This is a genomic window from Trinickia sp. (assembly GCF_051953405.1).
In the GTDB taxonomy this organism is placed as follows: Bacteria; Pseudomonadota; Gammaproteobacteria; order Burkholderiales; family Burkholderiaceae; genus Trinickia.
Map to the genome: position 1 here is coordinate 1 of NZ_JBQCIV010000022.1, position 43,655 is coordinate 43,655.

At 63.2% G+C, this 43,655-nt stretch carries 38 protein-coding genes and 1 tRNA gene; 17 read left to right on the forward strand and 22 right to left on the reverse strand.

The features are described 5' to 3' along the window. A partial coding sequence (locus tag ACTHN9_RS04165; RefSeq protein ID WP_440535487.1) for an electron transfer flavoprotein-ubiquinone oxidoreductase occupies positions 1-1,538 on the forward strand: 1,538 nt, incomplete at its 5' end. Positions 1,539-1,613: 75 nt separating this feature from the next. On the opposite strand, the gene aroC is transcribed toward ACTHN9_RS04165, so the two are convergent. The 3 genes from aroC to ACTHN9_RS04180 form a co-directional block, all read right to left on the reverse strand. Further along, complete coding sequence (aroC, locus tag ACTHN9_RS04170) at positions 1,614-2,714, reverse strand: chorismate synthase (protein WP_440535488.1); 1,101 nt, start codon at positions 2,712-2,714, stop codon at positions 1,614-1,616. Between the two features lie 138 nt (positions 2,715-2,852). Next, positions 2,853-4,790 (reverse strand): MFS transporter, encoded by a 1,938-nt coding sequence (locus tag ACTHN9_RS04175; protein ID WP_440535489.1) that lies wholly within the window; start codon positions 4,788-4,790, stop codon positions 2,853-2,855. Positions 4,791-4,793: 3 nt separating this feature from the next. Then, positions 4,794-5,252: a CBS domain-containing protein gene (locus tag ACTHN9_RS04180; RefSeq protein WP_440535490.1), complete on the reverse strand. Its 459-nt coding sequence runs from the start codon at positions 5,250-5,252 to the stop codon at positions 4,794-4,796. 182 nt (positions 5,253-5,434) lie between these two features. Between ACTHN9_RS04180 and ACTHN9_RS04185 the strand changes: the two genes are divergently transcribed. From ACTHN9_RS04185 to ACTHN9_RS04195, 3 genes are all read left to right on the forward strand, one after another. Beyond that, complete coding sequence (locus tag ACTHN9_RS04185) at positions 5,435-6,796, forward strand: O-acetylhomoserine aminocarboxypropyltransferase (protein ID WP_440535491.1); 1,362 nt, start codon at positions 5,435-5,437, stop codon at positions 6,794-6,796. Then, entirely contained in the window at positions 6,793-7,641 is an 849-nt protein-coding gene (locus ACTHN9_RS04190) for an alpha/beta fold hydrolase (RefSeq protein WP_440535492.1), read from the forward strand. The genes ACTHN9_RS04185 and ACTHN9_RS04190 overlap by 4 nt, the downstream gene beginning before the upstream one ends. Before the next feature lie 206 nt (positions 7,642-7,847). Next, positions 7,848-8,168, forward strand: a complete 321-nt coding sequence (locus tag ACTHN9_RS04195) for an Mpo1-like protein (protein WP_440535493.1) — start codon at positions 7,848-7,850, stop codon at positions 8,166-8,168. A 53-nt stretch (positions 8,169-8,221) separates the two neighbouring features. Here the strand turns inward: ACTHN9_RS04195 and ACTHN9_RS04200 are convergent, their stop codons facing one another. After that, the gene (locus ACTHN9_RS04200; RefSeq protein ID WP_440535494.1) at positions 8,222-9,529 is read right to left on the reverse strand and encodes a YihY family inner membrane protein; all 1,308 of its coding nucleotides are present in this window, start codon (positions 9,527-9,529) and stop codon (positions 8,222-8,224) included. Between the two features lie 91 nt (positions 9,530-9,620). On the opposite strand from ACTHN9_RS04200, the gene wrbA reads away from it, so the two are divergent. The 9 genes from wrbA to ACTHN9_RS04245 all read left to right on the forward strand — a co-directional run bounded on the left by wrbA (position 9,621) and on the right by ACTHN9_RS04245 (position 16,868). After that, the gene (gene wrbA / locus ACTHN9_RS04205) at positions 9,621-10,223 is read left to right on the forward strand and encodes an NAD(P)H:quinone oxidoreductase (protein WP_440535495.1); all 603 of its coding nucleotides are present in this window, start codon (positions 9,621-9,623) and stop codon (positions 10,221-10,223) included. Then, a complete protein-coding gene (locus tag ACTHN9_RS04210) occupies positions 10,220-10,633 on the forward strand; it encodes a DUF2069 domain-containing protein (RefSeq protein ID WP_440535496.1) in 414 nt (137 codons plus the stop codon). Before wrbA ends, ACTHN9_RS04210 begins: the two co-directional genes overlap by 4 nt. A 15-nt stretch (positions 10,634-10,648) precedes the next feature. Then, the gene (locus ACTHN9_RS04215) at positions 10,649-12,085 is read left to right on the forward strand and encodes an FAD-binding oxidoreductase (protein WP_440535497.1); all 1,437 of its coding nucleotides are present in this window, start codon (positions 10,649-10,651) and stop codon (positions 12,083-12,085) included. Positions 12,086-12,200: 115 nt separating this feature from the next. Then, complete coding sequence (locus ACTHN9_RS04220; RefSeq protein ID WP_440535498.1) at positions 12,201-13,040, forward strand: metallophosphoesterase; 840 nt, start codon at positions 12,201-12,203, stop codon at positions 13,038-13,040. A 100-nt stretch (positions 13,041-13,140) separates the two neighbouring features. Beyond that, entirely contained in the window at positions 13,141-13,899 is a 759-nt protein-coding gene (locus ACTHN9_RS04225; RefSeq protein ID WP_440535499.1) for a hypothetical protein, read from the forward strand. Positions 13,900-14,131: 232 nt separating this feature from the next. Next, the gene (locus ACTHN9_RS04230; RefSeq protein WP_440535500.1) at positions 14,132-14,656 is read left to right on the forward strand and encodes a lysozyme; all 525 of its coding nucleotides are present in this window, start codon (positions 14,132-14,134) and stop codon (positions 14,654-14,656) included. Next, on the forward strand, positions 14,653-15,081 hold the full coding sequence (locus tag ACTHN9_RS04235; protein WP_440535501.1) for a hypothetical protein: 429 nt from the start codon (positions 14,653-14,655) through the stop codon (positions 15,079-15,081). Before ACTHN9_RS04230 ends, ACTHN9_RS04235 begins: the two co-directional genes overlap by 4 nt. 472 nt (positions 15,082-15,553) lie before the next feature. Next, positions 15,554-15,820, forward strand: coding sequence for a hypothetical protein (locus ACTHN9_RS04240; RefSeq protein ID WP_440535502.1), 267 nt, complete (start codon positions 15,554-15,556; stop codon positions 15,818-15,820). A 673-nt stretch (positions 15,821-16,493) separates the two neighbouring features. Further along, complete coding sequence (locus tag ACTHN9_RS04245) at positions 16,494-16,868, forward strand: hypothetical protein (protein ID WP_440535503.1); 375 nt, start codon at positions 16,494-16,496, stop codon at positions 16,866-16,868. A 231-nt stretch (positions 16,869-17,099) separates the two neighbouring features. On the opposite strand, the gene ACTHN9_RS04250 is transcribed toward ACTHN9_RS04245, so the two are convergent. After that, positions 17,100-17,176 (reverse strand) — tRNA-Pro (locus ACTHN9_RS04250). A 178-nt stretch (positions 17,177-17,354) separates the two neighbouring features. Here ACTHN9_RS04250 and ACTHN9_RS04255 point away from each other — a divergent pair. Further along, entirely contained in the window at positions 17,355-17,828 is a 474-nt protein-coding gene (locus ACTHN9_RS04255) for a SixA phosphatase family protein (protein ID WP_440535504.1), read from the forward strand. A 131-nt stretch (positions 17,829-17,959) separates the two neighbouring features. After that, a complete protein-coding gene (locus tag ACTHN9_RS04260; RefSeq protein ID WP_440535505.1) occupies positions 17,960-18,763 on the forward strand; it encodes a GNAT family N-acetyltransferase in 804 nt (267 codons plus the stop codon). A gap of 185 nt (positions 18,764-18,948) precedes the next feature. Here the strand turns inward: ACTHN9_RS04260 and ppx are convergent, their stop codons facing one another. Beyond that, positions 18,949-20,460, reverse strand: coding sequence for an exopolyphosphatase (ppx, locus tag ACTHN9_RS04265; RefSeq protein WP_440535506.1), 1,512 nt, complete (start codon positions 20,458-20,460; stop codon positions 18,949-18,951). Between the two features lie 313 nt (positions 20,461-20,773). Between ppx and ppk1 the strand changes: the two genes are divergently transcribed. Next, complete coding sequence (gene ppk1, locus ACTHN9_RS04270) at positions 20,774-22,837, forward strand: polyphosphate kinase 1 (RefSeq protein ID WP_440535523.1); 2,064 nt, start codon at positions 20,774-20,776, stop codon at positions 22,835-22,837. A gap of 101 nt (positions 22,838-22,938) precedes the next feature. Here the strand turns inward: ppk1 and phoR are convergent, their stop codons facing one another. From phoR to ACTHN9_RS04325, 11 genes are all read right to left on the reverse strand, one after another. Next, positions 22,939-24,252 carry a phosphate regulon sensor histidine kinase PhoR gene (gene phoR, locus ACTHN9_RS04275; RefSeq protein WP_440535507.1) on the reverse strand — a complete coding sequence of 438 codons (1,314 nt, stop codon included), beginning with the start codon at positions 24,250-24,252 and terminating at the stop codon, positions 22,939-22,941. 139 nt (positions 24,253-24,391) lie between these two features. Next, positions 24,392-25,093: a phosphate regulon transcriptional regulator PhoB gene (gene phoB / locus ACTHN9_RS04280; RefSeq protein WP_430364537.1), complete on the reverse strand. Its 702-nt coding sequence runs from the start codon at positions 25,091-25,093 to the stop codon at positions 24,392-24,394. Between the two features lie 22 nt (positions 25,094-25,115). Then, positions 25,116-25,820 carry a phosphate signaling complex protein PhoU gene (phoU, locus tag ACTHN9_RS04285; RefSeq protein ID WP_440535508.1) on the reverse strand — a complete coding sequence of 235 codons (705 nt, stop codon included), beginning with the start codon at positions 25,818-25,820 and terminating at the stop codon, positions 25,116-25,118. A 10-nt stretch (positions 25,821-25,830) separates the two neighbouring features. Then, complete coding sequence (gene pstB / locus ACTHN9_RS04290) at positions 25,831-26,679, reverse strand: phosphate ABC transporter ATP-binding protein PstB (RefSeq protein WP_440535509.1); 849 nt, start codon at positions 26,677-26,679, stop codon at positions 25,831-25,833. Between the two features lie 15 nt (positions 26,680-26,694). Then, positions 26,695-27,591 carry a phosphate ABC transporter permease PstA gene (gene pstA / locus ACTHN9_RS04295; RefSeq protein ID WP_440535510.1) on the reverse strand — a complete coding sequence of 299 codons (897 nt, stop codon included), beginning with the start codon at positions 27,589-27,591 and terminating at the stop codon, positions 26,695-26,697. Beyond that, positions 27,588-28,571 (reverse strand): phosphate ABC transporter permease PstC, encoded by a 984-nt coding sequence (gene pstC, locus ACTHN9_RS04300; protein ID WP_440535511.1) that lies wholly within the window; start codon positions 28,569-28,571, stop codon positions 27,588-27,590. Before pstC ends, pstA begins: the two co-directional genes overlap by 4 nt. Before the next feature lie 127 nt (positions 28,572-28,698). Next, positions 28,699-29,730 (reverse strand): phosphate ABC transporter substrate-binding protein PstS, encoded by a 1,032-nt coding sequence (pstS, locus tag ACTHN9_RS04305; protein WP_440535512.1) that lies wholly within the window; start codon positions 29,728-29,730, stop codon positions 28,699-28,701. Positions 29,731-29,974: 244 nt separating this feature from the next. Beyond that, positions 29,975-31,333: a phosphoglucosamine mutase gene (glmM, locus tag ACTHN9_RS04310; RefSeq protein ID WP_440535513.1), complete on the reverse strand. Its 1,359-nt coding sequence runs from the start codon at positions 31,331-31,333 to the stop codon at positions 29,975-29,977. 60 nt (positions 31,334-31,393) lie between these two features. Next, positions 31,394-32,308 (reverse strand): dihydropteroate synthase, encoded by a 915-nt coding sequence (gene folP, locus ACTHN9_RS04315; RefSeq protein ID WP_440535514.1) that lies wholly within the window; start codon positions 32,306-32,308, stop codon positions 31,394-31,396. A 130-nt stretch (positions 32,309-32,438) separates the two neighbouring features. Beyond that, on the reverse strand, positions 32,439-34,328 hold the full coding sequence (gene ftsH / locus ACTHN9_RS04320) for an ATP-dependent zinc metalloprotease FtsH (RefSeq protein ID WP_440535515.1): 1,890 nt from the start codon (positions 34,326-34,328) through the stop codon (positions 32,439-32,441). Positions 34,329-34,532: 204 nt separating this feature from the next. Continuing rightward, positions 34,533-35,195, reverse strand: coding sequence for an RlmE family RNA methyltransferase (locus ACTHN9_RS04325; protein ID WP_440535516.1), 663 nt, complete (start codon positions 35,193-35,195; stop codon positions 34,533-34,535). 207 nt (positions 35,196-35,402) lie between these two features. Between ACTHN9_RS04325 and ACTHN9_RS04330 the strand changes: the two genes are divergently transcribed. Next, the gene (locus ACTHN9_RS04330) at positions 35,403-35,969 is read left to right on the forward strand and encodes a YhbY family RNA-binding protein (RefSeq protein WP_440535517.1); all 567 of its coding nucleotides are present in this window, start codon (positions 35,403-35,405) and stop codon (positions 35,967-35,969) included. A gap of 35 nt (positions 35,970-36,004) precedes the next feature. Here ACTHN9_RS04330 and ACTHN9_RS04335 read toward each other — a convergent pair whose 3' ends face one another. The 5 genes from ACTHN9_RS04335 to ACTHN9_RS04355 form a co-directional block, all read right to left on the reverse strand. Further along, positions 36,005-36,505, reverse strand: coding sequence for a DUF4149 domain-containing protein (locus tag ACTHN9_RS04335; protein ID WP_440535518.1), 501 nt, complete (start codon positions 36,503-36,505; stop codon positions 36,005-36,007). 19 nt (positions 36,506-36,524) lie between these two features. After that, positions 36,525-37,001, reverse strand: coding sequence for a transcription elongation factor GreA (gene greA / locus ACTHN9_RS04340; RefSeq protein ID WP_440535519.1), 477 nt, complete (start codon positions 36,999-37,001; stop codon positions 36,525-36,527). Positions 37,002-37,145: 144 nt separating this feature from the next. Further along, positions 37,146-40,400 carry a carbamoyl-phosphate synthase large subunit gene (gene carB, locus ACTHN9_RS04345; RefSeq protein ID WP_440535520.1) on the reverse strand — a complete coding sequence of 1,085 codons (3,255 nt, stop codon included), beginning with the start codon at positions 40,398-40,400 and terminating at the stop codon, positions 37,146-37,148. Positions 40,401-40,470: 70 nt separating this feature from the next. Next, complete coding sequence (gene carA / locus ACTHN9_RS04350; RefSeq protein ID WP_440535521.1) at positions 40,471-41,619, reverse strand: glutamine-hydrolyzing carbamoyl-phosphate synthase small subunit; 1,149 nt, start codon at positions 41,617-41,619, stop codon at positions 40,471-40,473. 388 nt (positions 41,620-42,007) lie between these two features. After that, positions 42,008-43,654: a transglycosylase SLT domain-containing protein gene (locus tag ACTHN9_RS04355; protein ID WP_440535522.1), complete on the reverse strand. Its 1,647-nt coding sequence runs from the start codon at positions 43,652-43,654 to the stop codon at positions 42,008-42,010. Position 43,655 lies beyond the last annotated feature (1 nt).

A 43,655-nucleotide genomic window follows, 5' to 3' on the forward strand; every position in this document is an offset into this window, starting at 1 on the left:
AGCTCGGCGTGTGCGTGCTCGAGAAGGGTTCGGAGGTCGGCGCGCATATCCTTTCGGGGGCGGTGATGGACCCGCGGGCCATTGGCGAGCTCATGCCCGATTGGAAAGAGAAAGGCGCACCGTTGAACGTGGAAGTGACCGAAGACCGCTTCCTGTTCCTCACCGAAAAAAGCGCCGTCAAAACGCCGAATTGGGCGCTGCCCGAGAACTTCAAGAATCACGGCAACTACGTGATCAGCCTGGCCAACGTCACGCGCTGGCTCGGTCAGCAAGCCGAAGCGCTCGGCGTGGAAATCTTCCCCGGCTTCGCCGCGGCGGAGGTGCTCTACGGCGACGACGGCTCGGTAAAGGGCGTCGCGACGGGCAACATGGGGATCGGCAAGGACGGGGAGCCCACGGAAAACTTCCAACTCGGCATGGAGTTGCACGCGAAGTACACGCTGTTTTGTGAAGGCGCGCGCGGGCATCTGGGCCGCAAGCTCAACGAAAAATTCAAGCTCGACCAGGATGCCGACCCGCAGGTCTACGGCATCGGCATCAAGGAACTGTGGGAAATCGATCCGGCCAAGCATCAGCCGGGGCTCGTCATCCATACGGCTGGCTGGCCGCTCGATACGCAAACCTACGGGGGCTCGTTCCTCTATCACATCGACAACAACCAGGTGATGGTGGGCTTCGTCGTGGGGTTGGGCTATTCGAACCCATACCTCTCGCCGTTCGAGGAATTCCAGCGTTACAAGACGCACCCTGAGATCCGCAAGTTTCTCGAAGGCGGCAAGCGCATTTCCTACGGCGCGCGGGCGATCACGGCCGGCGGCTTGTTGTCGCTGCCCAAGCTCGTGTTCCCGGGCGGCGCGCTCGTGGGCGACGATGCGGGCTTCTTGAACGTCTCGCGCATCAAGGGCAGCCATGCGGCCATCAAGAGCGGCATGCTCGCCGCGCAGGCGGCGTTCGATGCCGTGCAGGCGGGCCGCCAAGGCGACGAACTGACGGCCTACCCGGAATCGTTCAAGCAATCGTGGCTGCATGGCGAATTGCATCGCGCGCGTAATTTCAAGCAGTGGATGAGCAAGGGCCTGTACCTGGGCACGCTGATGGTCGGCATCGAGCAGAAGCTGCTCGGTGGCAATGTGCCGTGGACGCTGCATCATCAGCATCGCGATCACGAGATGCTCAAGCCTGCCTCGCAATGCACGCCGATCGACTACCCGAAGCCCGACGGCAAGCTGACGTTCGACCGGCTTTCGTCGGTGTTCCTCTCGAATACCAACCACGAGGAAAACCAGCCTGCTCACTTGACGCTCAAAGATGCCTCGGTGCCCGTGAACGTCAATCTGCGCACCTACGCAGGGCCCGAAGGACGCTACTGCCCGGCGGCCGTGTACGAATTCGTCAAGAGCGACGACGGCGGCGATCGGCTCGTCATCAATGCGCAGAACTGCGTGCATTGCAAGACGTGCGACATCAAAGATCCGACGCAGAACATCGTCTGGGTCACGCCCGAAGGCGGCGGCGGGCCGAACTACGCCAACATGTAACGAAACGGGCCGCGTCTTCGCGGCCCGTTGCCTTATCGATATTCGCGAAACATCCGCCCGCGCGAACGGGCGCGGTCAGGGTGCGCTGGCGGCGATTTTCGGCGTGGCCACGCTCACGTCGCCGCATTGTGCGCGATGACGCAACGCGTGGTCGATCAACACGAGCGCCAGCATGGCCTCGGCGATCGGCGTCGCACGAATGCCGACGCATGGGTCGTGCCGGCCGAACGTTTCGACGACCGCCGGCTGCCCCGTTCGATCGATCGAGCGGCGCGGCGTGCGAATGCTCGACGTCGGCTTGATCGCGATCGACACGGTGATGTCCTGCCCCGTCGAGATGCCGCCTAGTACGCCGCCGGCGTGATTGCCGACGAAACCCTCGGGCGTCAGCTCGTCGCCATGCACCGAGCCCCGCTGCGCCACGCTCGCAAATCCGGCACCGATCTCCACGCCCTTGACGGCGTTGATCCCCATCATCGCGTGCGCGATGTCGGCGTCGAGACGATCGAATAGCGGCTCGCCCCAGCCGGCCGGCACGCCCGACGCCACCGCGTTGATGCGCGCGCCGATCGAATCGCCGTCCTTGCGCAGCGCATCCATATACGCTTCGAGCCGGGGCACCACCTCGGCATTCGGTGCGAAGAACGGGTTTTCGTGAACGTGCGACCAATCGACGAAGGGGATGTCGATTTCGCCCAAGGCGCTCATATAGGCGCGAATCTCGACGCCGAAATGCTCGCGCAGCCATTTCTTGGCGACGGCACCCGCCGCGACGGTGGGCGCCGTGAGCCGCGCCGACGAACGCCCGCCCCCGCGATAATCGCGCACGCCGTACTTTTGCCAATACGTGTAATCGGCATGGCCCGGGCGGAACGTCTGAGCGATATTGCCGTAGTCCTTGCTGCGCTGATCGGTATTACGAATCAAGAGGGCGATCGGCGTGCCCGTGGTTACGCCCTCGAACACGCCGGACAGAATTTCGACCTTGTCGTCCTCTTGACGCTGGGTCACGTGCCGCGACGTGCCGGGCTTACGGCGATCGAGTTCGCTTTGAATATCCGCTTCGGCAATCGCCACCCCCGGCGGGCAGCCGTCGATCACGCAGCCGATGGCCGGCCCGTGCGACTCGCCGAACGTCGTGACGGTGAAAAGCGTGCCGAGAGTGTTGCCGGACATGAACGTGGCCTCAGAAGTAATAAGGAGCAAAGATCGAGCAAGTCGATATTATGCCCTGCCCCGCACCAAGACGTTCATAGAGACGTTCGGAGGCGTTCGTTACCCGCCCGTGCGCCGGCGCGCAGGGCGGGTTCGACGCTAACGCCGGGCGCCGCGCAATTCGGCGACGATCGACTGGAGCGTGTCGGGTGTCGCCGCGCTCGGCTCGAGCGGTTCGGCCACCGCAAGCGTGAGCCGGCTCATGACGCCCTTGTTCAGCGGACGCGGCAGGCGTGCATCGGCATGACGCGAAAACACGCTGCCCCACAAACCGCGCAGCGCCATCGGGATAACGGGAACCGGCGTGCGCGCCAAGATTTGCGTGATGCCGTGCCGGAACGTATTGAGTTCGCCGTCGCGCGTGAGCTTGCCTTCCGGAAAGATGCACACGAGTTCGCCGTCCGCCAGCGCCGCGGCGCACGCGTCATAGGCCCGCTCGAGCATCTCGGGATCCTCGTGCGCGGGCGCGATCGGAATGGCTTTCGCGTGACGGAACAGCCAACCGGCGAACAGGCTACGGAAAATCCGATGATCCATGACGAAGCGAATCGGCCGCGGGCTTTCCGCCATGATGACGACGGCATCGACATAGCTCACGTGATTGCAGACGAGCACCGCCGCACCCTGTTCGGGGATGCGCTCCGCATGCACGAGCCGAATCCGATAGAACGTATGAACGAGCACCCAAGCGATGAATCGCAGCAGGAATTCGGGCACGAGCGAATAGATATAGGCCGCGACGATCACGTTGAGCAGCGCCGTCACCGCGAAAATCCCCGGGATGCTGACGCCGAGGGAAGTGAGCGCAACCGCCATCAACGCCGAAACGATCATGAAGAAGGCATTGAGGATGTTGTTCGCCGCGATGATGCGCGCGCGGTGGGTGCTCTGGCAGCGGCTTTGAATCAACGCGTAAAGCGGCACGCTATAAAAGCCGCCGAACATCGCGAGCAGGAATAGATCGGCAAGGATCCGCCAGTTGTGCGCATGCGCGAGAAATTCGCCCACGCCGATCAGGCGCCCCGCCGGCGCCAGCGCGTGGCTCGCCCAGTACAGATCGAAGGCGAACACGCTGATGCCGATCGAACCGAGCGGCACGAGCCCGATTTCCACCCGTCGCTTCGAAAGCCGTTCGCACAGCAGCGAGCCGGTGCCGATACCGAGCGAGAACGTGGCCAACAACACGGTGACGACGTCGGGGTTGCCCGATAGCACGTCCTTCGCATAGTTGAAAAACGATGTGAGGAACGTGGCGCCAACGAACCAGAGCCAGGAAATGCCGAGCAGGCTCAAAAAGACGGTGCGATTGGTGCGCGCCAGTGCCAAGTTGCGCCACGTCTCGGTGAACGGATTCCAGTTGATCCGTAGATCCGGCTGCGACGCGGGCGAAACGGGTACCCCACTGGACACCGCGCGGCCGACCAGCGCCACCGCGAAGCAAGCACCGGCCAGCACCCAGGCGCCATGCGCCGGGAAGCCGGCGGCGGCCCCGCCGATGATCGTGCCGATCAGGATCGCCACGAACGTGCCCATTTCGACGAGACCGTTGCCGCCGACGAGTTCGCGATCGTCCAGATGCTGCGGCAAATAGGCATATTTGACGGGCCCGAACAGCGTGGAATGGATCCCCATCAGGAACGTGCAGAGGTACAGCAGCACCGCGTGATGCGTCACGAAGCCGGCCCCGCCGATCAGCATGACGGCGATTTCGAATGTCTTGACGAAACGCGTGAGCGTGGCTTTATCGTATTTGTCGGCGATCTGCCCGGAGGTGGCCGAAAACAGCACGAACGGCAGGATGAAAATGGCCGAAATCAGGAACGGGGCCGTCTTCGGATCGACACCCGAAAAACGGGCGGTCTGGTACGTGACCAGCGAACTGAACCCGACCTTGAAAACGTTATCGTTCAGCGCGCCGAGAAATTGCGTCCAAAAGAACGGTGCGAATCGCCGCTCGCGAAAGAGCGCGAATTGGGAGTGGCCTTCGCGCGGCGCGCGGCGCCGCAACGAAGCGGCGGGCAACGGTTGATCGCTCATGCGTTAGCGCGTCTCCTTGGCTTGCCCGTCCTCGGGCCAATCGCGGATGTACGCTTTGAGCATCCGGTTCTCGAAGCTTTGCTCCTCGACCACGGCCCGGGCGACGTCGTAAAACGAGATGACGCCCATCAGCGTTCGGCTCTCCATGACCGGCAGGTAGCGGACATGATGCTCGAGCATGATGCGGCGAACCTCGTTGACGTCCGTCTCCGGGGTGCAGGTGATCGGGTGATCGTCCATGACTTTGCGGATCGTGCCCGCCCCCACGCTGCCGCCATTTTGCTTCAGCGTCAGGATGATCTCGCGGAATGTCAGCATGCCGACGAGATCGCCGAACTCCATGACGACGAGCGAGCCGATGTCGTGCTCGGCCATCGTATTGACCGCATCGTGCAGCGCCGTATCGGGCGTGACCGTATACAAGGTATTGCCCTTGACCTTCAGGATGTCGCTGACTCTCATGTTCTGCCTCCAGGTGGTGCCCGAGTGGATCGGTCGATCCTAGCGGAAAGGCCCCCAAAAGGAAAGCGAGGGGCCCATCGGCGAAGCCGGTGGCGGATCGGCGCGCGACGATTCGATAAGGCGCCGCCCGGTGTTACGATGGCCGCCACCGTCACCTTTGCCGGAACCGCCCGGCCGATGTCATGTCCGCCAACCGCTTCGATACGCTTGCGCTGCATGCCGGCGCGGCCCCCGATCCCGCGACCGGTGCGCGCGCCACGCCCATCTACCAAAGCACGGCTTTCGTCTTCCGCGACGCAGACCATGCGGCCGCCCTGTTCAACATGGAACGCGCGGGACACGTCTACTCGCGCCTGTCGAACCCTACCGTCGCCGTGTTCGAAGAACGCGTCGCCGCGCTGGAAAACGGCGTCGGGGCGATCGGCACCGCCAGCGGCCAAGCCGCGCTGCATCTGGCCATCGTCACCCTGATGGGCGCGGGCTCGCACATCGTCGCCTCCAGCGCGCTGTACGGCGGCTCGCACAACCTGCTTCACTACACGCTGCCCCGGTTCGGCATCGAAACGACCTTCGTCAAACCGGGCGACCTCGACGCCTGGCGTGCCGCCGTGCGTCCGAATACGCGCCTTTTGCTAGGCGAATCGCTCGGCAATCCGAATCTCGACGTGCTCGACATCGAAGCGCTCGCGCAGATCGCCCACAGCCACGGCATTCCCCTGCTCGTGGACTCGACGTTCACCACCCCGTTCTTGCTCAAGCCGTTCGACCACGGTGCCGATTTCGTCTACCACTCGGCGACGAAGTTTCTGGGCGGCCACGGCACGACGATCGGCGGCGTGCTCGTGGACGGCGGAACGTTCGATTTCGCCGCGTCCGGCCGGTTTCCCGAATTCACTGAGCCGTACGACGGATTTCACGGCATGGTATTCGCCGAGGAAAGCACCGTCGCGCCGTTCCTGTTGCGCGCCCGCCGCGAGGGGCTGCGCGACTTCGGCGCCTGCTTGCATCCTCAGGCCGCATGGCAGCTGCTGCAAGGCATCGAAACCTTGCCGCTGCGGATGGAGCGGCACGTCGCGAACACGCGCAAGATCGTCGCATTCCTGGCCGGTCAGGCGGCGGTCGAATCGGTCGCCTATCCCGAGCTGGAGTCGCATCCCGATTACGCGTTGGCCAAACGGCTGCTGCCGCGCGGCGCCGGCGCGGTGGTCAGCTTCAACTTGCGCGGCGACCGCGCCGCGGGGCGCCGTTTCATCGACGCGCTCACGCTGTTTTCGCACCTCGCGAATGTTGGCGATGCGCGCTCGCTCGTCATCCATCCGGCCTCCACGACGCACTTCCGAATGGATGCCGCCGCGCTAGCCGCCGCAGGCATCGCCGAGGGGACGATCCGATTGTCGATCGGTCTAGAAGACCCGGACGACCTTATCGACGACCTCAAACGCGCGCTCAAAGCCGCCGCCAAGTTCGGCGAAAAGCCTGGCGCGAAATCCGACGGTAAACGGGGCGCGGGCCCCAGCGCTGCCTCGAGCAAGGAGCCGGCATGAACCTGACCGTCCAAGGCAAGCAGGCGTACGCCTATACCGGCGGCAAACCGTTCGACCCGGCCCAGCCGACGGCCGTCTTCGTCCATGGCGCGCAGCACGACCATAGCGTCTGGGCGCTGCAAAGCCGCTACTTCGCGCATCACGGCTGGAACGTGCTGGCCGTCGATCTGCCCGGCCACTGCCGCAGCGCCGGACCGGCCCACAAGACGATCGAGGCCCTGGCCGATTGGCTCGCCGATCTGCTCGACGCGGCGAGCGCCGCCCGCGCGCTCGTGGTCGGGCACAGCATGGGCTCGCTCGTCGCGCTCGATTTCGCCGCCCGGTATCCCGCGCGCGTGCTCGGCGCCGCGCTCGTGGCCACGGCCGTACCGATGGTCGTATCGGAGGCCCTGCTCGATGCGGCGCTCAATCGCGAGCAAGAGGCCATCGAACTCGTCAATCGGTGGTCGCACGCCACGATTGCCGCCAAGCCGTCGTGCCCGGGCCCAGGCTTTTGGCTCCACGGCGTGAACCAACGTCTGATGGAACGCGTATCGGCGCGAGGCGAGCCGCATCTGTTCCACACGGACTTCGCCGCCTGCAACGGCTACGCCCAAGGGCTCGATCGAGCCGCGCAAGTACGCTGCCCTGTGCGGCTCGTGCTCGGCGCGAAGGACATGATGACGCCCGCGCGCGCCACGCGTGCGCTGGTCGATGCGCTGAAAGCCGCCGGCGCCCCGGTGGATAGCGTGACGCTCGATGCCGGCCATGCGCTCATGAGCGAGCAGCCCGATGCGACGCTCGACGCGCTCTATGCGTTCGCTCGAACTGCCGCCGCAGCGGCGGCACCGACCCAACCGGCTTGACGATACGCGAGCGTGCGGGCGCTCGCCATTAGACCGAACGGCCAGGTTGCACCTTCCCGGCAATCGCCGGACAATGGTTTTCGTCAGTGGGAGCGCCCGACGGCCCTAGCACGGCTAGGCCCGGCACAGCGGCGACGGGCACGTTGCTGCAGTGCAATGCAACCAAGCCATCGTGGGCCGCTCCCGCAACGCACAGGGAGGAAGCGATGACTCAAAGCGCGCATACGGCCCATTTCGCGAGCTTCGCCGAGTTCTACCCGTTCTATCTTGGCGAACACCGCAACACGGTTTGCCGCCGCCTGCACTTCGTCGGCTCGCTCGGCGTCATCGGCTGCTTGGCGATGGCGGTCGCGACAGGCGGCTGGCTATGGCTGCCGGCCGCGATCGTCTGCGGCTACGGATTCGCCTGGATCGGCCACTTTTTCTTCGAAAAGAACCGCCCTGCCACGTTCCGTCACCCCGTCTACAGCTTGATGGGCGACTGGGTGATGTTCAAGGACATCTGCGTGGGTAAGATTCCGCTCTAGTCGCACACAGGCCGATTAGCGGCGAGCGCGTCGACAGCACCGCAATTTCACGCTCATGCCGGCTGATGCGGCCAAGCGGTGCGCGCCGCCTGGCCCGAATCGCCGCGGCCCAAGGTGCCGCGTGCGCTTCGGGCCGCCACCAAGGTCGCGATCGTCAGATCGAGCTTGGGGTTATGCAATGCGTCGAGCAACAGGGCGGAATCGACGCGGGTCGAATCGAGCCGCAATTGATATTCGAGTTCGGAGCGGTCGATCACGAACATGTCGAACAGCCGCCCGACCGTGATCTGAGCCGGGTTCGCGATCAATACGAAGCGCGTTTCGTTATCGTCGGCAAGCCGCGTCACCCACTCGCGCCGGACGAGTTTGCCGATGAGGCGCGTGACGGTGTCGATATCGCAGCGAAGCAGGCGCGCGAGTTCCATCGGCGTGAGCCCCGGCCGGCCCGACTCGCGAGCCTCGTCGAACCGCACGAGCATTTCGAGCGCGTCCAGCAAATCGCTGCCCGCGTAGTGGCGCCGGTGAAACTGCCCCACGCGAATCTCGGGCAGCGCGGAAACGAATGTCGCCCCCGCCAGCGTAATGAACCAGCACAGGTACACCCATAGCAAGAACAAGGGCACGAGTGCGAACGCGCCGTACACGGCCGTATAGGTCGGCATGCGGCGCACGTAGAAGCCGAAGCCGCGCTTGGCGAACTCGAATGCAACGGCGGCCAGCAATCCACCCACCACGGCATCGCGCCATTGCACCGAGCAGTTGGGCAGATACACGTAGAGCAGCGCGAACGCGAGCGCGGTCAAAGGCAGCGTGGCGCCCGCCAGCGCCCACTCGAGCAACGCCGTCGTATGCTCGCCCGCCAGCACGCTCGAACGCGCAAAAAGATACGACGAGATCGACAAGCTCACGCCGATGAGCAGCGGGCCGAGCGTGACGATCGCCCAGTACACCAGCACGCGCTGCGCGAGCGGGCGCGGCTTCGCGACGCGCCAGATCAGGTTGAACGCCGATTCGACCGTCATCATCGTCATGACCGACGTCACGAACAGCACGATCATGCCGGCCGTCGTCAGCCCTTTCGCCTTCGAGGCGAATTGATTCAGATATTTGAAAATTTGGCTGTTGATCTGATCGGGCATCAAGTGCTGAGCCAGAAACATCTGCAGCGATGCCTGAAATTTCGCAAAGATCGGAAAAGCTGTGAATAACGCGAACGCGACCGTCGCGAGCGGGACGATCGCGAGCATCGTCGTAAACGTCAGGCTTCCCGCCACTTGGGCAATGCGGTCTTCGCGGCTGCGCTTCACGACGAAGCGCGCCAAACGTTTGACGGTATTCAGTTCGGAGCTGAGCGTCCGCAAGAATTGTTCTCCAGTTCGTTCGATAGCCGTGGCGGATGGCGGCCGGCGCGGCGCCCTGCCCCTATAATAAGCCGCTCACGACCGACGCATCATGAAAGACATACTCGTACTCTATTACAGCCGGCACGGCGCGACGCGCGATTTGGCCTTGGCGATTGCCCAAGGTGTGGACAGCGTGCCCGGTATGCAGGCACGCATCCGGACGGTGCCGGCGATCTCGGCCGTCAGCGAAGCCACCGAACCGCCCATTCCCGCCGATGGCCCGCCATACGCCGAAGTGCGCGACCTCGAAGAGTGCGTCGGGCTGGCGCTCGGCTCGCCCACCCGCTTCGGCAACATGGCGGCCTCGCTCAAATATTTCCTTGATGGCACGGCGCCGCAATGGATGAGCGGCGCGTTGGCCGGCAAGCCCGCCTGCGTCTTCACGTCGACAGGCAGCTTGCACGGCGGCCAAGAATCGACGCTGCTCTCGATGATGCTGCCGCTTCTCCACCACGGCATGCTGATGCTGGGCATCCCTTATACCGAAAGCGCCTTGTCCACGACGCAAACCGGCGGCACGCCTTACGGCGCCTCGCACGTTGCCGGCAGCGGCGCACGCGAATCGGCGCTCTCGGTCGATGAAAAAACGCTGGCGGTCGCGCTCGGCGCCCGGCTGGCGCGCACGGCATCGCTGCTCGCCGCTCGCCCATGACAGCCGAACGCACAATCGCCGCCTCGGCCCCCTCAGCCCCCCCTGCGGCCGCGCGCGGCGCCACCTTCGCGCTCGTGGCCCTGATCGTGCTGGCCATGACATGGGAGTGCTGGCTCGCGCCGCTGCGCCCTGGCGGATCGGCGCTCGTGCTCAAGGCGCTCCCGCTCGCCTGCGCCCTGCCCGGCGTCTGGCGGCGCAAACTTTACACGCTGCAATGGGCCTCGATGCTCGTGCTGCTGTACATGGCCGAAGGCATCGTGCGCGGTATGACCGACGGCGGTCTGTCGGCGCGCCTAGGATGGCTCGAAGTGGCGCTCGCCACCCTGTTCCTGGCTTGCGCGCTGGCCTACGTCGCCCCGTTCAAGCGCGCGGCGCGCGCCGCGCGCCGCAGTGCCGATGTCTCAGGCTAGCTCGATACGCACACCATGACCGATCCCACCTCCTCCGCCCGCGACGCATTCGTTGCCGCCTGCCGCGATGCTATCGGCGCGGCGCACGTCCTCACCGAACCGCACGATACCGCCCCGTTCTTGACCGACTGGCGCCGCCGCTACACGGGCGCCGCCTGCGCCGTGCTGCGACCGGGCACGACGCAGGAGGTCGCCGCCATTGTCAAGCTCGCCCATGCGCACCGTATCGCACTCGTGCCGCAAGGCGGCAACACCGGGCTCGCCGGCGGCGCCACGCCCGACGGCAGCGGCAGCCAAGCCGTGGTGAGCCTGGCCCGCATGAACCGCGTGCGCGCACTCGATCCGCACAACAACACGATCACGGTCGAAGCCGGCGTCGTGCTGGCCGAAGTGCAGAACCATGCGCGCGCGGCCGATCGCCTCTTCCCGCTCAGTCTCGCGGCCGAGGGCAGTTGTACGATCGGCGGCAATCTCTCCACGAACGCCGGGGGCACCGCCGTGCTTCGCTACGGCAACACGCGTGAGCTCTGCTTGGGGCTGGAAGTGGTCACGCCGCAGGGCGAGATTTGGGACGGGCTGCGCGCGCTGCGCAAGGACAACACCGGCTACGATTTGCGCGATCTGTACATCGGCGCCGAAGGCACGCTCGGCATCGTGACGGCCGCCGTAATGAAGCTTTACCCGCTCCCGGCCGCGAACGTCACAGCGCTCGCGGCGCTCGCCTCGCCGCACGCCGCGCTCGATTTTCTTTCGCTGGCGCATCGCTGTGCGGGACCGCTGCTGACCGGCTTCGAACTCATGTCCGATTTTTGCTTGCGGCTCGTCGGCAAGCATTTCCCGCCATTGCGCTATCCGTTCGCCGAGCCGCACGCACAGATCGTGCTGCTCGAACTGTCGGACAACGAAAGCGAGACGCATGCGCGCACGTTGTTCGAGCAGATGATGGAGCAAGCCCTCGAAACGGGCCTCGTGGAAGATGCCGTTGTCGCCGAAAACCTCGCGCAATCGCGCGCGTTCTGGGATCTGCGCGAGCACATCCCGCTTGCGCAGGCCGAGGAAGGCTTGAACGTGAAGCACGACATCGCCGTGCCGATCTCGCGCATCGGCACGTTCATCGACGAAACCGACGCCGCCATTGCGGCAGCGATTCCCGGCGCGCGCATGGTGACGTTCGGCCACCTTGGCGACGGCAACCTTCACTACAACGTGCAGGCACCCGAGGGCGTCGACGCGCGGGCGTTCCTCGCGCAATACCAAGCACAGTTGAATCGGATCGTCTATGACAGCGTGCATCGTCACCAAGGCACGTTCAGCGCCGAGCACGGGCTCGGGCAATTGAAAGTGGACGACGCGGCGCACTATAAATCGCCGGTCGAAATGGGCCTCATGCGTACGCTCAAAGCGGCGCTCGATCCGCTCGGCCTAATGAACCCCGGCAAAGTGCTACGCTAAGGCACGTCCAAAGGTCTGAAACGCGCGCAAGCAGGCCGTGGACGACTTCCCGGTAGGCTGCGAACCGCGTCGCGGCGCGCGCCCGATTCCGGCAGCTTGCGTTAAAAGGTGTCTCGTGAAAATCCGCGTCTTGTCAGACCTGCACTTGGAGTGCGACGAACCCGAGGCCGTTGCGCATGCCGATGCCGACCTCGTTGTGCTCGCGGGCGACATCCACAACCATGCCGAAGGGATTCGCTGGGCCGCCGAAACGTTCGGCACCGAGGTGCCGGTCGTCTATGTCCCCGGCAATCACGAGTACTACGACGGCGAATTCGGTGCGCTCGAAGTCGCGATGCGCGATGCCGCTTCGAGCGTCGACAACGTGCATTACCTGAACAACGACGTGCTGATCGATCGCCATGGCCGCTGGCGCGTGCTCGGCACCACGCTATGGACCGACTTCGAGTTGTTCGGCGCGAGCGAGGAAGCCGTCGCCGCGTCGATCGCCGCGGCGCAAAAGGTCATGCTCGATTTTCGCGGGCCGATTCAGGTCACGTGGCCGTCGGGCACCCCTGCCACGGCAATCGCTAGCGCGAATGACAACCCGCGCTTATTCACGCCGGCCGATACGCTCGCGCTCCATCGCCATGCGCGCGCATGGCTCGCGCGCCAGCTCGCCGAGCCGTTTGCCGGCAGGACCATCGTCGTGACCCATCACGCGCCGCACCGTGCGAGCCTCGCGGATCGCTTCGCCGGCGATCTCGCCTCGGCCGGATTTATCAGCCACCTGACCGACCTCGTCGGGCCGCCTGTCGATTTGTGGATACACGGGCACACGCATACGCCGTTCGACTATGTCGCTAACGGCACGCGTGTGGTCTGCAACCCGCGCGGCTATGTCGACCGGCGCCGTTATCGGCTCGAAAACCCCCTTTTCACCTGGGATAAGACCGTCGATTTATATACGACGTGAAGACCCGGGATGCCCGCGAAACCACGGCGGCGTGCGGCAGCGCAACGCCGATCCTCGACAATTTGCGGCCGTCACCGTTGGCAACCCTTGAAAGCAACCGATGAAGCGCAAACGAAATCTCTCTTGCATCGCCTTATGCGTATTTGCCTTAACCGCGGCCTCCTCGGCCCAGGCCGGATGGTACGAGATCGAGAACTATGCTGGCACGATCGGCAACCTGCCTATTCACTTGTCCTTACAGACCTTCGATGACGCGGATCGCAACGACCCAGGCCAGTGGCACGTCGACGGCAGTTATTACTACGATGCCCATCGTGTTCCCATTCCGTTGCAGGGCAAGCGTCGCCCCGATGGAACGATGCAGTTGTGCGAAGCGACAGAGCCGGATTCCTTCTCGGATTCGCCCAAAGTACCGGCCGCTTCGGCAGCGCGGCCCGTTCCTTGCCCAATCGCATTGAAAATCGACGGTCACGAGGCATCGGGCGAGTGGCGCGACGGTAAGAACGTTCTGCCTATCGTGTTGCAAGAGGTCGGCAGTCTCAACGATACCGAGCTAGGGCCCCCTCGCGTAACCGGTGTGGTGGAAGTCCCCATGTGGCATCGCACGAAAAAGCATCTCTTGCTGGGTGTGTACGAGACTTCCAAGGACTGTCCGTTGTCGATGGACCGTTTGCGCCTCGTTAATATCAAGAGCGGACAAGTCGACAGGGACATGAAGTTTCCCTGCGGAACGGGAGTCGTGGCCACCTCCATTTTTGCCAACGTCTATCGCGCGGATAACCCGCGCGATGTCGTCGTGATATTTCCGGGTGGCCTTCACGGAATGGGGGAGGACCAAGACGTCGCCGTCGAACCGTAAGCCTTCGCGAATCGCTTTCAGCTATCGGCCAAGGCGTTGTCACCTTTAAAGGGCGGGCTGTTGCATGCAGACAGGTCTGCCCTACCCATGGGCGTGGCATTGACCTGTCACTTATGCTCGTTGCGCGAGCAGCCCGCGCTTCGTAAACTTCGGTGCCTGACCGACGTTTTGCCGCTGCAAGATCGAGCGATGGGACGTCGTCCTCCATGCCCAGGAATTGAGAGAACCTACAATGGCAAAGACACACGATAAAAAGAAGGCGGGTGCAAATGACTCAAAGAATCTGTCGTTGGCAGGGGTGCATGCCCTGCGAGCGAATGAGGGAGTCCGCAACACGTACTACAACGACACCGCTAATAACTGTACGTACGGAGTCGGCACACTAGCTCACATGGGGCCATGCACGCCGCAGGAGTTGAACCAGCCGGTAAGTGCTGCGCTAATTCAGGGTAGCCTCCATCAAGGTGTACTCAGAGCGGAACGCATCGTTCGTCGTGCGGTTACGGATCATGAACTCACGCAAGCTCAATTCGATGCCGCCGTCAGCTTTGCCTATAACGTCCCTGGTGGTGCGCACCACGCCCTGTCTCCTGCAAATCAAGGAAATATGGCTTCTGTAGCTCGCAACATGCGTCAGTACGTATACGAGCATCCGCACGACGATCGAGGACGGGTGTCGGGCCCCGGTAGGCTCAATCACGGATTAGTGCAGCGGCGAGCGCGTGAATCCGCGCCGTTCCAGGGGGCCGGCCAATGAAGCGGTACGTGCTTGCAGCGTGTTTTCTTGCCACCAGCGCCTGCGGATTCGCCTCGCCAAAGGCTAGCACTGCCGCCAGCTTTTACGGGGTGTGGCATGTCGATTCCATTGTTGGCTATAGCGAGGTATCGGTCAGCGATGACGAGTTGCGCCGTCTCATTGGCCAGCAGGTCGTCATAACAAAAGACAGCCTAAAAATCGGAAGCGACGATTGTAAGGCCGATGAAATGCGGGCATCCGATCAGGATACAACCCCGCTCCTGCTTCGCGAATACAAGGCGGGCCGCAAGGATGCAGACCTTCCGGCCCGCACGCTCGTGCTCAATGCCGATCCTTGCGGCTATGTGTTCAGTAGCGGCAAGGGCATCGTGGTCTACCAGGACGGCGCCTTTTATCGAGCGAGCCGGGTCACGAAGAAACGTTGACGACTTCGAGCATCGAAGTACGGTGCCGGGGAGCCGTATCGACAACTTTTCGGTAACGACGGACCAGGCCAGTCGCCTCGACCTATTTGCAAGGGCTGCCGCTCAACGGCCCACGGCGCGGCGAACTCGTGACGCTCCGCGCGAAGACGTCGACTTTCGCTGTGGCAGCCTGCGCTTGAAGGACAAAGTGGAAGCCAAGGGCCGCACGATACCGGTAGCCTCTGACGCTGATCCATCAACGCTTCTCGGAGACGCGCAACCCTTCAGTATGGCGAGGACGCCTTGCCCGCCGGACAAGCTGAACAGGATGCTGGATTCTTCCTGACGCCAGAGATCGAGGCGGAATGCGAGCACGGGCTCAACTTGGACCTTGACGAATGCTCTGCATGGGAAGCAGCGAAACCGGGTACATGGAACATCTGTCACGGCCGATCAATGGAACGATATGCCAACTGTTTAAAAGGAAGAGTCCTTGACTAACACTGCTCAACGCACGCCACGCTGTATCGTCATCGCCTATGACGAAGACGCGCAAGCGCTTAACGTTTGTACCGTCAATCGCCAACCTCTCTCGAAGATGATCGACGCGGCCATGGTCGTTCCCTGGCCGCTCGAAGACGAAAATTTCCGGCTCGATGACGAGTTCGCGCGAAAAATTGGTGGCCTAGTGTTTAACTTGTTGGCGGTCCACCAGCCCGACCTAAAGCAATACATCAGCGTCACACCCACGGAGAAGTAAGACGCAGGGGTTTGACATGGCATTGTTTTCGCGGCGCTGGCCCGTAGATGCCTCATGCCGCCTTCGGGCGGTTTTTTGTCTGCTCGGAATTTCGTTGCAGCGAGTGAAAGCGCAGAACGGCGGATTTATCTCGCGCTGCCTGGCAGAAATATCCCGCCGCGCTTCAACACTTCGTGACGCCAAACTGGTCGGGATCGCCCATCGTCCGGTCGATCGGGAACTGCTTGTCCGATCCGCACGGGTAGATGGAACGACTGGAACTTTCCGCTTTATGGAGGTTGTTGTCGCTCGGCGGATCGTCGACTTAGCTGAACATAACGGTGTCTCACGCCGGGGGCCTTCTCATTTCGCCGACGTACAAGTTCTCTGCGCCCGAGGTCGGGCAATGGTCGCGGTCGTGATCGAACGCGCGGCCAAATCTAGCGGCGGTGGTATCAGTGCGTCGGGGCCGACGACACCCCTGTATCCACTCAGTGAGCGCTAACGATCTGATCGCCTACCTCGAGGATTTTGTTAGTCGAACTTCGGGGGACGCTGCGACCCCGGACGCCGATTCGTCGACGCCACTCGGAGATGCACAACCGTTCTCATATGCCGAAGGTCAGTCACGGCCAGCGACGTTGAGCAAGATGCCGGCGTGTTTCTTACCCCTGCGGAAGAAACCGAGTGCGAAATGCAGTACGAGGCTGATATGGCCGAGTGCAGCGCCTATGCGGCAATGGACAAATCGTCGTGGGGTGTGTGCAAGGAGCCGCTATTCAAACTGTTTGAGGGGATTCGGATGAACAAGCGAGGACCACGATGCGTACTGATTACGTACGACGAGGAAGGACAGCAGATCGAAACGTGTACGGTCGACCGGGACGCAGTAGCAGCCCTAAAGGACCGAGCACTCGTTGTACCTTGGCCGCTTGAGGCGCGTTCCTTCAGGCTTGACGACGAGTTCGCCCGACGCCTCGGTGGAACCGCTCTCTTTTTGCTGGCCACCACGCAGCCGGAACTCAAAGATTTTATTGCCGTGACGCAAGAGTCACCGCCGTCCGACTGAGGCCGCGCAGCCCTTGGCCGCCTTCGGGCGGCGTCATTTTTGCTGCCTGCTGCGACAAACGCCCCGCGAAAGGGCGAGTCGGGCGGGTGTCAAACATGACGCTAAACGGTGCCAAAACGCGCGCGACACTGCAGCGCGGCGGCTGCGGCCTAGCTCGGCGGGTTGTTGGAGTCAAACGCAGCGCACACGAAAAAGGACTTACGGCACAACACCGTAAGTCCTTGAATTCGTTGGTCGGAGCGATAGGATTCGAACCTACGACCCTCTGATCCCAAATCAGATGCGCTACCAGGCTGCGCTACGCTCCGACGAATCCGCGATTCTATCCGCGCGGACACATCTTAGTCAATCGAAACGCACTTTAAAGTGGGCATCGATCCGCGAATCGCCGCGGCGAGCCCGATTCTTGCCTATTCGTCCAGAACCGAACCGAACCAACCCGACCACCGTGGCGCAACGGCGCCTAACGCGATAGGAGGCAACCCTATGGATTTGATTCTCTGGCGTCACGCGCAAGCCGAAGACACCGCGCCGAGCGATGCCGCCCGCCAACTCACCGCACAGGGCCGCAAACAGGCGCAAGCCGTCGCGAAGTGGCTGCGGCATCGCTTAGGCGCCGACGCACTCATTCTCGCGAGCCCCACCGCGCGCACGGTGCAGACCGTCGAATCGCTAACCGACCAATACCGCACGGTGGATAGCATCGGCCCCGGCGCGACGCCCGAGGCGGTGCTAGCGGCTGCACGATGGCCGGAAGGTATCGCGCGAACGGTCGTCATCGTCGGGCATCAACCCACGCTCGGGCTCGTCGTGTCTCAACTCGTGGCCGGCGAGGCCGCGCAATGGTCGATCAAGAAAGGCGCCGTGTGGTGGCTCGCGAGCCGCGAACGCAACGAGGCGCCCAACGGCAGCTCGGCGCGTGCGCACGTGCGAGCGGTCCTTTCGCCGGATCTGGCATGATGAAAGCCGCGTGTCTGCCGCGCGACATGTCATCGTAAGGACACGCGTTTGCCATGCAACCGTCACGCACCGTTACTACATTGGCGAAAGACCAGCATTCCTTTCATAGTCATTCGGAACCAGGAACCCCTATGCGAGATCTGCCGACGCCCACCCTGCCCCTCGCTTCGATCCCGCTCGATTCGCGTCGCCGGCTGCCGCGCGAGAAAGAAACGATCACGCAAGAGCATCGACTGCAAGTGGCTTGGGCGCGCACCGACGAGGAACTTCGCGAGGCCCAGCGCCTGCGCTACCGCGTCTTCGCCGAAGAAATGGGCGCGAGCGTGTCGGGCCCCGCCGGCCTCGATGTCGACGTGTTCGACGGCTATTGCGATCACCTGCTCGTGCGCGACCTCGAAACGCTGAAAGTGGTCGGGACCTACCGCGTCCTGCCGCCGCACCAAGCCGCCCGCATCGGCCGCCTGTACGCCGAGGGCGAATTCGACCTGTCGCGCCTCGAGCATCTGCGCGCCAAGATGGTAGAGGTGGGCCGCTCGTGCGTGCACGCCGATTATCGGAGCGGCTCGGTCATCATGTCCCTTTGGGGCGGACTCGGCACGTACATGATGCAAAACGGCTACGAAACGATGCTCGGCTGCGCCAGCGTACCCATGGCCGACGGCGGACATTTCGCCGCCAACCTGTACGAATCGCTGCGCGAGAACGCACTCACGAGCCCGGAATATCGCGCCTTCGCGCATACGCCGCTGCCCGTCGAAGAGCTGCGCACCGGTGCCCGCGTCGCGCCGCCGCCGCTCGTCAAGGGCTATCTGCGCCTCGGTGCGAAGATTTGCGGCGCTCCGGCCTGGGATCCCGATTTCAACTGCGCCGATTTCCTCACGCTGTTCCGCCTTTCGGACATCAACGCCCGCTACGCGCGCCACTTCCTCGGCTAACGCCCCTGCGGCCACCCGCGTTCGCGGGCACCGGCCGCTGGACGGACGAACGGCCCGTACGCTTGCTCGACTAGAGCGAACGTACGGGCCGTTGCATATGGCGCACGTAGCGCACGTAGCGCAGACGATGGCGATGCCCCTGCCTGCCCCGCCCGCCATCGGTGGCCGAGCGGGCCGGCACCTGCCTATTCGTCGGTGTACACGACCCGATAGCGCTTGCCGACCTTCTCCCACTCGGCCGCTTCCTGGATCAAGCTGTAATCGGTAAGCGGATTGCCCGCCACCCATTCGTTCGGCAAACGCACCTCGTATCCGCCGTTCGACTTCGCCACCCGGATGCCGGGCAGCCCCACGTCGGTTCGCCGGCGGCAAAGCAGCGCCGCGAGCCGCAGGCAAAACAGCAGCGGCCATTCCACTTCGCGCGTCTGCGCCAGCTTGCCGAGCTTGCCCGCGTGGCCGAGCACGAGCGCGGCGAGCCGAGCTTGGTCGGTGCGCGAAAAGCCCGGCATATCGGCGTTGCTCGCGATGTAAGCCGAATGCTTGTGATACGCGCTATGCGAGATCGACAACCCGATCTCGTGCAACGCGGCCGCCCAGCCGAGAAACGTGCGGCCCTCTTCCAAGCGCTCCGTGTCGGGCTCGCCGAGTTGGTCGAAGAAGCCGATCGCCAACTCGCCGATGCGCTCCGCTTGCGCGCGATCGACGCCATAGCGGCGCATGAAACCTTCGACGGTCACGGCGCGCATGTCTTCGTGCTGGGTACGGCCCAGCAGGTCGTAAAGCACCCCCAAGCGCAACGCGCCGTCGGTCGTATCGACGTAATCGATGCCCAGCTCTTCGAAGACGGCCAGCATGATCGACAAGCCGCCGGCCAACACGGGGATGCGATCGGGCTTGAGCGCGACAAGCTTGAGGCGATTGACGTTCTCGGCCTTAATGAGCGCGCGCTTGAGCCGTTCGAGGCCGCCGCGCGAAATACCGTGCGTGATGCCGGGGTCGTTGAAGCCGTTCGCCTCGACGAGTTCGGCCAGCGCCCGAGCCGTGCCCGAGGAGCCGATCGCTTGGTCCCAGCCGGCCTGCTTGTACTCGCGAGAAATGATCTGAATCTCGCGCTTGGCCGCGAGTTCCGCTTGGCGCATCGTGTATTCGTCGACGTTGCCGGCCGGGAAGAACGCCCGGCTATGGCTCACGCAGCCGATATACAGGCTTTCCATGACGAGCGGCGTGTAATGCTGGCCGATGATGAATTCGGTCGAGCCGCCGCCGATATCGACAACGAGCCGCTTGCCCGAGATCGCCGGCACCGAATGTGCCGCGCCGGCGTAAATGAGCCGAGCCTCTTCGCGTCCCGCGATGACTTCGATCGGAAACCCGAGCGCCGTTTGCGCTTCGACTAAAAACTCGGGCGCATTCTTGGCGACGCGCAGCGTATTGGTGGCGACGGCACGCACGTGATCCGGGTGGAAATCGCGCAGCCGCTCCCCGAAGCGCTTGAGCGCATCCCAGGCGCGCACTTGCGAAGCGCGATCGAGCATCTTGTCCGCCGAGAGCCCCGCGGCGAGCCGCACGGGTTCGCGCAGCGCATCGACCTGATAGATCTGCGCGCCGGCAGACGTTTCCTCGACACGGCCCACGATGAGCCGGAAGCTGTTCGAGCCGAGGTCGACCGAGGCGAGAAGGTGCGGGGTATTGGGCATTAGGAAAGAAGGCTCCCGTTCGCGCGTACCACTAGCCGGAGGAGACTCGCCCGGCACGCGCGTCACTGTTCAAAGACGCCATTTTAAGCGCATAGTATTTCCCATCGGTGCACGAATGTGGGCTCGCGCTTGACGACCGTCGCGGCGCATCCGTCTCGGCGCCCGAGGCTACCCGCTTTCACGGTGCCCAAAGTCATACCAAAATCCGTAGAATGACCGACAGTATGACTTTTCATCGAAATGACATCGAACTATGAGAATGTCCGAGCGCCCGTTCGTTCCCTCATCCGACCCCTCTCATCTTTCGTTGCCGATGTCGCTGCGCTATCCCCTCCTGAATCGTGAATTAGGCATCCTGGGTTTCAACGAGCGCGTGCTGGCGCAGGCGGCCGATCCATCGGTCCCGCTGCTCGAGCGGCTGCGCTTCATCTGCATCACCAGCAGTAATCTCGACGAGTTCTTCGAGATCCGCATGGCGGGGCTGCAAGAACAGATGCGCGACAACCCGGGCACGCTCGCCCCGGACGGCATGTCGCTGCAGCATGTCTACGATCTCGTCGTGGAGCGCGCGCACAAGCTCGTCCATCGGCAGTACGCGATGCTGCACGAAACGGTCCTGCCGGCGCTCGAACAAGAGGGCATCTACTTTCACAGCTGGGATACGTGGACGGATGAGCAAACCGAGTGGGCGCGCCAGTACTTCGTCGACGAACTGCTGCCCGTCCTGACGCCGATCGGGCTCGATCCCGCTCATCCATTCCCGCGCGTGCTCAACAAGAGCTTGAACTTCGTGGTCGAACTGGAAGGCAAGGACGCGTTCGGCCGGCAGGCCGTCATGGGGATCGTACAAGCGCCGCGCGCGCTGCCGCGCCTCGTGCACATGCCGCAGGAACTCTCGGGCTTCGCCTATGGCTTCGTGCTGCTCAGCTCGTTCATGCAGCGCTTCGTTCAGGAGCTGTTCCCCAACCTCGTCATCCGCAGTTGCAATCAATTCCGGATCACGCGCAATAGCGATCTGTTCGTCGACGAAGACGAAATCACCAATCTGCGCGTCGCGCTGCAAGGCGAGCTACCCGCGCGCCATCTCGGCAACGCCGTGCGCCTGGAAGTGTCGGCCGACACGCCGGCGCACCTCGTGCGCCGTCTGCTCGACGAAAGCGGCTTGAACGAGAAGGACTGCTACCGCGTAGAGGGCTCGGTCAATCTCGTGCGGCTCATGCAGTTGCCCGAACTCGTCGATCGCCCCGATCTGAAGTTCGTTCCGCACGTGCCCGCGACGCCGCCCACGCTCGCCAACGCGGCGAATCTGTTCGAGACGCTCGATCAAGGCGACGTCCTGCTGCACCATCCGTACGAAAGCTTCCAGCCCGTGCTCGAGCTGCTGTTGCAGGCGGCGCAAGACCCAAACGTCGTCGCCATCAAGCAGACTATCTATCGTACGGGCACCGACTCCCCGTTGATGGACGCGCTCATGCAGGCGGCACGCAACGGCAAGGAAGTCACGGTCGTAGTCGAATTGCTCGCGCGCTTCGACGAAGAGACGAACATCAATTGGGCGTCGCAGCTCGAAGCCGTGGGCGCGCATGTCGTGTACGGCGTGGTCGGCCACAAGTGCCATGCGAAGATGATGCTGATCGTGCGCCGCACGACGCATAACGGCAAGTCGATCCTCAAGCGCTATGCGCACCTCGGTACCGGCAACTATCATCCGCGCACCGCGCGCTTGTACACCGACTTCGGGTTGCTCACGGCCGATCAGCGCATGTGCGAAGACGTTCACCACGTCTTTCAGCAGCTCACCGGCATCGGTGGCGAACTGAAGCTGCACGATCTCTGGCAATCGCCGTTCACGCTGCATCCGAAACTCGTCGAGGCGATCCGCGCCGAAGCCGAACATGCGCGCGCCGGCAAGAAGGCGCGCATCGTCGCGAAGATGAACGCGCTGCTCGAACCCACGGTGATCGCCGAACTGTACGAAGCCTCGCAAGCCGGCGTAAAGATCGACTTGATCGTGCGTGGCGTATGTTCGCTGCAGCCGGGCGTCGAAGGCCTATCCGAAAACATCTCCGTGCGCTCCATCGTCGGCCGCTTTCTCGAGCATCATCGGATCTTCTATTTCTTCGCGGGCGGCGAAGAGCGCGTGTACTTGTCCAGTGCCGATTGGATGGATCGCAACTTCTTCCGCCGCGTGGAAGTCGCATTCCCGATCAAGGATCGCCGCCTGAAGCGGCGCGTCATCGCGGAAGGGCTTTCGGCCTTGCTCGGCGACAATCAATCGGCTTGGGTCATGCAAAGCGACGGGCATTATCGCCGCAGCCGCCCAGCCAAGCGTTCGCGCAACGCGCAAATCAGCCTGCTCACCAAGTTCGGCTGCTGATCGGGCCGGTTTCCGGCTAACGCCGGCCGCGGCGCTCAATCGTACGGCGCCGCGCGAAGCCGAGCAGCGCGGCCGTTGCGCCGCGCCTGCTCGCGGCGCGATCAGGCGTGCGCCGGTTGCCGACGCATCGTACGCTGCGCGGGAAAGCGCACGCTGAACGTGCTGCCTTTGCCCTCTTCGCTCTTCACTTCGAGCGTCGCATCGTGCCTTTGCAGCACGTGCTTGACGATGGCAAGCCCTAAGCCCGTGCCGCCCGTATCGCGCGAGCGGCTGCGATCCACGCGGTAAAAGCGTTCGGTCAAACGCGGGATGTCGGCGGCGGGAATACCGAAGCCCGTGTCGGTCACCGAGAACACGGCTTCCCGGCCCACTTGCTTCCAGAGCACATCGATCGACCCGCCGTCGGGGGTATATCGGATCGCGTTCGTGACGAGATTGCCGAGCGCGCTGAGCACTTCGGTCTCGACGCCGGTCACGGTCAGATCGTCATCCGCCGCAATCGCAATCCGATGGCGACCGCTCGACAAGGTCGCGGCATCCTCGCGAATGTGCGACACCACCGCGCGCATGTCGATCGCCTGGTCGCTCGGCGGCATGACATTGCCCTCGAGTTTGGCGAGCACGAGCAAATCGTCGACGATATTGCGCATGCGCGAGGCTTGCTGGTCCATCAACTCCAAGTAGCGTTCGCGATCGGCCTGATCGAGCGGCAACTCGCGCATCGTTTCGAGAAAGCCCGAGAGCACCGTGAGCGGCGTTTTCAATTCGTGCGACACGTTGGCGACGAAATCGCGCCGCATGGCATCGGTGCGTTCCAGTTCGGTGATGTCGGCCGAGAGCACGAGCTTGCGATTTTCGCCGTAGGGGAACGCTTGCACGGAGAGCACGTTCTGCCGTTTCTCGCCCATGCCGCGCATGACGAGCATCTGATCGTACTCGTGCGAATTCAGATACCGCACGAAATCGGGATGCCGGACGAGGTGCGTAATGTGCTGGCGTAAATCGCGCTTGGCATCGAGCCCGAAGTGTTCCTCGGCGATCGCATTGCACCATTCGATTTGATCGTGATCGTCGAGCATCGCCACGCCGTTCGGCGAGGCTTGAATCGCTTGAATGAAGCGCGAATGCTGCTGCTCCACTTGCCGCACCTGCGCATGCCAGCGCTTGGCGAGTTTATGCAGCCGGTAATAGATTTCGCCCCAGATGCCGGGCGCGCTGGGCACCTCGCCATAAACGGGCGCATCGAGCAGGCGCCACAGGCGCTGCGTGTGATACGTCGCAAACAGGCTTTGCACGATCAGCGCGGCAACCGCGAAGAATAACGCCGTGCGTACGCTCGTCACGGCGGCGATCGCCGCGCAGATGAGCGCAAGCAGCAAGAGCGATACGATCGAGCGCGCCCAAATGATGTTCATGAGGCTAGTAATTGTGTGCTGACGGAACGCTCATACGTTGCCGCGTCGGATGCCGCAATGCGACATCCACCCCGCGCGGCACGAGAGCCATGCACCCCATTCGGCTCGAACCCAAGCTCGGGCCTGGCTCGAGCCCGGCTTAGGCGCTCTTGGCGAGCCGATACCCGCTGCCGCGCACCGTTTCGATCATAGCATCGCACCCCGCCGGCTTGAGCGCGGCACGCAATCGCTTGATGTGCACGTCGACCGTGCGCTCCTCGACGAACACGTGATCGCCCCACACCTGATCGAGCAGTTGCGTGCGGCTGTGCACACGCTCCGGGTGCGTCATGAAGAAGTGCAACAGCCGGAACTCGGTCGGGCCGAGATCGAGCTTGATCTCGTTGCCGGACCCATGCGCCGCGACGCGGTGCGTTGCCGGATCGAGCTTGAGCCCGTTAATCGCCACTACGTCCTCGGTCAACTGCGGCGCGCGCCGGCGCAGGACCGCCTTGATGCGAGCCATCAGCTCCTTCGGCGAAAACGGCTTCGTCACATAATCGTCCGCACCGATTTCGAGCCCGAGCACCTTGTCTTGCTCGTCGCCGCGCGCGGTCAGCATGATGATCGGAATGTGCTTCGTGCGCTCGTTGTTGCGCAAATCGCGCGCGAACGCGATGCCCGACTTGCCCGGCAACATCCAGTCCAGCAACACGAGATCGGGCAGCACGTCGCTGATCAGCGCCTGTGCCTGCTCCGCGTTGTAGGCGCGGATCGGGCAATGCCCGGCGTGCTGCAGGTTGACGGAAATCAGTTCGGAAATGGCGGGCTCATCTTCGATGATGAGAATGCTGCTCGGCATCGTCACCTACCTCTTGATACGATTAACTAAGGGCTTCACGTTCCAGGGCGTCGCGCGACTTGTGGCGCACGTCGGTCCCCTTCACGATGTAGATGATGAATTCGGCGATGTTCTTGGCATGATCGCCGATACGCTCGATCGCTTTCGCGATGGTCAAATATTCGAGCCCCGCCGAAATCGTGCGCGGGTCTTCCATCATGTACGTCACGAGCTTGCGCACGAACGCGCGGAATTCCTCGTCGATCGCCTTGTCGTCGCGTACGATCTGCGCGGCCGCCACCGTATCGAGGCGGGCGAACGCATCCAGCGCGCGGCGCAGGATCGACACCGCCATCTCGCCCGACAGCTTGATCTCGGCGATATTGACCGTGCGCGAGCTGCCGTCTTCCATCAAACGCTTCACGCGCTTGGCAATCTTCTCGGCCTCGTCGCCGGCGCGCTCGAGGTTCGTGATCGTCTTCGAGATCGCCAGCAGCAAGCGCAAGTCGCGCGCGGCAGGCTGCCGGCGGGCGATCACGTTGCTGCACTCCTCGTCGATCTCGACTTCCATCGTGTTGACGGTTTCCTCGGCCGCCAGCACCTGATCGGCGACGGCTGCGTCGAAATCGTTCAGAGCCTGCATCGCGCGCGTGATCTGCGCTTCCACCAGGCCGCCCATTTCCAATACCTTCGACGAGACGAGGTTCAGATCCGCGTCGAATTGGCTCGAAAGATGCTTGTCCGACATCGCTACCCCCTTAGCCGAATCGGCCGGTGATGTAATCTTCGGTTTCCTTGCGGACCGGCTTGATGAAGATTTTCTCGGTATCGCCGAATTCGATCAACTCGCCGAGATACATGTAGCCCGTGTAGTCGGAGCAACGCGCCGCCTGTTGCATATTGTGCGTCACGATCACCACCGTGTAATCGTTTTTAAGTTCGGCGATGAGTTCTTCCACGCGGCCCGTCGAAATCGGGTCGAGCGCCGAGCACGGCTCGTCAAGCAGCAGCACTTCAGGGCGGATCGCGATGCCGCGCGCGATGCACAGGCGCTGTTGCTGGCCGCCGGACAGACCGTAGCCGCTCTGATGCAGCTTGTCCTTTACTTCGGTCCATAAAGCCGCTTTCGTGAGCGCCCATTCGACGCGGTCGTCCATCTCCGAACGCGAGAGCTTTTCGAACATCTTCACGCCGAACGCGATGTTGTCGTAGATCGACATCGGAAATGGCGTCGGTTTCTGGAACACCATGCCGACGCGCGCGCGCAGCAGCGAAATATCGCGATTCGTCGTCAGCAGGTTCTCGCCGTCCATCATGATCGCGCCTTCGGCGCGCTGCTCGGGATAGAGGGCGAACATCTTGTTGAACGTCCGCAAAAGCGTCGACTTGCCGCAACCCGACGGGCCGATGAACGCCGTCACCTTGCCTTCGGGAATGTTCAAGTTGATGTTCTTCAGCGCGTGATACTTACCGTAGAAGAAGTTCAGGTTCTTCACTTCGATCTTCGGCGTAAGCGGCGCAAGCGGGCGGTCGCCTTGCGCCGGCTGGAAACCGGCGGGCACCGCGGGGCGCTCAGCTTGGGAAAGGTGACTCTCAGCCATATTCATAGGGCGCTCCGTGGCCTATTTCTTGCCGAACAACACACGCGCGAGGATGGTGAGTCCGAGCACGCCGAGGGTAATGAGAAACACGCCGGCCCACGCGAGCGATTGCCACTGCGGGAACGGACTCATAGCAAACTTGTAAATCGTAACCGGCAGATTCGCCATCGGCTGATTCATGTCGACCGAGAAGAACTGGTTCGACAAGGCCGTGAACAGCAAGGGCGCCGTTTCGCCCGCGATCCGGGCAATCCCGAGCAACACGCCCGTCACGACGCCGGCAATCGAGGCTTTCAACGTAATCGAGAGGATCATCTTCCACTTCGGCACGCCAAGCGCGAATGCCGCCTCGCGCAGCGCGTTGGGCACGAGCTTGAGCATGTTCTCGGTCGTGCGGATCACGATCGGAATCTGCAGCAGCGCGAGCGAAATCACGCCAGCCCAGCCCGAGAAGTGCCCCATTTTGGCGACGATCAACGCGTAGACGAACAAGCCAACCACGATCGACGGCGCCGACAGCAAGATGTCGTTGATGAAGCGCGTGACGTTGGCGAACCATCCCTTACGGCCGTACTCGGCCAGATAAACGCCGGCGAGCACGCCGATCGGCGTGCCGACCAATGTGGCCGCACCCACGAGCAAGAGCGAGCCGACGATGGCGTTGGCCAAGCCGCCGCCATCGGTGTTCGGAGGCGGCGTCGATTGCGTGAACAGCGACAACGACAATCCGCCGACACCGAGGCTGAGCGTCGTATAGAGAATCCAGATGAGCCAAACCAGCCCGAACGCCATGGCGGCCAGCGAAAGCGTCAGCGCAATCGCGTTGACGATGCGCCTGCGGCGTTGCAAGCGATCGCGCGTCGCCGCCAGCACTTCGGGGGCCGCGGAGCCTGGGAGTTGCATCGAAGGCCGGCTCATTTCGCCCCCTCTGCTCGTTCGAGGCGAAGCAGCATGACCTTGGAGATCGCAAGCACGATGAATGTGATGACGAATAGGATCAAACCGAGTTCCATCAGCGCCGACGTGTGCAAGCCTACGTCCGCTTCCGCGAACTCGTTCGCGAGGGCCGACGTAATGCTGTTGCCCGGCGAAAACAGCGAGACGTTGCTGAGCAAATTCGTATTGCCGATGACGAACGTGACGGCCATGGTTTCGCCGAGCGCGCGGCCCAGGCCGAGCATGATGCCGCCGATCACTCCATTCTTCGTGAACGGCAACACGATCTTCCACATGACTTCCCACGTCGTGCAACCGATCCCATAGGCCGATTCCTTCAGCAGCACGGGCGTGATTTCGAACACATCGCGCATGACCGAGGCGATGTACGGGATGATCATGATCGCCAAGATCACGCCGGCGCACAGGATACCGATACCGATCGGCGGGCCTTGGAACAGCGCGCCGATGATCGGCATCGAGCCGAGCACATTACCGAGCGGCTGTTCGAAGTAGGTGGCGAAGATCGGCGAGAACACGAGCAAGCCCCACATGCCGTAGACGATCGAGGGAATCGCGGCCAGCAACTCGATGGCGATGCCGAGCGGGCGGCGCAGCCAAGCGGGAGAAAGCTCCGTCAAAAAGAGCGCGATGCCGAAGCTAACGGGCACCGCGATGATGAGTGCAATGATGGAGGTCGCCAGCGTACCGTACACGGGTACGAGCGCACCGTACTGATTGTTGGGCGGATCCCATTCGGCGCTCCACAGAAAGTGGAATCCGAATTTATGGATCGTTGGCCAGGATTCGAAGATGAGGGACACGATGATGCCGCCGAGCAGCAACAACGTGACGATTGCCGCGAGGCACGCCAGAGTGCCGAAGACGCGGTCGCCGAGTTTGCTCGGCGCGCGCTGCGCGTGTTCGGCTGGGGCCATCGACATGAGTCGAGTGTCGGACATGTGAACCCGTTTGCTGTTGCCGCACCCGGGATGGATGCAGGCGATGGCGATGCCCGGCAAGGCGTTTCGCCTTGCCGGGCCATTACGACCTATTACGACCTAGCGTACTACTGACTTCTGCGAGCGCTTACTCGGCGACTGCTTTGCCCGAGGCGTCCTTCACGTTCGCCTTCCACTGCTTCTCGATCTCGGCCGTCACCGAAGCCGGCAGCGGGATGTAGTCGAGCGAGTTCACGGCATCGGCGCCGTTCTTGAAGCCCCAGCCGAAGAACTTCAGCGTTTCCGCGCCTTCCGCTGCCTTGTCTTGCGTCTTGTGCACGAGCACGAACGTCGCGCCGACGATCGGCCACGCTTGCGCGCCCGGCTCGTTCGTCAGGATTTGGTAGAACGACTTGTTCCACTCGGCACCCTTCGCGGCGGCGGCGAACGTCGCCGTATCCGGCGTCACGACCTTACCGTCGCGGTTGACCATCTTCGTGAAGACCATGTGGTTTTGCTTCACGTAGGCCCACTCGACATAGCCGATCGCGCCCGGCAAACGTTGGATGAACGCGGCGACGCCGTCGTTACCCTTGCCGCCCGTGCCCGTCGGCCAGTTGACCGTCGTGCCTTCGCCAATCTTCGACTTCCACTCCGGGCTCACCTTCGAGAGGTAATCCGACCAAATGAACGTCGTACCGGAACCGTCGGCACGGCGCACCACGGCAATCGCCGTGTCCGGCAGCTTCACGCCCGGGTTCAGCTTGGCGATAGCCGGGTCGTTCCACTTCGTGATCTTGTTCAGGTAAATATCGGCCAGCACTTCGCCCGAGAGCGTCAGCTCACCGGCCTTCACGCCCGGCAGGTTGATCGCGGGCACGACGCCGCCGACCACCGTCGGGAATTGAAACAGACCTTGCTTGGCGAGTTCGTCGTCCTTGAGCGGCATATCCGAACCGGCGAAATCGACCGTCTTGGCTTCGATCTGCTTGATACCGCCGGCGGAACCGATGCCTTGATAGTTCACCTTGCCGCCACCCGACTTGACGTACGAGTCGGCCCACTTCGTGTAGAGCGGAGCGGCGAACGTGCTGCCCGCGCCGGTGATGTCGGCGGCTTGCGCGGAAACGGCGAAAAGCACGCCGGCCAAGCCAGCGAACGCGGTTTGCATCAATTTCATGGATTTAACCCCTAGTGGTGTGGTCGTGAAAACTCGACACCGCGAAGATTAGGTCGCAACTGTGACAGTAATATGACGATCGATGAAGGTCATGTGACAGGAACCTTACTTCATGAAAGGAATGTGACGCAGATAGCATCAGATGCGAGGAATTAGGGGAAGATAGGAACACGGCGCCCCTTGCGCCGCCGATCTAGCCGTAGGAGAAAAGCGCTGCCCGTGCAGCGCTTTTTCCGGAGATCGATTAAGAAGTTGCCTGCTCTACCGCACGCGCGATGTCTTGGGCATGGCGCACGGCCGCCTCGCGTTGGCTGGCCTCCACCATCACGCGCAGCACCGGTTCGGTGCCCGACGCGCGAATCAGCACGCGGCCGCTGCCGTCAAGCGAGCGTTCGGCATCGGCCACCGCCTGCTTGATCGCGTCGCTGCCCTTCCAATCGGCGCCGGCGCGCATGCGCACGTTGATGAGCTGTTGCGGGAAGAGCGTCACGCCGTCCAGCAACTCGGCCAGCGTACGGCCGCTGCGCTTGATGGCGGCAAGCACGAGCAGTGCCGAGACGATGCCGTCGCCCGTCGTGTGCCGATCGAGCGACAAGATATGCCCCGAGCCCTCGGCACCGAGTTGCCAGCCACGCTCGCGCAGTTGTTCGAGCACGTAACGATCGCCGACGGCGGCCCGGACAAACGGCACGCCCTCGCGCGCCAGCGCAACTTCGACGGCCATGTTCGTCATCAAGGTGCCGACCGCGCCGGGCACGCGGCCATCGGTCGCCATGCGGTCTTTCACGAGTACATAGAGCAACTCGTCGCCGTTGAACAGGCGTCCCGACGAATCGACGATTTGCAGGCGATCGGCGTCGCCGTCGAGCGCGATCCCGAGATCGGCCCGATTCGCGCGGACCGCGCGGATCAAGGCGTCCGGCGCCGTCGCACCGACGCCGTCGTTGATGTTGAAGCCGTTCGGCGCAACGCCGATCGGCACGACATCGGCACCGAGTTCGTGGAAGACATGCGGCGCGATATCGTAGGCCGCGCCGTGGGCGCAATCGACGACGAGCTTGAGCCCGTGCAGATCGAATGCCGCCGGAAACGTGCTCTTGCAAAATTCGATGTACCGGCCCGCGGCGTCGTCCAGCCGACGCGCCTTGCCGAGCTGCTCCGATGCCGCACACACGAGCGGTTCTTCGAGATGCTCTTCGATGCGCAACTCGACTTCGTCCGGCAGCTTGTTGCCGTCCGCGCTGAAGAACTTGATGCCGTTGTCGTAGTACGGATTGTGCGACGCGCTGATAACGACGCCGGCCGCCAAGCGCAGCGCGCGGGTGAGATAAGCGACGCCCGGCGTCGGCATCGGGCCCGCCAGCATGACGTCGACGCCCGCGGCGGAAAAGCCCGATTCGAGGGCCGCTTCGAGCATGTAGCCGGACACGCGCGTGTCTTTGCCGATCAGCACCGTGGGCCGCGTTCCGGCCTTGGCCCATCGATCCGCTTCCGCGAGCACTTTGCCGGCCGCATAACCGAGCCGCAATACGAAATCGGGCGTGATCGGCGCTTCGCCTACTTTGCCCCGAACGCCATCCGTGCCGAAATAACGACGTGCCATGCTCCTATCCCCTGCTTCGAACGTATTGAATGATTGATTGCGGCTCGACGGCCGCGTGCTTCACTGCCGCGCGGCGTTTTCGGCTTCCCGAACGGCCGCCCAGACTTTCAGCGCATCGACGGTCTCGGCCACGTCGTGCACGCGCACGATAGCGGCCCCCCGCTCCACCGCGCATACCGCCGCCGCCACACTGGCGGCCACGCGCTCGGCCGCCGCCTTTCGCCCCGTCACCGCGCCGAGCATCGACTTGCGCGACATGCCGGCCAGGATCGGGAAAGGCGCCTCGCCGGCCCCCACAACGGGCGCCGTCTCCCGCAAGCGCGCGAGCAAGGCGAAATTATGCTCGCGCGTGGCCTTGCCGAAGCCGAATCCGGGATCGACGCTGATCCGCGCGCGCGCGATACCGGCCTGCGTCAGCGCCTGGACCTGCGCTTGCAAGAACGCCCGTACGTCGGCCACGACGTCTTCATAATCGATCTCGACGCGCTGCATCGTCTGCGGTTCGCCGAGCATATGCATGACGCACAGCCCGCAATGGCTGTCGCGCACCGCGTCCAACGCGCCGGGGCGCCGAAAGCCCCAGATATCGTTGATGAGATCGGCCCCCGCGGCCAGCGCCGCGCGCATCACTTCCGGCTTGTACGTATCGATCGACAAGGGCACACCGGCATCGGCGAGTGCTTCGACGATCGGGACGACGCGCTCGAGTTCCTGCTCCAACGGCACCGGGGGGGCGCCGGGGCGCGTCGATTCGCCGCCGATATCGATGATGTCGACGCCATCGGCCACCATGCGCTCGACTTGCCGCAGGGCGTCGTCGCGTGCGATATAGCGTCCGCCGTCGGAAAACGAATCGGGCGTGACATTGAGAATGCCCATCACGAGCGGACGCTCGAAGGTCAACGTAAAACGCCCGCAAACAAGCGGTTCCGGCACGGCCGTGCGCGAGGGATTAGACGAGTGATAAGAGGACACGGGACAGCGAAGAACGGAAGATGAAACACGAAACACGAAACGGTGACGCCCGATTAGCGAAAACCGCCAAAGCAAAAAAACAGGCCGGTGCGGGAAACGCACCGGCCCATCTGTGTCTATCCGCGCACCGTCACGCCGGTGCCGTCGCGCTGCCGGGCCGCACTTCCGCCCCGGAGTTGCCGCCGCCGCCCGACGATACGTCGGTTGCCGGAGCGTTCTTGGGCGAGCGCGGCGGGCGCCCTTCCATGATGTCGTTGATCTGGTCGGCGTCGATCGTTTCCCACTCCATCAACGCAGCCGTCATGGCCTCGACCTTGTCGCGGTGTTCGTCGAGCAGACGGCGCGCCAGCGTGTATTGCTCGTCGAGCAAGCGACGGATTTCGGCATCGACCTTCTGTTGCGTCGCTTCCGAGATGGTACGCGTGAAACCGCGACCGAACGGCGAGGCGTCGTTTTCGTCATCGACGTAGACCATGGGCCCAAGGGCGTCGGTCATGCCGAACCGGGCCACCATCGCACGCGCCGTTTGCGTCGCCTTGTTGAAATCGTCCGACGCGCCCGTGCTCACGAGGTTCAGGAACAGTTCCTCCGCCACACGGCCGCCGAACAGGATGGCGAGCCGATCGAGCAAATAATCCTTCGAATACGTTTCGTTGTCGTGCTCGGGCAACTGCCACGTCACGCCTAGCGCGCGACCGCGCGGAATGATCGTGACCTTGTGCACGGGATCGGCCTTCGGCAACAGTTTCGCGACCACCGCGTGCCCGGCCTCGTGATAAGCCGTGGCGCGCTTCGCGTCCTCGCGGATGACTGCGGACTTGCGCTCCGGACCCATGAAAATCTTGTCCTTTGCGTCTTCGAAATCCTGCATCTCGACGATGCGCTTGCCGCGGCGAGCGGCGAACAGCGCCGCCTCGTTGACGAGGTTCGCGAGATCGGCGCCCGAAAAGCCCGGCGTCCCGCGCGCGATGACCGATGCGTCGACATCGTTCGCGATCGGCACCTTACGCAGATGCACCTTCAGGATCTGTTCGCGGCCGCGGATATCGGGCAGGCCGACATAAACTTGGCGGTCGAAACGGCCCGGGCGCAAGAGCGCTTTGTCGAGCACGTCGGAACGGTTCGTGGCGGCAATGACGATCACGCCCGAGTTCGCCTCGAAACCGTCCATCTCCACCAGCATCTGATTGAGCGTTTGCTCGCGCTCGTCGTTGCCGCCGCCCATGCCGGCGCCGCGATGACGGCCGACCGCATCGATTTCGTCGATGAATACGATGCAAGGCGCATGCTTTTTCGCCTGCTCGAACATGTCGCGCACACGCGCCGCACCGACACCGACGAACATTTCGACGAAATCGGAACCCGAAATGCTGAAGAACGGCACCTTCGCTTCGCCCGCAATGGCACGCGCGAGCAGCGTCTTACCGGTTCCCGGCGGGCCGACGAGCAGCACGCCACGCGGGATACGCCCGCCGAGCTTCTGGAACTTTTGCGGATCGCGCAGGAAATCGACGAGTTCGGAGACTTCTTCCTTCGCTTCGTCGCAACCGGCGACATCGGTGAAATTGATGGCGTTGTTGTTCTCGTCGATCAGGCGAGCACGCGATTTGCCGAACGAAAAGGCGCCGCCTTTGCCGCCGCCCTGCATCTGCCTCATCATGTAGAACCAGAACGCGATGATGAGCACCGTCGGCCCGAGGTAGTACAACGCGGACATCAGCGCGCTCGGCTCCTCATCGGCCTTGCCGCTCACTTGCACGCCGTACTTCATCAAATCGCCGACCATCCAGATATCGCCCGGCGATACGATCTGATATTTTTGACCGTCTGCGGGAGTGACCGTCAGGTTTCGTCCCTGCACCACGACGCTCTTGATCTTGCCCACCTTGGCGTCGTCCATGAACTGCGAGTACGAAACACCTTCCTGGACACGGGGCTTGTCGAACTGCTTGAACACCGTAAACAGCACCAGTGCGATCACCAGCCACACTGCTGCCTTCGAAAACATATTGTTGTTCAAAGCCCACTCCTTCCTCATAGACGGGCGCCTACATTTACCTTGCGGCACCACCAAAGCATTCTAATCCAGTCGGCAAGCCCCTGCCATAACGTTTCGCTACCGCAAACATAGCGTGTCCAGGCGGGCCGCCGGCGCTGCATGCGCCGCGGCCGGGGTCGAACCACGGTCGATCGCGGCCCGAATCGGAGCCCCAGATGCGGACTCTTACGCAGGCCGTTTCAAAAACTTGCCCAAAATGAACGTTTCGGAAGATTTGTCCCGCGACGCCTTGGGCTTGCGCGCCGCGACCGTTTTGAACTGTCGCTTGAATTTCTCGACGATCTGACTGTAGCCGCTGCCGTGGAAGCACTTCACCAGCAAGGCGCCCTCCGGTTTCAGATGCGCTTGTGAGAATTCGAGTGCGAGATCGCAAATATGTTCGATCCGCGCGGCATCGGCCACAGCCACGCCGGACAGATTGGGCGCCATATCCGAAATTACAAGGTCCACCCGCCGTTCGCCGACGACCTCCTCCAACTGCGCGAGCACGCTGTCTTCCCGGAAGTCGCCCTGAATGAAATGAACGTCGGCGATCGGTTCCATCGGCAAAATATCGAGCGCGATGATTGTGCCGTCGATCCCGCCCTCCCGGGCTGCGTCGCGGCGCGAGCCTTGGGCGAGCTTGTTGCGCGCGTACTGGCTCCAGCTGCCCGGCGCCGAACCGAGATCGACAATGACCTGCCCGGGACGAATGAGCTTGTCCTGCTCGTCGATTTCCTTGAGCTTATACGCAGCGCGCGCGCGATATCCCTCGCGCTGTGCAAGCTTGACGTAAGGATCGTTGATGTGATCGTGCAGCCACGATTGGTTGAAGCGGTTTTTTGCCATCGAAAAGGAATCTATTGCTACGTCTGGCCGCACTTTTAGCGGATAATACGCGTTTTACCGACGCGCCGTTCGCGCCTCGCCGGCTCGCGGCTCGGCCGCCCGGATCGAGGTTCGCATTCGGCCGGTTTTCGGCCCAAACTTCGGCCGGATCCGGCCCTGCATCCACCGCCCGGCCGTCCCTATTTTAGTCGAGTCGTTCTTCGTCCTATGCCCGCCCTCAAAGTCTCTCCTGCTCAGCGCGCCGACTTGCGCTCCCAAGCCCACGCGCTCAAACCGGTCGTCCTGATCGGAGCCGAAGGGCTGACCGACGCCGTGCTGGCCGAAATCAAAGTCCACCTCGCCGCCCACGAACTCATCAAGATTCGCGTATTCGGCGACGAGCGCGACGAACGTGTCGCCATCTACGACACGATCTGCGACACGCTCGGTGCCGCGCCCATTCAGCATATCGGCAAGCTGCTCGTCATTTGGAAGCCTGAAGCCGCGCCGGCCGCCAAAACCGCCGCCGCCAAAAGCACCGGCACCAAGAGCACGGGCACACGCGGCAAAGCCGCCCTGCCGACGGCTCGCGAAGCGGCGGCCGATCAGGCCAAGCGCGGCGCCGCACCGCGCGTCGTCAAGGTCGTCAAGCAGTCGCAATCCGATACCCTGCGCCGGCCGAAGGCGCAAAAAGTGCGTGTCCTCGGTAACGAACGCGTGACGGCAGGCGGCTCGGTCAAGCGCGCGAAAAAGCGCCAATCGAGCGCCAAGCGTCAGCATCAAACGGTGAAGTAAGCCACGGCGCGCCGCCCATCGCGGCGCATGCCGAATCAAACCGCCATGCCGGTCGGCCCCGCGTCGCGTGGGCGGATTTGCGTCGGCAGCATCCACGCCAGCACCAAGCCGAGCAAGGTCTCGGCAACATAGAACACCGTGGCGACGCCGTGCAGCAATCCGAAGCGCGCGGCATACGGCGAATGCGCCAAATCGAGCCCGGCAGCGCGCGCCGCTTCGCGCAGCGCGTCCATGAACGGTTGCAACGCGAAGTAGCCGATGAGTACGCACAGCAACATGCCCACCACGAGCCAGCGCAGCCGACGATAGTCGGACGCGCCGCCCCGCACCAGCCTATTGCCGAGGGCGAGCGACAAAATGCCGCACACCACCCCGACGAATGCCTCGATCCGGAAGAGCCGCGCCGCGAGATTGCCGGCCATCGAGGGCTCGAGCATCGTAAAGAGCGTGGGGGCGACCACGTAACCGATCGTCAGCGCGCTGCCGACCCAAATCAGGACGAGCAGCCGGAATACGCGGTGGGGAGCGGAAGACACGGGAGGCGCGATTTCGATGTCAGACGTAACGCACCGAAATGATTTCGTATTCGCGCACGCCACCGGGCGCCTGCACCGCCGCCACGTCGCCTTCGAACTTACCGATCAACGCACGGGCGATCGGGGAGCTGACCGAAATCAGGCCGTGGTCGAGATCGGCTTCGTCGTCGCCGACGATTTGATACGTCACTTTGCTGCCCGAATCGAGATCTTCGAGATCCACGGTCGCCGCGAACACCACGCGGCCTTCCGCATCGAGGGCAGAGGGATCGATCACTTGCGCGGCAGCCAGCTTCGATTCGATTTCGGCAATACGGCCTTCGATGAAGCCTTGCTTTTCCTTCGCGGCGTCATACTCGGCGTTTTCCGACAAATCGCCCTGGGCCCGCGCCTCGGCGATCGAATTGATGACGGACGGACGCTCGACCGATTTTAAGCGCTGAAGTTCGTCGCGCAGTTGATCGGCGCCCCGCTTCGTCAAGGGAATCGTGCTCATAGACAGACCAGTAAGCAAAAAACGGCAATAAAAAAGCACCGCGGTTAAGTGCATCCCGCCTCGCATACGGCTTCGACAGGACGCCGCTTAACCGCGGCATGGTGGGGCGTGATTCGACCCCAGCGTGTATCTGTAATCGAACGATTAGTTTAGGCGAGCATGAAGCCCTTGTAAATCATAGACTTCCAAGTTCTTCAGGTAACGCAGGCCCTCCACTGCCGCGCGCGCGCCCGACATCGTCGTGTAGTACGTCACCTTGTTCGCTTGGGCACTCATGCGAATCGAACGCGAATCGGCGATCGCCGCACGCGTCTCGTCCACCGTCGTGAAGACCAGCGCGATCTCGCCGTTCTTGATCATGTCGACGATGTGCGGACGGCCGTCCTTCACCTTGTTCACGACCTTGACCGGCACGCCGGCTGCGGCGATGGCCGCGGCGGTACCCTTCGTCGCCACGATCGGATAGCCGAGTTCGTGCAGCATTGCCGCCACTTCCACGGCCTTCGGCTTGTCGGCGTCCATGACGGTCAACAGCACGGTGCCCGATTCGGGCAGGCGCGACCCGGCCGCGAGCTGCGACTTGAATAGGGCTTCGCCGAAGGTTTCGCCCACGCCCATGACCTCGCCCGTCGAACGCATCTCGGGCCCGAGCACCGGATCGACGCTCGGGAACTTGACGAACGGGAACACGGCTTCCTTGACGCTGAAGTACGGCGGCTCCACTTCGTGTGTCACCTGCTGCTCGCTCAGCAACTGGCCCACCATCGCCCGCGCCGCGATCTTCGCAAGCGGCAACCCGGTGGCCTTCGAGACGTACGGCACCGTACGCGACGCGCGCGGATTCACTTCCAGCACGTAGATGATGTCTTCCACCTTGCCGCCGCCGTCGCGCACCTGCTGGATCGCAAACTGCACGTTCATGAGGCCGACCACGTTCAAGGCCTTCGCCATGGCTGCCGTTTGGCGCTTCAGCTCGGCCACGGTGGCTTTCGAGAGCGAGTAAGGCGGCAGCGAGCACGCCGAATCGCCCGAGTGCACGCCCGCTTGCTCGATGTGCTCCATCACGCCGCCGATGAACACGGCCTTGCCGTCGGAGATGCAATCGACGTCGCACTCGATCGCATCGTTCAGGAAGCGGTCGAGCAGCACCGGCGAATCGTTCGACACCTTCACGGCCTCGCGCATGTAGCGCTCCAAGTCGCGCGGCTCGTGCACGATCTCCATCGCGCGCCCGCCCAGCACATACGAGGGACGCACGACGAGCGGATAACCGATTTCGTCGGCCAGCGCGAGGGCTTCGTTCTCCGCGCGCGCCGTGCGGTTCGGCGGCTGACGCAAGCCGAGGTCCTGCAGCAGCTTCTGGAAGCGTTCGCGGTCTTCCGCCGCATCGATCATGTCGGGCGAGGTGCCGACGATCGGCACACCGTTCGCTTCGAGATCGAGCGCGAGCTTCAACGGCGTTTGGCCGCCGTATTGAACGATCACGCCGAGCGGCTTTTCCTTGTCGACGATCTCGAGCACATCTTCGAGCGTCAGCGGTTCGAAGTACAGACGATCGGACGTGTCGTAATCGGTCGAGACGGTTTCCGGATTGCAGTTGACCATGATCGTCTCATAGCCGTCCTCGCGCATCGCCAGCGCCGCGTGCACGCAGCAGTAGTCGAATTCGATACCCTGCCCGATCCGGTTCGGCCCGCCGCCGAGCACCATGATCTTCTTGTTCGAAGTAGGCTGCGCTTCGCACTCCTCTTCGTACGTCGAATACATATAGGCGGTTTTCGTGGCGAACTCGGCCGCGCAGGTATCGACGCGCTTATAAACGGGACGCACGTTCAGCTCGATTCGGCGAGCGCGCACATCGGCCGCGCTTGCGCCGAGCAGCTTGGCCAAGCGACGGTCGGAGAAACCGCCGCGCTTCAGGAACAGCAGCTCATCCTTCGAGAGGCTTTGCAGCGTGCGGCCGGCCAAGGCCTTTTCCGTGTTCACGATCTGTTCGATCTGCGCAAGGAACCACGGATCGATCGCCGTTTCCTCGAACACTTCGTCCAGCGACATACCCAGGCGGAACGCATCGCCCACATACCAAATACGCTCCGGCCCCGCTTCGCCGATCTCGCGCACGACCTCGTCGCGATCGAGCGTCTTTTCGTCGAGCCCATCGACGCCGACTTCCAGGCCGCGCAGTGCCTTTTGGAACGACTCTTGGAACGTGCGGCCAATCGCCATCACTTCACCCACCGATTTCATCTGCGTCGTCAGACGCGAATCGGCTTCGCGGAATTTTTCGAACGCGAAACGCGGAATCTTGGTGACGACGTAGTCGATCGTCGGCTCGAACGATGCCGGCGTCTGGCCACCCGTGATTTCGTTCCTGAGTTCGTCGAGCGTATAGCCGCAGGCCAGCTTGGCCGCGACCTTCGCGATCGGAAAGCCCGTTGCCTTCGACGCCAGCGCCGACGAACGCGACACGCGCGGATTCATTTCGATGACGATGATGCGCCCGTCGCGCGGGTTGATCGCGAACTGCACGTTCGAGCCGCCCGTATCGACGCCGATCTCGCGCAGCACGGCGAGCGAGGCGTTACGCAGCAGTTGGTATTCCTTGTCCGTCAGCGTTTGCGCCGGCGCGACGGTGATCGAATCGCCCGTATGGATACCCATCGGATCGAGGTTTTCGATCGAGCAGACGATGATGCAGTTATCGGCGCGATCGCGCACGACTTCCATCTCGTATTCCTTCCAGCCGAGCAGCGATTCTTCGATCAGCAGTTCGCGCGTGGGCGAGAGGTCGAGCCCGCGACGGCAGATCTCTTCGAACTCTTGCTTGTTGTAGGCGATGCCGCCACCGGAGCCGCCCAGCGTGAACGACGGACGGATCACGACGGGGTAGCCCGGGCCGCCCGTTTCCTGCGTGATGTCGGCGTGGACCTTGAACGCCTCTTCCATCGAATGCGCGGTGCCCGATTTCGCCGAACCGAGCCCGATCTTCGTCATCGCGTCCTTGAACTTCTGGCGATCCTCGGCCTTGTCGATCGCTTCGGGCGACGCGCCGATCAGTTCCACCTTGTACTTCTCGAGCACGCCGTGGTGATGCAGGTCGAGCGCGCAATTGAGCGCGGTTTGGCCGCCCATCGTCGGCAGGATCGCGTCGGGGCGTTCCTTTTCGATGATGCGTTCGACGACTTCCCACGTGATCGGCTCGATATAGGTGACGTCGGCCGTATTCGGGTCGGTCATGATCGTCGCCGGATTGCTGTTGACGAGGATGACCTTATAGCCCTCTTCGCGCAGCGCCTTGCACGCTTGCGCGCCCGAGTAGTCGAACTCGCAGGCCTGGCCGATGATGATCGGCCCGGCGCCGATGATGAGAATGCTCTTGATGTCTGTCCGCTTCGGCATAACGCTCTCGCTAATGTCTTTCTGATGTCTTCGATGGGCGGCGGCGCACGCGGGCGCCGCGGCGCTTCAATTACGCGGCTGCGCTGCCGCGTTTGGCGTCCATCAACGCCGTGAAGCGATCGAACAGGTAGCCGATGTCGTGCGGCCCCGGCGATGCTTCGGGGTGGCCCTGGAAGCAGAAGGCCGGTTTGTCCGTCAGCTCGAAGCCTTGCAGCGTGCCGTCGAACAGCGAGATGTGCGTGACGCGCGCATTGGCGGGCAGCGTGCTCGCATCGACGGCGAACCCGTGGTTCTGCGACGTGATGACGACACGACCGTCGGCCAAATCCTTGACCGGATGGTTCGCGCCGTGGTGGCCCGTCTTCATCTTGACCGTCTTGCCGCCCACGGCCAGGCCCATGATCTGGTGGCCGAGGCAGATGCCGAACGTGGGAATCCCGCGCTCGATGAACGCCTTGGTGGCGGCGATGGCGTAATCGCACGGTTCCGGGTCGCCGGGACCGTTCGAAAGGAAGATGCCGTCCGGGTTCAACGCGAGCGCTTCCGCCGCGCTGGCTTGGGCGGGCAGCACCGTGACGTGGCAGCCGCGTTCGGCCAGCATGCGCAAGATGTTGTATTTGACGCCGAAGTCGAACGCGACGACGCGGTATTTCGGCGCGCGCTGCGCCCCGAAGCCCGTACCGAGGCGCCATTCCGTCTGGGTCCATTCATACGGCTTGGCGGTGCTGACGACCTTCGCGAGGTCCATGCCGGCCAGCCCCGGGAACGAGCGGGCGAGTTCGATCGCCTTCGCTTCGTCGGTGCTGCCCGCGAGGATGCAGCCGTTTTGCGCGCCCTTATCGCGCAAGATGCGCGTGAGGCGGCGCGTATCGATCCCGGCGATTGCCACGACGTTTTCGGCTTGCAGGTACTCGCCGAGCGTGCGCTCCATGCGGAAGTTCGAGGCGCGCGCGGGCAGATCGCGCACGATCAAGCCGGCCGCATGCACCTTCGTCGATTCGACATCTTCGGCGTTCACGCCGACATTGCCGATATGGGGGTACGTCAGCGTCACGATCTGACGGGCATAGCTCGGATCGGTCAGGATCTCTTGATAGCCGGTGATCGCGGTATTGAACACGACTTCGCCGATGGTATGACCAGCCGCGCCGATGGCATAGCCGCGAAAAATCGTGCCGTCGGCGAGTGCAAGCAGAGCGGGAGGAAAAGACGGCAACACGGGGAAGCTCCTTCAGGAACACCCTGTTGCCGACCTGTTTATCCGACCACGCGAACTTGGGCGGCTATCGCCGCGCGCAGTCGACTAAGCGATAGCGGCGGGACGGCGCAAGTTCGCACGCAACGGCGACGAAGGCAGCGATGCGCGAGACTGGGATCCGTTGAACGGATGCGCTCGAAGGCATGGCTCGCGACGACGGCGCGCGGCGGATGAACGGTATGGAGGAGGTAGGCGCTAGGGTGCGGGTTGGATAGTGCAAACTTTCGAAGTATAGCCGGAAATACCCCTTCCCGACAATCCGAAGTCGTCTCGACGCGGTGCGGTGCGCACCGCGCGCGACCGGGCGCGGGCACAGAGACGATGCTACACCTCGCCAACCCCCACGTCCTTAAGACTTGCTCTTAGCCTTTTCGCGGTTCGACGCGACCTTCGGCGTCTTGTCCTTGTCGCCCTGCTTCGATGCAGAGGCGGCCTTCGTGGGTTTCGCCGCCTTGCCGGCGTGAGCGACGATTTTGGCGCTGGAAGTTTTTGCACCGCTTACGCGGCCGTGGCCCTTCACGACCTTCCCGTTGCGCAACTTGGGCTTCGCTTCGGCGGCCCGGGCATCGACGCGCTCGACGCGCGCCCCTTCGGGAATGGCGGTGGCGATCTTTTGGGGGCCCGGCTCGGCGGGCATCGCCTTGCCGACGGGAACGTGCAGCACGATCACCTGCCCTGCCATCGCTTCCGCGCGATGCGTCTTGTTCCAGGCCTTGAGCTGGCCGAGCGACACGCCGTAACGCGCGGCGATGGCCGCCATCGATTGCTTGCGGCGCACGCGGATCAGCATCTTGCGCGTATCGGGAACGTCGGGCTCCATCGCGAGGACGGCGCTTTCGGCGACGTCGGCGCTGATGTCTTCGTCATCGTCGTCGCCGCGCGGGACGACGAGCGTGGAACCCGGCTTGAGCCGCATCCCGGCGGGAATCTTGTTGACCGACATCAGCGTATCGGGATCGACGCCGATTTTCTCGGCGAGCGCTTGCGGGCGCATGCGCTCCGTGACCGTATAGGTGGTCCACGACGACAGTTGGCCGTCATACGTCTTCAAGTTGTGCTCGAAGGCGCTCGCGTTGTCGAACGGCAGCAGGATCTGCGGTTGCGTCGCCCCGACGATGACCGGCTTCTTGAACGACGGATTGAGCGCGCGGAATTCGTCCGTCGTCATGTTCGCGAGCTTCGCGGCCACGTCGACGTCGATATCGTGCGACGTCGTGACCGTGACGAAATACGGGTGGTTCGGGATCGACGGCAGCGTCAGGCCGTAGACCTGCGGATTCACGACGATGTTCTTGACGGCTTGCAGCTTCGGCACGTAGTTGCGCGTCTCGTTCGGCATACGCAAGCTTTCGTAGTCGGTCGGCAGGCCGGCCGCCTGGTTGCGTGCGATCGCGCGTTGGACGTTGCCCTCGCCCCAGTTATAGGCGGCAAGCGCCAGATACCAATCGCCGAACATGTCGTGCAGCCGCGAGAGGTAATCGAGCGCGGCGCCCGTCGAGGCCAGCACGTCGCGCCGCTCGTCCTGCCACATGTTCTGTTTGAGGTTATAGGTGCGGCCCGTGCCCGGCACGAATTGCCACATGCCGGCCGCCTTCGCGACGGACAGCGCCTGCGGGTTGTAGGCCGATTCGATGAACGGCAGCAACGCCAGCTCGGTCGGCATATGCCGAGACTCGAGTTCCTCGACGATGTAATACAAATACTTCTGCGAACGCTCCGTCATGCGCTGGACGTAATCGGGACGCTGCGCGTACCAATTGGCCTGCATGTCCACCAAGTCGTTATGCAGATCGGGAATTTGGAAACCGCGGCGAATGCGCGCCCACAGATCGCTGTCGGCCGTCGTCAGCTGGTCGACCGAACTTTTGTCGACGTCGATCGTTTGCTTGGCGGCGGTGATACGGACAGTATCGGTGGCGGTAGTCGGATTGGAAGCGTCGGAGGCTGGGGGCGCTGTCGGTCCTTGGCTTGCGCAAGCCGCAAGCATCAAAACCAAC

Coding starts and splice junctions, on each gene's coding strand:
- aroC (WP_440535488.1), bottom strand. CDS start 2,714: ATGTCCGGCAACACTCTCGGCACGCTTTTCACCGTCACGACGTTCGGC.
- ACTHN9_RS04175 (WP_440535489.1), bottom strand. CDS start 4,790: ATGAGCGATCAACCGTTGCCCGCCGCTTCGTTGCGGCGCCGCGCGCCG.
- ACTHN9_RS04180 (WP_440535490.1), bottom strand. CDS start 5,252: ATGAGAGTCAGCGACATCCTGAAGGTCAAGGGCAATACCTTGTATACG.
- ACTHN9_RS04185 (WP_440535491.1), top strand. CDS start 5,435: ATGTCCGCCAACCGCTTCGATACGCTTGCGCTGCATGCCGGCGCGGCC.
- ACTHN9_RS04190 (WP_440535492.1), top strand. CDS start 6,793: ATGAACCTGACCGTCCAAGGCAAGCAGGCGTACGCCTATACCGGCGGC.
- ACTHN9_RS04195 (WP_440535493.1), top strand. CDS start 7,848: ATGACTCAAAGCGCGCATACGGCCCATTTCGCGAGCTTCGCCGAGTTC.
- wrbA (WP_440535495.1), top strand. CDS start 9,621: ATGAAAGACATACTCGTACTCTATTACAGCCGGCACGGCGCGACGCGC.
- ACTHN9_RS04210 (WP_440535496.1), top strand. CDS start 10,220: ATGACAGCCGAACGCACAATCGCCGCCTCGGCCCCCTCAGCCCCCCCT.
- ACTHN9_RS04215 (WP_440535497.1), top strand. CDS start 10,649: ATGACCGATCCCACCTCCTCCGCCCGCGACGCATTCGTTGCCGCCTGC.
- ACTHN9_RS04225 (WP_440535499.1), top strand. CDS start 13,141: ATGAAGCGCAAACGAAATCTCTCTTGCATCGCCTTATGCGTATTTGCC.
- ACTHN9_RS04230 (WP_440535500.1), top strand. CDS start 14,132: ATGGCAAAGACACACGATAAAAAGAAGGCGGGTGCAAATGACTCAAAG.
- ACTHN9_RS04235 (WP_440535501.1), top strand. CDS start 14,653: ATGAAGCGGTACGTGCTTGCAGCGTGTTTTCTTGCCACCAGCGCCTGC.
- ACTHN9_RS04245 (WP_440535503.1), top strand. CDS start 16,494: ATGCAGTACGAGGCTGATATGGCCGAGTGCAGCGCCTATGCGGCAATG.
- ACTHN9_RS04255 (WP_440535504.1), top strand. CDS start 17,355: ATGGATTTGATTCTCTGGCGTCACGCGCAAGCCGAAGACACCGCGCCG.
- ACTHN9_RS04260 (WP_440535505.1), top strand. CDS start 17,960: ATGCGAGATCTGCCGACGCCCACCCTGCCCCTCGCTTCGATCCCGCTC.
- ppx (WP_440535506.1), bottom strand. CDS start 20,460: ATGCCCAATACCCCGCACCTTCTCGCCTCGGTCGACCTCGGCTCGAAC.
- ppk1 (WP_440535523.1), top strand. CDS start 20,774: ATGTCGCTGCGCTATCCCCTCCTGAATCGTGAATTAGGCATCCTGGGT.
- phoR (WP_440535507.1), bottom strand. CDS start 24,252: ATGAACATCATTTGGGCGCGCTCGATCGTATCGCTCTTGCTGCTTGCG.
- phoB (WP_430364537.1), bottom strand. CDS start 25,093: ATGCCGAGCAGCATTCTCATCATCGAAGATGAGCCCGCCATTTCCGAA.
- phoU (WP_440535508.1), bottom strand. CDS start 25,820: ATGTCGGACAAGCATCTTTCGAGCCAATTCGACGCGGATCTGAACCTC.
- pstB (WP_440535509.1), bottom strand. CDS start 26,679: ATGAATATGGCTGAGAGTCACCTTTCCCAAGCTGAGCGCCCCGCGGTG.
- pstA (WP_440535510.1), bottom strand. CDS start 27,591: ATGAGCCGGCCTTCGATGCAACTCCCAGGCTCCGCGGCCCCCGAAGTG.
- pstC (WP_440535511.1), bottom strand. CDS start 28,571: ATGTCCGACACTCGACTCATGTCGATGGCCCCAGCCGAACACGCGCAG.
- pstS (WP_440535512.1), bottom strand. CDS start 29,730: ATGAAATTGATGCAAACCGCGTTCGCTGGCTTGGCCGGCGTGCTTTTC.
- glmM (WP_440535513.1), bottom strand. CDS start 31,333: ATGGCACGTCGTTATTTCGGCACGGATGGCGTTCGGGGCAAAGTAGGC.
- ACTHN9_RS04325 (WP_440535516.1), bottom strand. CDS start 35,195: ATGGCAAAAAACCGCTTCAACCAATCGTGGCTGCACGATCACATCAAC.
- ACTHN9_RS04330 (WP_440535517.1), top strand. CDS start 35,403: ATGCCCGCCCTCAAAGTCTCTCCTGCTCAGCGCGCCGACTTGCGCTCC.
- greA (WP_440535519.1), bottom strand. CDS start 37,001: ATGAGCACGATTCCCTTGACGAAGCGGGGCGCCGATCAACTGCGCGAC.
- carB (WP_440535520.1), bottom strand. CDS start 40,400: ATGCCGAAGCGGACAGACATCAAGAGCATTCTCATCATCGGCGCCGGG.